The sequence below is a fragment of the Nocardiopsis alba genome (assembly GCF_000710955.1).
Lineage (GTDB): Bacteria > Actinomycetota > Actinomycetes > Streptosporangiales > Streptosporangiaceae > Nocardiopsis > Nocardiopsis alba.
Genome location: NZ_BAZE01000007.1, coordinates 228,085 through 285,755, shown reverse-complemented (window position 1 = coordinate 285,755; position 57,671 = coordinate 228,085). Strand labels below are relative to the sequence as shown.

Annotated in this window: 49 protein-coding genes (2 of these 49 only partly in view); 9 read left to right on the top strand and 40 right to left on the bottom strand. The window is 70.1% G+C overall.

What is annotated here, in order from left to right; all coding sequences use genetic code 11:
* The 19 genes from TR33_RS15380 to TR33_RS15290 form a co-directional block, all read right to left on the bottom strand.
* A protein-coding gene (locus tag TR33_RS15380; protein ID WP_017535155.1) for a bifunctional ornithine acetyltransferase/N-acetylglutamate synthase crosses the window boundary here: on the bottom strand, positions 1 to 96 show its beginning. 681 nt of this gene lie to the left of the window's left edge; 96 of the gene's 777 nt are visible here — the first part of the coding sequence; its start codon is at positions 94 to 96; its stop codon lies beyond the left edge, outside the window.
* Between the two features lie 18 nt (positions 97 to 114).
* The gene (gene argC, locus TR33_RS15375; protein WP_014908937.1) at positions 115 to 1,143 is read right to left on the bottom strand and encodes an N-acetyl-gamma-glutamyl-phosphate reductase; all 1,029 of its coding nucleotides are present in this window, start codon (positions 1,141 to 1,143) and stop codon (positions 115 to 117) included.
* 156 nt (positions 1,144 to 1,299) lie between these two features.
* The gene (locus TR33_RS15370; RefSeq protein WP_026125110.1) at positions 1,300 to 2,721 is read right to left on the bottom strand and encodes an NAD(P)/FAD-dependent oxidoreductase; all 1,422 of its coding nucleotides are present in this window, start codon (positions 2,719 to 2,721) and stop codon (positions 1,300 to 1,302) included.
* A 188-nt stretch (positions 2,722 to 2,909) separates the two neighbouring features.
* Positions 2,910 to 3,401: a MarR family winged helix-turn-helix transcriptional regulator gene (locus TR33_RS15365; protein WP_026125109.1), complete on the bottom strand. Its 492-nt coding sequence runs from the start codon at positions 3,399 to 3,401 to the stop codon at positions 2,910 to 2,912.
* 194 nt (positions 3,402 to 3,595) lie between these two features.
* Positions 3,596 to 4,822 carry an aminotransferase family protein gene (locus tag TR33_RS15360; RefSeq protein ID WP_026125108.1) on the bottom strand — a complete coding sequence of 409 codons (1,227 nt, stop codon included), beginning with the start codon at positions 4,820 to 4,822 and terminating at the stop codon, positions 3,596 to 3,598.
* A 475-nt stretch (positions 4,823 to 5,297) separates the two neighbouring features.
* Positions 5,298 to 7,787: a phenylalanine--tRNA ligase subunit beta gene (gene pheT, locus TR33_RS15355; RefSeq protein WP_042283771.1), complete on the bottom strand. Its 2,490-nt coding sequence runs from the start codon at positions 7,785 to 7,787 to the stop codon at positions 5,298 to 5,300.
* Positions 7,787 to 8,905 (bottom strand): phenylalanine--tRNA ligase subunit alpha, encoded by a 1,119-nt coding sequence (pheS, locus tag TR33_RS15350; protein WP_014909440.1) that lies wholly within the window; start codon positions 8,903 to 8,905, stop codon positions 7,787 to 7,789. The genes pheT and pheS overlap by 1 nt, the downstream gene beginning before the upstream one ends.
* Before the next feature lie 210 nt (positions 8,906 to 9,115).
* Positions 9,116 to 10,252, bottom strand: coding sequence for a sensor histidine kinase (locus TR33_RS15345; protein ID WP_014909953.1), 1,137 nt, complete (start codon positions 10,250 to 10,252; stop codon positions 9,116 to 9,118).
* 513 nt (positions 10,253 to 10,765) lie between these two features.
* Positions 10,766 to 11,614: a TrmH family RNA methyltransferase gene (locus TR33_RS15340; protein ID WP_026125107.1), complete on the bottom strand. Its 849-nt coding sequence runs from the start codon at positions 11,612 to 11,614 to the stop codon at positions 10,766 to 10,768.
* A 28-nt stretch (positions 11,615 to 11,642) separates the two neighbouring features.
* Entirely contained in the window at positions 11,643 to 12,014 is a 372-nt protein-coding gene (gene rplT, locus TR33_RS15335) for a 50S ribosomal protein L20 (RefSeq protein ID WP_026125106.1), read from the bottom strand.
* Between the two features lie 165 nt (positions 12,015 to 12,179).
* Positions 12,180 to 12,374 carry a 50S ribosomal protein L35 gene (rpmI, locus tag TR33_RS15330; protein WP_014908288.1) on the bottom strand — a complete coding sequence of 65 codons (195 nt, stop codon included), beginning with the start codon at positions 12,372 to 12,374 and terminating at the stop codon, positions 12,180 to 12,182.
* A gap of 181 nt (positions 12,375 to 12,555) precedes the next feature.
* Positions 12,556 to 13,122: a translation initiation factor IF-3 gene (infC, locus tag TR33_RS15325; RefSeq protein WP_267880658.1), complete on the bottom strand. Its 567-nt coding sequence runs from the start codon at positions 13,120 to 13,122 to the stop codon at positions 12,556 to 12,558.
* A gap of 438 nt (positions 13,123 to 13,560) precedes the next feature.
* Positions 13,561 to 14,388 (bottom strand): shikimate dehydrogenase, encoded by an 828-nt coding sequence (locus TR33_RS15320; protein ID WP_042283768.1) that lies wholly within the window; start codon positions 14,386 to 14,388, stop codon positions 13,561 to 13,563.
* Positions 14,388 to 16,727 carry an endolytic transglycosylase MltG gene (mltG, locus tag TR33_RS15315; RefSeq protein WP_017535149.1) on the bottom strand — a complete coding sequence of 780 codons (2,340 nt, stop codon included), beginning with the start codon at positions 16,725 to 16,727 and terminating at the stop codon, positions 14,388 to 14,390. The genes TR33_RS15320 and mltG overlap by 1 nt, the downstream gene beginning before the upstream one ends.
* Positions 16,724 to 17,212: a Holliday junction resolvase RuvX gene (gene ruvX / locus TR33_RS15310; protein ID WP_014911016.1), complete on the bottom strand. Its 489-nt coding sequence runs from the start codon at positions 17,210 to 17,212 to the stop codon at positions 16,724 to 16,726. The genes mltG and ruvX overlap by 4 nt, the downstream gene beginning before the upstream one ends.
* 547 nt (positions 17,213 to 17,759) lie before the next feature.
* Positions 17,760 to 20,426, bottom strand: a complete 2,667-nt coding sequence (gene alaS, locus TR33_RS15305; RefSeq protein WP_017535148.1) for an alanine--tRNA ligase — start codon at positions 20,424 to 20,426, stop codon at positions 17,760 to 17,762.
* 301 nt (positions 20,427 to 20,727) lie between these two features.
* Positions 20,728 to 21,279: a hypothetical protein gene (locus TR33_RS15300; protein WP_036568233.1), complete on the bottom strand. Its 552-nt coding sequence runs from the start codon at positions 21,277 to 21,279 to the stop codon at positions 20,728 to 20,730.
* A 112-nt stretch (positions 21,280 to 21,391) separates the two neighbouring features.
* Entirely contained in the window at positions 21,392 to 21,682 is a 291-nt protein-coding gene (locus TR33_RS15295) for a hypothetical protein (protein WP_014909648.1), read from the bottom strand.
* Complete coding sequence (locus TR33_RS15290; RefSeq protein WP_014908791.1) at positions 21,679 to 22,071, bottom strand: DUF948 domain-containing protein; 393 nt, start codon at positions 22,069 to 22,071, stop codon at positions 21,679 to 21,681. The genes TR33_RS15295 and TR33_RS15290 overlap by 4 nt, the downstream gene beginning before the upstream one ends.
* Before the next feature lie 391 nt (positions 22,072 to 22,462).
* Here TR33_RS15290 and TR33_RS15285 point away from each other — a divergent pair, with 391 nt between their 5' ends.
* Entirely contained in the window at positions 22,463 to 24,034 is a 1,572-nt protein-coding gene (locus tag TR33_RS15285; protein ID WP_042283765.1) for a serine/threonine-protein kinase, read from the top strand.
* 27 nt (positions 24,035 to 24,061) lie between these two features.
* Here TR33_RS15285 and TR33_RS15280 read toward each other — a convergent pair whose 3' ends face one another.
* Together TR33_RS15280 and TR33_RS15275 are read right to left on the bottom strand one after the other, a co-directional pair.
* Positions 24,062 to 25,426 (bottom strand): replication-associated recombination protein A, encoded by a 1,365-nt coding sequence (locus TR33_RS15280; protein WP_042283763.1) that lies wholly within the window; start codon positions 25,424 to 25,426, stop codon positions 24,062 to 24,064.
* A gap of 46 nt (positions 25,427 to 25,472) precedes the next feature.
* Positions 25,473 to 27,503 (bottom strand): SpoIIE family protein phosphatase, encoded by a 2,031-nt coding sequence (locus TR33_RS15275; protein WP_017535144.1) that lies wholly within the window; start codon positions 27,501 to 27,503, stop codon positions 25,473 to 25,475.
* A gap of 574 nt (positions 27,504 to 28,077) precedes the next feature.
* Here TR33_RS15275 and TR33_RS26925 point away from each other — a divergent pair.
* Positions 28,078 to 28,218 (top strand): hypothetical protein, encoded by a 141-nt coding sequence (locus TR33_RS26925; RefSeq protein WP_014911413.1) that lies wholly within the window; start codon positions 28,078 to 28,080, stop codon positions 28,216 to 28,218.
* Positions 28,219 to 28,291: 73 nt separating this feature from the next.
* Here TR33_RS26925 and aspS read toward each other — a convergent pair whose 3' ends face one another.
* Together aspS and TR33_RS15260 are read right to left on the bottom strand one after the other, a co-directional pair.
* Positions 28,292 to 30,061 (bottom strand): aspartate--tRNA ligase, encoded by a 1,770-nt coding sequence (aspS, locus tag TR33_RS15265; RefSeq protein ID WP_081536436.1) that lies wholly within the window; start codon positions 30,059 to 30,061, stop codon positions 28,292 to 28,294.
* Between the two features lie 188 nt (positions 30,062 to 30,249).
* Positions 30,250 to 30,933, bottom strand: a complete 684-nt coding sequence (locus TR33_RS15260; protein WP_042283761.1) for an MBL fold metallo-hydrolase — start codon at positions 30,931 to 30,933, stop codon at positions 30,250 to 30,252.
* Between the two features lie 454 nt (positions 30,934 to 31,387).
* Between TR33_RS15260 and TR33_RS15255 the strand changes: the two genes are divergently transcribed.
* Complete coding sequence (locus tag TR33_RS15255; RefSeq protein WP_017535140.1) at positions 31,388 to 32,620, top strand: DUF349 domain-containing protein; 1,233 nt, start codon at positions 31,388 to 31,390, stop codon at positions 32,618 to 32,620.
* 85 nt (positions 32,621 to 32,705) lie between these two features.
* Here TR33_RS15255 and TR33_RS15250 read toward each other — a convergent pair whose 3' ends face one another.
* The 14 genes from TR33_RS15250 to pyrR form a co-directional block, all read right to left on the bottom strand.
* Positions 32,706 to 33,371: a DUF11 domain-containing protein gene (locus TR33_RS15250; RefSeq protein ID WP_017535139.1), complete on the bottom strand. Its 666-nt coding sequence runs from the start codon at positions 33,369 to 33,371 to the stop codon at positions 32,706 to 32,708.
* A 157-nt stretch (positions 33,372 to 33,528) separates the two neighbouring features.
* Positions 33,529 to 34,722: a methionine adenosyltransferase gene (gene metK / locus TR33_RS15245; protein ID WP_014912028.1), complete on the bottom strand. Its 1,194-nt coding sequence runs from the start codon at positions 34,720 to 34,722 to the stop codon at positions 33,529 to 33,531.
* A 278-nt stretch (positions 34,723 to 35,000) separates the two neighbouring features.
* Entirely contained in the window at positions 35,001 to 36,203 is a 1,203-nt protein-coding gene (gene coaBC, locus TR33_RS15240) for a bifunctional phosphopantothenoylcysteine decarboxylase/phosphopantothenate--cysteine ligase CoaBC (RefSeq protein WP_026125105.1), read from the bottom strand.
* Between the two features lie 118 nt (positions 36,204 to 36,321).
* Positions 36,322 to 36,588, bottom strand: a complete 267-nt coding sequence (gene rpoZ, locus TR33_RS15235) for a DNA-directed RNA polymerase subunit omega (RefSeq protein ID WP_017535137.1) — start codon at positions 36,586 to 36,588, stop codon at positions 36,322 to 36,324.
* A gap of 116 nt (positions 36,589 to 36,704) precedes the next feature.
* Positions 36,705 to 37,295: a guanylate kinase gene (gene gmk / locus TR33_RS15230; RefSeq protein ID WP_017535136.1), complete on the bottom strand. Its 591-nt coding sequence runs from the start codon at positions 37,293 to 37,295 to the stop codon at positions 36,705 to 36,707.
* A 326-nt stretch (positions 37,296 to 37,621) separates the two neighbouring features.
* A complete protein-coding gene (mihF, locus tag TR33_RS15225; protein ID WP_014909177.1) occupies positions 37,622 to 37,945 on the bottom strand; it encodes an integration host factor, actinobacterial type in 324 nt (107 codons plus the stop codon).
* Between the two features lie 372 nt (positions 37,946 to 38,317).
* Positions 38,318 to 39,025 (bottom strand): orotidine-5'-phosphate decarboxylase, encoded by a 708-nt coding sequence (gene pyrF / locus TR33_RS15220; RefSeq protein WP_026125104.1) that lies wholly within the window; start codon positions 39,023 to 39,025, stop codon positions 38,318 to 38,320.
* Between the two features lie 297 nt (positions 39,026 to 39,322).
* On the bottom strand, positions 39,323 to 40,258 hold the full coding sequence (locus TR33_RS15215) for a dihydroorotate dehydrogenase (protein ID WP_014908621.1): 936 nt from the start codon (positions 40,256 to 40,258) through the stop codon (positions 39,323 to 39,325).
* A gap of 75 nt (positions 40,259 to 40,333) precedes the next feature.
* Positions 40,334 to 41,233 carry a dihydroorotate dehydrogenase electron transfer subunit gene (locus tag TR33_RS15210; RefSeq protein ID WP_017535134.1) on the bottom strand — a complete coding sequence of 300 codons (900 nt, stop codon included), beginning with the start codon at positions 41,231 to 41,233 and terminating at the stop codon, positions 40,334 to 40,336.
* A gap of 83 nt (positions 41,234 to 41,316) precedes the next feature.
* Positions 41,317 to 44,625: a carbamoyl-phosphate synthase large subunit gene (gene carB, locus TR33_RS15205; RefSeq protein WP_017535133.1), complete on the bottom strand. Its 3,309-nt coding sequence runs from the start codon at positions 44,623 to 44,625 to the stop codon at positions 41,317 to 41,319.
* Between the two features lie 15 nt (positions 44,626 to 44,640).
* Entirely contained in the window at positions 44,641 to 45,783 is a 1,143-nt protein-coding gene (gene carA, locus TR33_RS15200; protein ID WP_014912569.1) for a glutamine-hydrolyzing carbamoyl-phosphate synthase small subunit, read from the bottom strand.
* A gap of 44 nt (positions 45,784 to 45,827) precedes the next feature.
* Positions 45,828 to 47,129, bottom strand: a complete 1,302-nt coding sequence (locus TR33_RS15195) for a dihydroorotase (RefSeq protein ID WP_014911684.1) — start codon at positions 47,127 to 47,129, stop codon at positions 45,828 to 45,830.
* Positions 47,130 to 47,302: 173 nt separating this feature from the next.
* Positions 47,303 to 48,211, bottom strand: a complete 909-nt coding sequence (locus TR33_RS15190; RefSeq protein WP_017535131.1) for an aspartate carbamoyltransferase catalytic subunit — start codon at positions 48,209 to 48,211, stop codon at positions 47,303 to 47,305.
* The gene (gene pyrR, locus TR33_RS15185; RefSeq protein WP_017535130.1) at positions 48,211 to 48,882 is read right to left on the bottom strand and encodes a bifunctional pyr operon transcriptional regulator/uracil phosphoribosyltransferase PyrR; all 672 of its coding nucleotides are present in this window, start codon (positions 48,880 to 48,882) and stop codon (positions 48,211 to 48,213) included. The genes TR33_RS15190 and pyrR overlap by 1 nt, the downstream gene beginning before the upstream one ends.
* A 501-nt stretch (positions 48,883 to 49,383) precedes the next feature.
* On the opposite strand from pyrR, the gene bldD reads away from it, so the two are divergent.
* Entirely contained in the window at positions 49,384 to 49,878 is a 495-nt protein-coding gene (gene bldD, locus TR33_RS15180; RefSeq protein ID WP_013154123.1) for a transcriptional regulator BldD, read from the top strand.
* A 283-nt stretch (positions 49,879 to 50,161) separates the two neighbouring features.
* Positions 50,162 to 50,770 carry a GNAT family N-acetyltransferase gene (locus TR33_RS26055; protein WP_108914145.1) on the top strand — a complete coding sequence of 203 codons (609 nt, stop codon included), beginning with the start codon at positions 50,162 to 50,164 and terminating at the stop codon, positions 50,768 to 50,770.
* On the opposite strand, the gene metF is transcribed toward TR33_RS26055, so the two are convergent.
* On the bottom strand, positions 50,688 to 51,617 hold the full coding sequence (gene metF, locus TR33_RS15175) for a methylenetetrahydrofolate reductase [NAD(P)H] (RefSeq protein WP_014912167.1): 930 nt from the start codon (positions 51,615 to 51,617) through the stop codon (positions 50,688 to 50,690). The two genes, TR33_RS26055 and metF, sit on opposite strands and share 83 nt — an antisense overlap.
* A gap of 411 nt (positions 51,618 to 52,028) precedes the next feature.
* Between metF and TR33_RS15170 the strand changes: the two genes are divergently transcribed.
* From TR33_RS15170 to TR33_RS15155, 4 genes are all read left to right on the top strand, one after another.
* Positions 52,029 to 53,105, top strand: a complete 1,077-nt coding sequence (locus TR33_RS15170; protein ID WP_017535128.1) for a polyprenyl synthetase family protein — start codon at positions 52,029 to 52,031, stop codon at positions 53,103 to 53,105.
* A gap of 148 nt (positions 53,106 to 53,253) precedes the next feature.
* The gene (locus tag TR33_RS15165; protein WP_042283759.1) at positions 53,254 to 54,537 is read left to right on the top strand and encodes a DUF418 domain-containing protein; all 1,284 of its coding nucleotides are present in this window, start codon (positions 53,254 to 53,256) and stop codon (positions 54,535 to 54,537) included.
* A gap of 67 nt (positions 54,538 to 54,604) precedes the next feature.
* Positions 54,605 to 55,498, top strand: a complete 894-nt coding sequence (locus TR33_RS15160) for an SDR family oxidoreductase (protein WP_014909242.1) — start codon at positions 54,605 to 54,607, stop codon at positions 55,496 to 55,498.
* 149 nt (positions 55,499 to 55,647) lie between these two features.
* Complete coding sequence (locus tag TR33_RS15155) at positions 55,648 to 56,619, top strand: zinc-binding dehydrogenase (RefSeq protein WP_017535126.1); 972 nt, start codon at positions 55,648 to 55,650, stop codon at positions 56,617 to 56,619.
* A 9-nt stretch (positions 56,620 to 56,628) separates the two neighbouring features.
* On the opposite strand, the gene thiE is transcribed toward TR33_RS15155, so the two are convergent.
* Both thiE and TR33_RS15145 read right to left on the bottom strand, forming a co-directional pair.
* Complete coding sequence (gene thiE / locus TR33_RS15150; protein WP_014909467.1) at positions 56,629 to 57,300, bottom strand: thiamine phosphate synthase; 672 nt, start codon at positions 57,298 to 57,300, stop codon at positions 56,629 to 56,631.
* Positions 57,301 to 57,376: 76 nt separating this feature from the next.
* On the bottom strand, positions 57,377 to 57,671 hold the 3' portion of the coding sequence (locus TR33_RS15145; RefSeq protein ID WP_014909486.1) for an Rv2175c family DNA-binding protein. It continues 65 nt past the right edge of the window; only the last 295 of its 360 coding nucleotides appear in the window; its start codon lies off the right edge, out of view; it ends in the stop codon at positions 57,377 to 57,379.

Sequence of the window (57,671 nt, the reverse complement as noted above, 5' to 3'; positions counted from 1 at the left end):
GGGACCGTCGTTGACGACGATCGCGACGTCACGGTCCGGGTGCTCGCCCCTGCCGACTCCGGCGGCGCGGAACCCCCGGGGAGCGGTGACGCTCATGTGGTGTCCTTCCCTGCCTCAGGGGGCGACCGCGGCGAGCGGGAGTCCGGTGGCCTCGGGCAGGCCCAGTGCGAGGTTGGTGCTCTGCACGGCTCCGCCGGCGGTGCCCTTGGTGAGGTTGTCCAGGGCGGCGACGGCGACCATGCGACCGGCGTCGGCGTCCACGGTGACCTGCACCATGGTGGTGTTGGCGGCCAGGGTCATGGACGTGTCGGGCCAGGTCCCCTCGGGGAGCAGGTGCACGAAGGGCTCGTCGGCGTAGGCCTTCTCATAGGCGGCGCGGATCGTCTCGGCGGTGGCGCCGGGCTTGAGGGGGGCGGTGCAGGTGGCGAGGATGCCGCGGGGCAGGGGCGCCAGGACCGGGGTGAAGGAGAGACGGACCGCCTCGTCGGTGACCGAGGAGAGGTTCTGGACGATCTCGGGGTTGTGACGGTGGGCTCCGCCGACGCCGTAGGGGCTGAGGGAGCCCATGACCTCGCTGCCGACCAGGTGGGGTTTGGGCGCCTTGCCCGCGCCGGAGGTCCCGGTGACGGCGACCACGGTCAGGTCGGGTTCGACGAGCCCCGCGGCCAGTCCGGGGAAGAGCCCGAGGGTGGCGACGGTGACGTGGCAGCCGGGAACGGCGACCCTGCGGGCTCCGGCCAGGAGACCGCGCTGTCCGGGCAGTTCGGGCAGACCGTAGGGCCAGGTGCCGGCGTGGGGGGTTCCGTAGAAGCGTTCCCAGGCGGTGGGGTCGGTGAGCCGGAAGTCGGCCCCGCAGTCGACCACCAGGGTGTCGTCGCCGAGCTCTCGGGCGATGTCGGCGGACTGCCCGTGCGGGAGGGCGAGGTAGACCACGTCGTGGCCCCGCAGCTCCTCCACGGTGGTGGGGGCCAGGACGCGGTCGGCCAGCGGCAGGAGGTGCGGTTGGTGCCGGATGAGCGGGCTGCCCGCGTTGCCGCCCGCGGTGACGGCTCCGATCTCGATCTCGGGATGTCCCAGGAGCAGGCGCAGCAGCTCACCTCCGGCGTAGCCGCTGGCTCCGGCGATCGCCGCTGTGTATCCCATGGTGAGATCCCCTCCTCGGTATTGGACTGGACTATCATGCATGCCCTTGCAAGTTTATGCAAGCAGAGGATGATGGTCGGCCCTGGGGAGGGTGACGGTGGTCTCCGTCGCGGCGCGGCGCTCGGGCCGCGGCGACGGGACGAGGGTCTCCGCCGGTCAGCGCCCCGGCATACGGGTGGCGATATCGGCCAGACGGGAGGTGTGCCCCTTGCCCGCGGTCCTGGACTCACGACGGTCGGCGGTCCGGTAGAGGCCGCGCACGACCTTGGTGCCGACCCAGCGCAGCGGTTCGGGCTCCCAGCCCCGCGTCTCGTGTCCGACCCAGGGCAGACGGGTCAGTTCGGTGGAACGGCCCAGGATCAGGTCGCGCAGGGTGCGTCCGGCCAGGTTGCTGGTGGAGACACCGCTGTGGGAGTACCCGCCGGCCCAGGCCAGTCCGGTCTCGGAGTCCAGTCGCACGGTCGGCGACCAGTCCTTGGGGACGCCCAGCACCCCGGCCCAGGCGTGCTCGATCGGAACGTCCGCGACGTCGGGGAACATCCGGGTCAGGGCGCGCCAGAGCTCGGCGATCGCGTGCGGCTGGGTGAGCCCCTCCTCGGCCGGGGCCGACCCCAGCCGCTGGGGCGCGCCCCGTCCGCCGATGGCGATGCGCCCGTCCGCCGTGCGCTGGGAGTAGATCGAGGAGTGGGCGGTGTCGCCCAGGACCTCGCCGCCCTCCCAGCCGATCCGCTCCCACGACTCGTCGGAGATCGGCTCGGTCACGATCATCGAGGAGTGCGTGTGACGCCACTGTCGCCGCGGTCCGCGCAGCGTGGAGGTGAAGCCCTCGGTGGCCCGGACGACGTGGTCGGCGCGCACTGTGCCGTGCTCGGTGACCACCGCGGGGCGTTCGCCCTTCTCCCCCGGCCTGATCTCCACGACCGGGGTGTCCTCGAAGACGTCCACCCCCAGCTCCACGACCTTGGCGGCCAGACCCACGACCAGCTTGGCCGGGTGCAGTCGGGCGGCGTGCGGCGAGTACCCGGCGGCGACGGCCCCGTGGACCGCGATCCGCGGCTCCTCGGAGGGGTCGACCATGTGGAAGTCGTCGGGCCAGTAGCCCCATTCCTGGAGGTACTCGATGTGCCCTTGGAGACGTTCGCGCTGGGCCTCGTTGTCGGCGACCAGGTACATGCCGCCTTTGATCAGGTCGGCGTCGATCTCCTCGCGTTCGGTGACCGAGACCACCTCGTCGACGGTGTTCATCAGCGCGCGCTGGAGGGCGACCATGGAGCCCTTGCCGTGTGACCGGGCGTAGTCCTCCCGGGAACCGGAGAACTCGGCCGACAGCCACCCTCCGTTACGACCGGAGGCCCCGAAGCCGGCGAACTCCCGCTCCAGCACGCAGACACGCAGCTCGGGGCGTTCGCGCTTGAGGTAGTAGGCGGTCCACAGACCCGTGTATCCGGCTCCGACCACGCAGACGTCGTAGTCCGCGTCCCCGGCCAGGGGCGCTCTCCGTTCGGGCACCCCGATGTCCCGGAACCAATAGGAGATCCCACCATTGGCGAAACGAGAGGATCGGGGGATCGACCTCATCCGGGCAGCAGTGGTGAACAGCCTCATCATTCCCCCCGAAACCTCAATGCTCCCGACCCGCCCCGCGTCGGATCCCCGAACTCTGGCCAACCTACATGGGAACGGAGGTGCGTGGGATATCTTCCGCGCTTCCGAGGGACGCATGGGTCATTCGAGCAGGAATTCGACTACGGAGAGTCCCGAGGTCGTCAAAGAGCACTGTCACGGAGGGTACGCGCGATGGCGGCGAGTTGTCGAACCCCGTCCTCGCCCAAGGGGGCGAGCATGTGTTCGCGCAGCCGCTCGACGTGCTTGACCTTCGTGGCCTCGGTGAACTCCCGCCCCTTCTCGGTGAGGGTCGCGTAGACGACCCTGCGGTCGGTGGAGCAGTTGTGCCGCTCCAGGTAGCCCTCCTTCTCCAGGCGGTCGGCCAGCTTGGTGAACCCTCCGGTACTGAGGCTGACCTCACGCGCCAGTCGGCTCATCGGCAGTCGGTGCCCCGGGGTGCGCTGGAGACGGATGAGGACCTCGAACCAGGGGCCCGCCATGTCCTTGCCGTCGGGGGTGATGCCGCTCAACAGTCGAGGCCCGATGGCGTTGGTCGCCTCGGCCACCAGCCCCCAGGCGGTGATGAGGTCGTCGCCGTCCATACAGCCCTCGTCACGTGCCTCGTGTGTCGTCTCCGTCGTCCGTGTCGTCATGTCCCGTCCCTGTCGGATCGCGGGTGGACCCCGACGATCGCACCCTGAAGAAATATCTTCCTAGAAAATATTACTCCATGTCGGCGACTTCGTGGGGTGATCCGCGCCCGGAAAAAGGAACCCACCGGCGCGGATCGCGTCGGTGGGTGCGTCGATGTCGACGAGAAGGGGGCCCGGAACCCTCCGGGCCCCTCTCAGTGTCGTTCCATGACCGCGTCCAGGGCTCCTGCGAGAGTCGAGGTCAGGTGGTCGATCTGCTCCCAGGTGACCACCAGGGGCGGCGAGACCAACAGCGCCTTGGGCACCGGCCGGACGATGACGCCCCGGGCCCGGGTCTCGGCGAAGACCTCGGCCGTGGTGATGCCCCGTTCGGTGAGCGCCTCCTCGGTGAGCTCCACCGCGCCCATCACCCCGACCCCGGAACGGACCTCGGCGACCAGCGGGTGGCTCTCCAACCCGCGCAGGGCCGAGTCCAGGTGCCGTTCCACCTCGCGGGAGACGGTGAACAGGTCCTCGCGCTCCAGGATGTCCATGTTGGCCATGGCCGCGGCGCAGGCCGTCGGATGCCCGGCGTAGGTGGTCCCGTGCAGGAACGGGTTGCCCTCCTGGTTCCAGAAGGGGTCGGCCACCCGGCCGTCGACCACGACACCGCCCAGCGGCAGGTACCCGCTGGAGACGCCCTTGGCGAAGACGATCATGTCCGGGCTCACGCCGAAGCGCTCGATCCCGAACCAGTTGCCCATCCGGGCGAAACCACAGATGACGCTGTCCACGATGAACAGCACGCCGTACTTACGACAGATACGCGAGATCTCCGCGAAGTAGCCCTCCGGCGGCAGGAAGACCCCGCCCGCCCCGATCACCGGTTCGGCGAAGAAGGCCGCCACACGGTGGGCCCCCACCCGAAGGATCTCCGCCTCCAGAGCCTCCGCGGAGTCGTAGGGGACCACCGAGGTCTCCTCGACGAGCCGGCCGTAGCCCTCACGGAAGCGGTCCATCCCGATGATGCTGGTACCGAACCCGTTGAGGCCGTGATAGCCGCCGGTCCGACTGATCAGGTGCTGACGTTCGGGCTGCCCCAGCGCCGCCCAGTAACCGCGCGCCAGCTTGGCCGCGGTGTCGATCGACTCCCCTCCACCACAGGTCAGGATCACCCGAGGGTCGTCGACCGGCGCGTGCGCCGCCAGCCGCTCGCTCAGTTCGATGGCGGGCGCGTTGGCGAAGTCCCCGTAGACGGTGTAGGCGTCCAGGGTGCTGATCTGCCGATGCACCGCGTCCGCGATCTCGGTACGACCATGACCGACGTTGCAGTACCAGAGGCTGGCGGTGCCGTCGAGGTAACGATCACCGTACTGGTCCCAGAGCCACACGCCCTCGGCGCGGGAGACGACGAACTCCGGGCCCTTGGCCACGGTGTTCATATCGCAGAAGGTGTGCCAGAGGCGGCTGGACTCCCTGTGTTCCTTGGGAGTGAGCGCGGACGAGACAACCGTTTCGGTCATATGGCGACCTCCGAGCCGTGACATGCGCGAGAGTGCGCAGCGGAAAACGGATCTGCCCCCATCACCCGGACGCCCAGGTTGCGGTAGGTGATTGCAGGCTAAGTTCTCCACCCGCTCTTCAGCAAGAGACAAAACGAGGATTCATGCCCCGAAACATAAACTTCATTCCGACTACCCCTGCCCCATGGCCTCAAAACCCCTACTGTGCAGGAAAAACAGGCCCTGAAATTTCTTGGATTCCGGAGTGTCCGACAAACCGTTTCGCGACACGATCCCTGTGCGTATCGGTCCGAGACCGCCATCGAACACCGAACCCCGCCCGAACACAAGAGGGGCGGGACGGCCCCCTTTCTCAGGAGGGCCCGTCCCGCCCCTTCGGCGTGTCGCGGCGAGGTCAGCCGCGCAGGACCGCCCCGGTGCGCTCGGTGGCGAGGGCCACGGCCGCGTCACGCGCGGCCCCGGCCTCCTCGGCCGTCAGCGTCCGGTCCCCGGCCCGGAAACGCAGGGCGAAGGCCACGGACTTGCGTCCCTCGCCCACCTGCTCACCGGTGTAGACGTCGAACAGACGCACGCTCTCCAGGAGCTCGCCGGCGCCCTCGATCAGAGCGGAACGGATCCGCCCCACCGGGACCGACTCGTCCACGACCAGCGCCACGTCCTGGGTGGCCACCGGGTAGGCCGACACCTCGGGGGCCACGACCTTGGTCCGGGCCCGCTCGATCCGGTCCAGGTCGACCTCCATCGCGGCGGTGCGCTCGGGCAGACCGAAGGCCTTGACGGTGCGCGGGTGCAGCTCACCGGCGTGTCCGACCGCGAGGCGCTCCCCCGCCACGCGCACGTACAGCGCCGCGCAGCGTCCCGGGTGCCAGGGGGCCTGCTGGGAGGCCTCGATCTCCAGCTCCACACCGGCCACACGGGCCACGTCACGGGCGGCCTGGATCGCGTCGGCCCAGACGGCCTCGCGCCCCGGACCCCACCAACCCGCGCGTTCGGCGGCACCGGACAGCACCACGCCCACATGGCGCGGCTGCTCGGGCAGGGCCGCGTCGATCAGCGCCAGTTCCTCGGCCGAGGGCGCGCGATCCACCGGAAGCAGCGGAGCGCGAGAGGCACCGGCCCGGGGCAGGTAGATCGACCCCATCTCGAAGAGGGCGACATCGGTGAGACCACGACCGACGTTGCGCACCAGGGTCTTGAACATCCCCGGCAACAACGTGGTGCGCAGCAGGGGCTCCTCGTCGTTGAGCGGGTTGGCCAGCCGCATGCTCACACGACGCGGGTCGTCGGCCTTCAGCTGGAGCCCGTCGAGGTCGCGCTCGCCCACGAACGGGTACGTGAGCACCTCGTGGTGACCGGTCTCCGCCAGGGCACGGCCCACGGCGCGACGCAGACGCTGCCCCTCGGTCAGACCACGGCCCATCCCCTTGAAACCGATGGAGGGGATGTTCTCGTAGCCCTCGAACCGGATGACCTCCTCGGCGAGGTCGTTGGGGTCGGTCAGGTCCGGACGCCAGGACGGCGGGGTCACCGTGAGCACGTCGCCCTCGGAGGCCACCGCGCAGCCGATGGCCCGCAGCCACTTCTCGGTGGTGCCCTCGGGGTAGTCGACACCGGCCACGGCGCCGGCGTGACCCGCGCGCACCGTGATCGTGGTCGGGGCCAACGAGTGGTCGAGGTGGGTGTAGGCCGCCTCGACGCTCGCGCCGCCCAACTCGGCGAGCAGCTCCACCGCGCGGGTGGCGGCCACCACCTGCATCCTGGAGTCGATGCCGCGCTCGAACCGGCGCGAGGCCTCCGAGGAGAGCTGGTGGCGGCGCGAGGCCCGGGCGATGTGCCGGGGCTCGAAGTGCGCCGCCTCGACCAGGACAGCGGAGGAGGAGAGACCGATCTCGGTGTCGAGGCCGCCCATGACACCGGCGATGGCCTGGGCACCGGACGCGTCGGCGATGACGATGTCGTCGGGGTCCAGGGACCGGCGGACGTGGTCGAGGGTCTCCAGCTTCTCCCCCGGCTTCGCGGCGCGCACGGTGACGGTCCCGTCGAGCCGGTCGCGATCCCAGGCGTGCAGCGGCTGGCCGAGTTCCAGCATCACGTAGTTGGTGACGTCGACGGCCAGAGAGACCGGACGCACCCCGCTCTGGTGCAGACGACGCATCATCCACAGCGGGGTGGGCGCCTCGGGGTCGAAGCCGGTGGCGCCGCGCAGCACGAGACGGTCGGCGAGCCCGGTGTCGGCGATCTCCGCGGGGTGGCCGGGCCCGGTGGGCTCGACGACCTCGATCTCGGCGGGGTCGTGGAGGTCGACCCCGTACAGGGCGGCGACGTCACGGGCCACTCCGCGCATCGACAGCGCGTAGCCGCGGTCGGGGGTGACCGCGATGTCGAGGACGTCCTCGCGCAGTTCGAGAGCCTCGATGGCGTCGGCGCCGATCTCGCCGAAGCCCTCCGGCAGGACGACGATGCCGCTGTGGTCCTCCCACAGGCCCAGCTCGGTCGCCGAGCAGATCATGCCCGCCGACATCCGGCCGTAGGTCTTGCGGGCGCCGATCTTGAAACCGCCGGGAAGCTCGGCCCCGGGCAGGGAGACGACGACCAGGTCGCCCTCGGCGAAGTTGCGTGCGCCGCAGACGATCTCCTGTGGCTCACCGGTGCCGTTGGCGTCGCCGACGTCGACCCGGCAGAAGCGGATCGGCTTCTTGAAACCGGTCAGCTCCTCGATCTCCAGGACACGACCGAAAACGATGGGGCCGGTCAGGTCGGCTCCGAGCTCGTCGACGGTCTCGACCTCCAGACCCGCCAGGGTCAGTCGGGAGGCGAGCTCGCGGGCGGTGACGTCGGTGGGCAGCGCGACGTATTCGCGCAGCCAGGTCATGGGGACGCGCATCAGATCTCACTCCCGAACGCCGAGGTGAAACGTACGTCGCCCTCGACCATGTCGCGCATGTCGCGCACGTCGTGCGCGAACATCAGTGTTCGTTCGATTCCCAGGCCGAAGGCCCATCCGCTGTAGACCTCGGGGTCCACACCCGCGGCCACCAGCACACGCGGGTTGACCACTCCGCAGCCGCCGATCTCGATCCAGCCCTCGCTGGAGCAGGTGCGGCACGGCGCGTCCGGGTCCCCCACCGAGGCGCCTCGGCACACGAAGCACTCCATGTCCACCTCGGCCGACGGCTCGGTGAACGGGAAGTAGGAGGCGCGGAAACGGGTCTTGAGGCCCTCTCCGAAGAAGGACTCGACGAAGGTGTCGATGGCTCCGCGCAGGTGGGCCATGGTGATGCCCCGGTCCACGACCAGCCCTTCGAGCTGGTGGAAGACCGGCGTGTGCGTCGCGTCGAGCTCGTCGGTGCGGAAGGTCTTGCCGGGGGCGACCACGTACACGGGCAGGTCGCGCGTCAACAGGGAACGCACCTGGACCGGGGAGGTGTGGGTCCGCATGACCAGCCCGGACTCACCGCCCTCGGGCCCCTCCACGAAGAAGGTGTCCTGCATGGTGCGGGCGGGGTGGTCCGGCTGGAAGTTGAGGGCGTCGAAGTTGAACCACTCGGCCTCGATCTCGGGGCCCTCGGCGATCTCGAAGCCCATGCCGACGAAGACGTCGGCCATGCGCTCGGCGATCGTGGTCAGCGGGTGACGCGCCCCACGGGGGACACGGTCCCAGGGCAGGGTGACGTCGACGCGCTCCTCGACCAGGACCCGCTCGTCGCGCTCGGCCTCCAGGACGGCCTGGCGGGCCTTGAGGGCCTGGCCGATGTCGCGGCGGGCCCCGCCCACGCGCTTGCCGGCGTCGGCCTTGGCGGCCGGGGGCAGGGCGCCGATCTCACGGTTGGCCAGGGCCAACGGGGAACGGTCGGAGGCGTGGGCGAGCCTGACCTCCTTGAGTTCGGCGAGATCGGCGGCGGCCTCGATGGCGGCCAACGCCTCCTCGCGCATGCGGGCGACCTCGTCGGGGTGCAGGGGGGTCACCTCGACCGGGTCGAAGGAATTGTTCGGTGCAGACATGTTTGGTTGCCTCGCCGACACCGCACCGGCGGACGCGGGCGCGGGCGGCAGTCACGGTCCGCTCGGGGCGGACGAAGCCGACAGGAAGAGCACAGGGTCACGTCGGGCCGGCGGTGAGACCGGCCCTGGATTGACGGGCCGCCCCGTGGAAGGTCCACGACGGAACACGGGGAGCCTCGTGCGCCCACCGGGGCCGAAGGGTCTGACTGCTCAGACGAACTCGGGCGTCCCGGCGGGCATGGTAAATCGGAACTCTGCGCCACCGTTGGGGGCGCGGCCGACGGTGATCGTGCCGCCGTGGGCCTCGACGAGGCCCTTGACGATGAACAGTCCGAGGCCGGTCCCGCCACGGCGCTTGCTGCGCCAGAACTGGCGGAAGACGCGCGGAATGGTCTCGGGCGCTATGCCCTGGCCTTCGTCGCGCACCGACACCGCTGCTCCTCCCTCACACGGCTCGATCACGATACTGACAGTACCAGCGCCGTGCCGCACCCCGTTTTCCACGAGGTTGGAGAGGATCTGTTCGAGCTTGTCGGGGTCCAGCCACATTTGAGGAAGATCGCCGTGCGCCTCCACACGGAAGCGCTCCTCGGACTCCCCCGCCGCGACCCGCCCCGCGACCACCTTGCGGACCGCCTCCGGCAGGTCGACGACCTGGCGACGCACCTCCAGCCGCCCGGATTCGATCCGCGAGACGTCCAGAAGGTCGTGGATCAGCCGGGTGACACGGTCGGCGTCGGCGTTGACCGTCTCCAGCATGAACAGCTTCTGCTTGTCGGTCAGCCGTTCCCATTTGGTGAGCAGCGTGGAGGTGAAGCCCTTCACACTGGTCAGGGGGGAGCGCAGTTCGTGAGCGACCTCGGAGACCAGGTCGGCCCGGGAGCGGTCGGCCCGCGCCGAGGCGTCCCTGAGGGTGACCACGAGACGGACGAGATCGCCCCCGGGCCTGACCCGGACGTAGCGGGCGGCGACGAGGATCTCGCGTTCGTCGGGCAGGCAGAGGACCCGTTCGACCTGACGGGTGCGATCGCGATCGCCTCCGTAGGGGTCGCTGGCCTCCCACCAGTCGTGCCCGTCGAGCCCTCGCAGAGGTAGGGCGGAACGGTAGTCGTGGCCCAGCGCCGACTCCGCGGGAACCCCGACGAGCTGGGCGGCCTGGGTGTTGAAGAGGACGACCCGGCCCCGGGCGTCGGCGATGACGACCCCGTCCGGCAGATCGTCGGCGTGCAGGGGCGCTCCCCCGGGGGACGCGGTGTCGACGTCGGCCGGCGCGGGGCCGTCCATCGGATACGTCACCGCGCTGTCGGAGTCCTCCGCCGGTTGGTCCACCTGCCGGCCGCTGCCCACGCCTCTCCCCGCTCCCCTCCGAAGGTCCACGGCACGGGGGTCCCAGGCCGCGGATCACTGCTCGGTGGTGTCCGTTTCCAACTCTCCCCTGGACACCACCGCAGGTCTACCCTGCACTCCCGCCCGGTACGCCTCGTGTTCCGTGACGCGGCGTCGGGCGGAAGACCGAACTTGCGGACACCGTTCCCACACCCGTCCCCGGGGGCGGGCCGGTCGACCGCGATCACGGTCCGGATACTCACACCGTGTGGCCGAGCCTGCCCGATCCAGGAGGCGGGCGCACGTCTCCACCCGTGACACGGGTCGTGTGAGCGCGGTCAAGCGGGATGCGCATGAACCGCCGTGGTGCCGCTCCGACCCTATCGACACTCGGGCCTGGTGCACGTGCATTCCGAGGTGTTGGCACAACCTGTTACCGGTCGTGCACACCCACGGTCGCGTGATCGGGCCGTTCGGTGACGATGCACGGAGCGTCACCGCACGTGGAGACGGGCTCGGGCGCGGGTACCCGGATCAGGCGCGTCTCTGCTGGCGTGCGGTGGTGTACAGACAGACCGCGGCGGCCGTGGCCAGATTCAGGCTTTCGGCCCCGCCGTAGATCGGAACGCTGACCGCGCCGTCGGTGAGACGGACGGTCTCCTCGGGCAGCCCCCAGGCCTCGTTGCCGAAGACCCAGCCGACCGGACCGTCCAGAGCGCCGTCGTCGGCCACCTGGTGCAGGTCCCGGTCGCCACCGCCGTCGGCGGCCCACACCTTGGCGTCCGCGTCGTGCAGGAAGTCGATGGCCCGGGCCACGGGCACCCCCACCACGACGGGCAGGTGGAACAGGCTTCCGGCGGAGGCGCGCACGCACTTGCCGTTGTAGGGGTCCACGGAGGCGTCGGTGAAGATCACGACGTCGGCTCCGGCCGCGTCGGCGGTGCGCAGGACCGTCCCGGCGTTACCGGGATCGCGTACGTGGGAGAGGACGACGGCCAGACGCACGTCGGTGACCTTCTCCAAGGGGACGTCGACGAACTCGCAGACCGCGATGACCCCCTGAGGGGTGATGGTCTGCGCCAGTTCGGACATCACGTCGAGGCTGACCCGATGGGTGGGCACGCCCGCGGTGTGGGCCGCGTCCATCAGGTCGATGTGGCGTTGCATGGCCTCCGCCGTGGCGTAGACCTCGACCACACCGTGGGCGGCCCCTCCATAGGGGGACCGCCCGTCACCGCCGTTGACGGCGGCCAAGGCCTCCCGCACAGCCTGGGGGCCTTCCGCGAGGAAGCGCCGCTCACGCTGGCGGAAGGTGCGCTTGGCGAGCCGCCGAACCCCCTTGATCCTGGGTGATCGGACACTCGTGAACTCGTGGCTCGCCATCGCTACCCGTATCTGTCTTACGAAACCGTCAGGCCGCGGCGGGGGCGGGCAGGGCCTGCTTGGCCTTCTCCACCAGCGCGGCGAAGGCGGCCTCGTCGTTGACGGCCAGCTCGGCCAGCATGCGACGGTCGACCTCGATCTCGGCCAGCTTCAGACCCTGGATGAGACGGTTGTAGGTCAGACCGTGAGCGCGGGAGGCGGCGTTGATGCGCTGGATCCACAGACGACGGAACTGCCCCTTGCGGTCCTTGCGGTCCCGGTAGGAGTAGGTCATCGAGTGGAGCATCTGCTCCTTGGCCTTGCGGTACAGGCGCGAGCGCTGCCCGCGGTAACCACTGGCCCGGTCGAGAACGACCTTGCGCTTCTTCTTGGCGTTGAGAGCCCGCTTCACGCGTGCCACAGTGACTCCCTCATTGTTCTTCCGGCGCACGGCGCGCCGTCCGGTCCGACCAGGACGGGCCCGGCGGCCGTGTTCGCTTCAGGTGGTCGTCCCCCGAGCGCCTGACACGCACCGACCGGGTCGGACGCGCGGGCACTGCCGAGGAGGACGAGAGGTTCTCCGGTACTACTTGCCCAAGAGCTTCTTGATGTTCTTGGTGTCGGCCGGGGAGAGCACGGCCTCGTTGCTCAGCTTGCGCTTACGCTTGGAGGTCTTGTGCTCAAGGATGTGGTTCTTGTTGGCACGGCGGCGCATGATCTTGCCGGAACCGGTGACCTTGAAACGGTCCTTGGCTCCGCTGTGGGACTTGTTCTTCGGCATGTCGCCGTCGTCTCCTACTCCGTCGGCGCGTCGTCGATCATGGACCGACGACGCGGTTGTTCCGCGCTAGGCGGGGTCTTGGGGCGCCACGCCTGTGCATCACGGGCCGTCGCGCACGGTGCCCCCGCCACCCGGGTCCCGCCTCGACGGCGGGCCGGGCGGCGGGAGACCTCCCTGGCGTCTACGCCTGGTCGCTCCGCTCGCGGCGGGCCTTCTCCCCGGCCGCCGCACGGGCCTCGGCCTTGTGCTCGGAACGCCGCTTGTGCGGACCGATCACCATGACCATGTTGCGGCCGTCCTGCTTGGGCTGGGACTCGACCGTGCCGAGGTCCTTGACGTCCTCGGCCAGTCGCGCCAGCAGCCTGCGCCCGAGTTCGGGGCGGGACTGCTCACGACCGCGGAACATGATCGTCACCTTGACCTTGTCCCCGCCCTTGAGGAACCGGACGACGTGACCCTTCTTGGTCTCATAGTCGTGCGGGTCGATCTTCGGGCGGAGCTTGATCTCCTTGATGATCGTGTTCGACTGGTTCTTGCGCGACTCACGGGCCTTGACCGCGGACTCGTACTTGAACTTGCCGTAGTCCATCAGCTTGGCGACCGGCGGGCGCGCGGTCGGCGCGACCTCGACGAGGTCGAGGTCGGACTCCTGGGCCAGACGCAGGGCGTCCTGCACGGAGACGATTCCGACCTGCTCACCGTTGGGTCCGACGAGTCGGACCTCGGGCACCCGGATACGGTCATTGATGCGGGGCTCGGCGCTGATGAGACCCCTCCCTAGCTTTCTCGGATTACCTGGGACCGGCCGTCCACCGTCCGGTGGTCGGCCTGTTCGACCGGGTCGCCCGCGCTTTGTTCAGGCCACCCGCCCGCTCCGGGGTCCCACCACAAAAGGAAAAACCCCGCCAGCGTGTGCAAGCGGGGCGATCCGACCGGAACGTCACGGCGAAGGCGGCGACCGCGTCCCGGACCTCGGAGGACCGAGATCCCGTGGGACGGCGCGACGCGCCCTTCGTGCGACCGGACCCGCGCGAGCAGTGCCCGGCGGGTGGGAGGATCATCTCCGCTTGCGGTTCCGGTATGTCGGGACACACCGGACCAAGTCGATTACCACGATTCTATCAGGAGTTCCGACCACTCCACCCGGACCGCCTTCGACGACCCTCTCGCGAAGGGGAAGGGCCGGTCAGGACGTCGCACGGCGGGCCAGTTCGGCCTCCCCGGCCGCCCTCATGGCCGTCACCGGAACGTCCTCCCGACCCGTCATCGCGCGGACCTGGGCCACCGCCTGATGCAACAGCATCGGGAAACCGCCCACCACGCGACCACCGCGGGCCTCGACCGTCTCGGCCGCCCTGGTCGGCCAGGGCGCGTAGACCACGTCGAAGAGATCGGCCCGCGAGGCGGCCAGCACGTCGGCGTGGGCGTCGGCGGCTCCGGAGGGCAGGGTGGAGACGACCAGGTCGACGTCCAGGTACCGGTCGATCTCCGCCAACGGGGCCACCGACACGGGAACACCCAGACGTTCGGCGGCCCGGGTCACCTCGCCGGCGCGCGCCGTGCTGCGTGCCAGTACGGTCACCGGGCCCGCGAGCCCCAGCTCGCGCAGGGCGGCCAGGGCCGAGGCCGCGGTGGCGCCCGCTCCCAGGACGACCGCGTCCCGGGGCGAGCCCGCGCCCGCCTCGGTCAGCGCGGTCGTGATCCCCTCGACGTCGGTGTTACGGGCGCTCCAGCCCCCGTTCCGACGGACCAGGGTGTTGGCCCCGCCGACCTCCACGGCCAGGGCGTCCACCTCGGAGGCCAGTTCCATGGCCCGACGCTTGAGCGGCATGGTCAGGGAGAGCCCCGCCCATTCGCCCGGTTCGAGTCCGTCGAGGAAGGGGGCCAACCCCGCCTCGTCGCACTCGAAGCACTCGTAGGACCAGTCGGTCAGACCCATCTCCCGATAGGCCGCCGAGTGCAGGACCGGTGAGAGGGAGTGGGCCACCGGCGAGCCCAGGACGGCCGCGCGCATCAGTTCTGCCCGCCTCCCCAGGTCTCCTGGAAACGGTCCTTCAGCACCAGGAACTCGTCGTAGTCGTCGGTGAACTCGGTGACGCCGTTCTCGGGGTCGGTGGCCACGAAGTACAGCCAGTCCCCCTCCTCCGGCTCGAGGGCCGCCTCGATGGCGTCCTCGCCCGGGGCGACGAACGGTCCGGGGATGAGCCCGGTCTTGTGGTAGGTGTCGAAACCGCTGGTGTCGGCCTCACAGGCCGCCCGCTGATCGTTGTCGAGGGCGATGCCGTACTCGCCGATGGCGTAGAAGCAGGTGCTGTCCATCTGCAACGCCATGTCGATGTCCAGGCGGTTGTGCACCACACGGGAGATCTTGGCCATGTCGTCGACCCCGCCGCTCTCGGCCTGGACGATGGAGGCGATCGCCATGATCTCGTTGGCGTCGTAACCGAGGTCGGCCGCGCGATCCTCCAGGTTCATCGCCTCAGTGACCTGACGGTGCTGGGTGACCATCGTGCGCAGTATCGACATGGCCTCGGTACCCGGTTCGAAACGGTACGTGGCCGGGAAGAGGTAGCCCGCGGGGCCCTCCGTCGCGTAGTCGGGCAGGCCGAGTTCGTCGGTCTGCTCGTAGGCCGCCTCCAACTCCTCCAGGGAGACGTCGGTGTTGTCGGCCAGCTTCTCCAGTATCTGGTCGCTCCGCAGTCCCTCGCGGATGAGGACCTCGCCGCCCAGGCGGTTGTCCTGGTCGAGCAGGGCGGCGACGGCGCTCGCCCCGCTCATCCCCTCCGCCAGGGAGTAGGTGCCGGGGGTCAGACCCTGCTCCTGCTGATCGAGGGCGTTGGTGAAGGCCCGCACGCTGGCGACGACGCCCGCGTCCGAGAGGGTCCGGCCGACGGCCGTTCCGCTCTGCCCCTCCTCGACCGTGATGACGATCTCTCCGGAGCCCTCACCCGCGTAGTCGGCGGGGAACACGTAGGTGCGCATCACCACGAAGCCACCACCGGCGATCACCAGCATCAGCACCAGGGCGAGCAGGATCATGAAGCCCTTGCCGCGACGGCGTCGGGGGGCCCCGCCACCACCGCCGCCCTTGGCCGCGGCCAGTCGCTTGGCCCGCTGCTTGGCCGCCTTGGCGCGTCTGCGCGTGGCGCGGCTGTCCCCGTAGGAGGCCGCGATGTCCTCGAGGCTCTCCTCCTCGTAGTCGTCCTCCTCAGGTTCCTCCTCGGGAGCGTCCTCGACCACGGGTTCCGGCTCGGGCCTCTTCCTCACCCGACGGGAACGACGGCGGCCACGACCGCGACGGCCGGTCGGCTCCTCCTCCGAGACGGGATCGGACTCGACCTCGGCCTCGTCCTCCTCAGGGATCGGCAGGGCACCGCTCCGGCGCGGTTCCTCCTCGGGAAGCGGGAAGGCTCCGCTATCGGGTTCGGGCGCGCGGCGGCGCCGTCCACGACGGCCCTTCGGTTCCGGTTCGAATTCGGGCTCCGGCGTGAACCCGGGCTCGGGTTCGGGTTCGGGCTCGGGAGCGACGTCGTCGAAGGGGGCCGCGGCGAACGCTCCGCCGTCGACGCTCTCCTCCGGCTCGGGACGGGCACGACGGCGGGCGCGGCGGCCCACCGGACGCTCCTCCTGGGGGGCGGAGGGGAACTCACCCGTCTCACGGGCACGCGCCTCTTCTCGCGCGGCGCGTTTACGGCGGGCGCGACGGCCCCTCGGCTCCTCGGGCTCGTCCGCGAAGAAGGCCGGCGTGGGCTCGTCCTCGGCGTCGTCCCAGAGCGAGGAACGGGGTTCGGGGGCCTCCTCCACACGGGCTCGGCGCCGCCTGCGGGGCGGCTCCTCCAGAGGAGCGTCGGTACCGCGTGCGGGACGTTCCCGACCGGTGGTCTCCTGCGGGGCGGCGGGGGCGCCGCCCAGGTTCGCGAGCGCGGCGAGCGCCTCCTGCGTCGGATCGGCGCCGGCCCTCCCGGGCGCGCCGGGAGCCTCGGGACCGGGGGCGGCCGGCTCTCGGGAGGGTCGCCCGCCCCGGGCCGCGCGACCGCCTCTGAGGGCGTCGGCGGCGCCGGAACGGCGCGGGGGGACCGCGGGGCCCGCTTCGCCCTCGGTGGGCGGTCCGGGCCTGCGTCGGCGGCCGGGGGCCGGGGGGCCACCGGGGATGTCGCCGGTGGGCGGCCCCGCGCGACGGGCGGCGGCCGGGGGCTCCGCCCAGGGGTTCGGAGCCGGCTCGGGCCGAGCCCTACGGCCACGCGACGGGGGTTGCGTGGGAAGAGGATCGGTGAGCGGGTCGTAGTCGTAGCCGTCCTGACGGTCGGCACGGCCACGGTAGGGACTATCGGGGTAGTCATCCCTGTCGGTCATGAATCTCCCTGGCTGGCACGGACGATCTCGCCCGGAGGGTGGCCTGTCGACCGTTCCTGGTCCAAGGCGCTCTGCAAAAGCACGGTGGCCGCCGCCTGGTCGATGACGGAACGGCGGGCACGACCGCCTTTGGCCCCCTTCCGACCGAAGGACGCGCCGGAGAGCAGGTGCCCTTGCGCGGTCACCGTGGTGAGCCGTTCGTCCACGAGCCTGACGGGGACGGGGGCGAGGAGTCGGGCCAAGGAGTGCGCGAACTCGCGGGAGGACCGGGCCGCGGGCCCCTCCTTGCCGGACAGTGATGCAGGGTAGCCCACGATGACCTCGCGGGCCTCCCGTTCCAGAACGAGGACGGCGATGCGCTCGACGTCCCCACGACCGCGCGGGACCGTCTCCACAGGGCTGGCGAGCATACCGCTCGGATCGCTGACCGCGACCCCGATGCGCGCGTTACCAGGGTCGATCGCCAGGCGTACACCGTGTCTCACGAGGACGTCTCCCCCCGGGCGGGGGCATTGCTCAGAGGAGCTGTGCGGTCGACGGCACAGCACCGCTGTCGGGAAAACCTCAACACGGTGGTCCTGTTCATCATCTGGATCGCGGGAATCGCCGCGCAGAAAGCCATGTGATCGGCTGTGACGCGCCACAGTATGCCCGATTCGATGACAGCGCGCAGCCCGGGACGTGGACCTTCCCCTCGCGGAGCCGGCGGATCGGGCGTCGGTTCCCCGACGGGCCGATCACGTCGGGGCCCGAGGCGGACACGTACCGTCCGAGTGTAGGTCACCCCGGCCCCGGGGGAGGTGGAGGAGCGTTCACGAGGGGTGTCCGTTCTCGGGCGGCGCGTCCGGAGAAAGGGGTGACGGCGGAGCGCAGGCCGGCGTCATCGTCCCCCGCGAAGAGGGGCGACGACGTCGACGAGGTGACCGACACCACCCGTTCGTTCGGGGCCGTCCGTGCCACGGACGGCCCCGGTACGTTCGTCCGGCTACTCCGCGCGGCCGGTCGAAGGCCGCGCGGAGAACACCCACGGGGTCAGAAGGAGGCCACCCGGGCCTCGACCGCGCGCAGGGCCTCGTCGGCCTTGGCCGGGTCGCTGCCACCGCCCTGGGCGATGTCCGGCTTACCGCCGCCACCGCCGCCGAGGGCGCGGGCGGCCACGCCGACCAGCTCGCCCGCCTTGATCCCGGCCTTCTGCGCGGCCTTGTTCGCGGCGACCACCACGACGGGACGGTCCTTGGGGACCGCGGTCATCGCGACGACGACGGGCTCCTCCTCGCCGAGCCGGCCGCGAACGTCCAGCACCAGCTTGCGCAGGTCGTCGCCGGAGGCGCCTTCGGGCGCCTCGGTCGCCACGACCAGGGCCGAACCGTGCCGGCGGGCACCGGAGGCGATCTCGCCCGCGGCCTGGAGCACCTGGGCCGCGCGCAGCCTCTCGATCTCCTTCTCCGCCGAACGCAGACGGGAGACCATGGCGTCGATCCGCTCGGGGAGCTCCTCGCGCGGCGTCTTGAGCTGCTCGGAGAGCTGACCGACCAGCGCCGACTCCTTGGACAGGCGCTTGAAGGCGTCCGCGCCCACGGCCGCCTCGACACGGCGAACGCCCGAACCGATGGAGGACTCCCCCAACAGCTTGACGATGCCGAGCCTGGAGGTGGACCCCACGTGCGTACCACCGCACAGCTCGATCGAGTAGTCGCTCATCTCGACCACGCGCACACGGTCGCCGTACTTCTCACCGAACATGGCCAGAGCGCCCATGTCGAGCGCCTCGTCGAGGCTCTTCTCCTCGGTCCGCACCGCGATGTCGTCGGACAGGACGGTGTTGACCTCCTCCTCGACCTCGTTGATGCGCTCGGCGCCCAGGGCGTTGTCGGCCGTGAAGTCGAAGCGCAGTCGACCGGGGCGGTTCTCCGAACCCGCCTGTCCGGCGGAGGGGCCCAGCGCGTTGCGCAGCGCCGAGTGGATGAGGTGGGTCGCGGAGTGAGAGCGTTCGATCGCCCGACGACGGTCGACGTCGATCCGCGCGCGCACCGCGTCGTCCAGGACGATCTCTCCCGAACGCACGGTGCCGCGGTGCATGAACAGGCCGGGCAGCGGCTTCTGGACGTCCTCGACGTCCACCACCCCGCGCCCGTCCACGGTCAGGGTGCCGGTGTCGGCGATCTGACCACCGCTCTCGGCGTAGAACGGGGTGCGGTCCAGCACGATCTCGACCTTGTCGCCCTCCTTGGCCGAGGGCACGCCCTCGCCGTCGACGACGATCCCGCGCACGCTCGACTCGCTCTCGGTGTCGCTGTAGCCGAGGAAGTCGGTGTCACCGGCGTTCTCGTGCAGGCCGGCGTACAGGGAGATGTCGGCGTTGCCGAGCTTCTTGGCCTTGGCGTCGGCCTTGGCCGTGTCGCGCTGACGCTGCATGAGCTCGCGGAAGGCGGTCTCGTCCACGCTCAGCCCCTGCTCGGCCGCCATCTCCAGGGTGAGATCGATGGGGAAACCGTAGGTGTCGTGGAGCTGGAAGGCGTCGGCGCCGGAGAAGACCGTGCCCCCCTGGGCACGCGTGCGCTCGGCCGCGCGGCCGAACAGGGTGGTGCCCGCGCGCAGGGTGTCGGCGAAGTTCCTCTCCTCGGTGTCGATCACACCGTGGACGACGTCGGCCTTGTCCAGCAGGTCGGGGTAGATGTCCTTCATCGCGTCGATGCTGACGGCGGTCAGATCGTGCAGGAAGAAGGCGTCGGTGCCCGAGAGCAGGCGCAGGTTGCGGATGGAGCGGCGCAGGATGCGGCGCAGCACGTATCCGGCCTTCTCGTTGCCCGGCTTGACGCCGTCGCCGACGAGCATGACGGCGCTGCGGACGTGGTCGGCGACCACACGGAGCATCACGTCACGCTCGTGGTCATCGCCGTAGACGGAGCCGGTCAGCTCCGCGGCGCGGTGGAGCACCCGACCGATGATGTCGGTCTCGTAGATGTTGTCGACGCCCTGGAGGACCGCCGCCAGGCGCTCCAGACCCATGCCGGTGTCGATGTTCTTCTTGGGCAGCTCGCCGAGGATCGGGTAGTCCTTGCCGTTGCCCTCACCCCGCTCGTACTGCATGAAGACGAGGTTCCAGATCTCGATGTAGCGGTTCTCGTCCGCCGCGGGTCCACCCTCGACCCCGTACTCGGGGCCGCGGTCGTAGAAGATCTCGGAGCAGGGACCACAGGGGCCGGGCACGCCCATGTCCCAGTAGTTCTCCTCCTTGCCCATGCGCTGGATGCGTTCGGGGTCGACCCCGACGTCCTCGCGCCAGATCCGCTCGGCCTCGTCGTCGTCGAGGTAGACCGTGACCCACAGGCGCTCCGGGTCGATGCCGAAGCCGCCCTCCTCGACGGAGGAGGTGACCAGTTCCCACGCCAGCGGGATGGCCCTCTCCTTGAAGTAGTCGCCGAAGGAGAAGTTGCCGAGCATCTGGAAGAAGGTGGCGTGCCGGGAGGTCTTGCCGACCTCCTCGATGTCCTTGGTCCGGATGCACTTCTGCACGCTGGTGGCCGTGTCGTAGGAGGGCGTGCGCTGGCCCAGGAAGTAGGGCTTGAAGGGGACCATGCCCGCCGGTACCAGCAGCAGGGTCGGGTCCTCGGCGATCAGGCTTGCCGAGGGCACCACGGTGTGTCCCTTCTTCTCGAAGAAACCGAGGAAGCGGCGCACGATCTCTGCCGTCTCCATTGATGCCCTCCTGTGCTTGGCTCCGCCGCTGCTGTGGCGACGTCGTGTCCCTTCACGGGACCGTGATCACGCGTGGTCGATAGGGGCCCATCGTAGAGGGAACCGCCACGCGCGCGTGCATGGTTTCGTCTCGACCACCGGGAGTCCGTCATCGTTGACAACGGCGGCGGTCCACTTGTTCCCCCAGGCTATCGCCGTCGGGTGGTGCGCCCTTACCGTCGAGGGCTCCGCCGCCCGTGAACGTGGAAGGGCCGCACCCCGGGGTGCGGCCCTTCGTGGTCGTCGCCTCGCGTGTCCTCGATCAGTGGACCCCGGGTCCCGGCGGCCCGGCTCCGGCCGTACCGAGTCCGTAGTAGGCGCGTGTGATCGGCAGGAGCATCAGGACGATCATCCCGATCGCGAAGAGCAGCGGGACGATCGCGCCGAATCCGCCGGTCACGATGGAGAACAGCAGGATCAGGGCGGCCAGGATGTGGAAGACCACGATCGTCCACAGGATCGCCGCGCTGCGACGCCCCATCAGCGAAGCGAGCACGATGGACAGGACGCCGTAGACGAACGGGATCAGTCCCAGGAGCCCGAAGAGGGCCCCGGCCTCGGAGGCCGTCAGGGGCAGTCCGTTCTCCTGCATCCCACGCAGGAACTCCCTGCCCACGTCTCCGCCGCCGGCGGCCAGTCCCGCGACCCCCCACATGAGGAGGCCGAGGAGCAGACCGCAGGCGCCGCCGATGAACATCAGGACGCGCACGGTGATCGCGGTGCCGGGCATGGCGGGGGCCGGCGGCGGCCCTCCCGGCGGGTACGGGCCCGGCTCCCCCTGGTAAGGGCCACCCGGCGGTTGCGGCGGATACATGATGTACGCCTCCGTCCGATCCAACGGTTGCACCGAAACCTTCTAGAAGGTTCTGTACCCATAGAGGTCGGGGAGGAGACGATCCCGGTCGTCCGCCGCTCCCGGAGGGCGGTCAGAGGCGCGGACGCTCCCGCCCCTCGGACTCGGAGGGGGCACCGCCACGCGGGAGCCGACGTTCCGGACCCGAGGCGTACCGCCTGAGCAGCTCGTCCTCCTCCTGACGGACCGCCTCGGCAAGGTCCTCGTTGAGTTCGCGCAGGGCGCCCTTGTACTCGCCGACGCGGCCCTCCACCCGTTCGGCGATCCCTCCGGGGGTCAGGGCGTTGCGCGCGCGGTTGACGCGGTGCACCACGTAGCCGCCGACAACGGCGCCGGCGGCGAGATAGAACAGTCGGCCGATCATCCGTCGGCCTTCCGACGGCTGCCCCGCATGACGGCCAGGGCCTTCCTGCGCCCCAGGACACGACGCAGGGCGTAGGAGAACGAGGCGACCTTCACCAAGGGGCCGGTGAACACCGAACGGGTCAGCGCGGTCATCGTGGAGACGTCCTCGGAGGAGGCCTGCACGTTGGCGGTGATCTCCTCGACCCGTTCCAGGGAGTTCTGGGTCCGTTCCACGGTGGAGGCCACGTCGTCCAGCAGCGGCGGGGTCCGTTCGCCCAGTTCGGAGACGACCTTGGTGGTCTCGTTGATGAGCTTGATCAGTTTGACGAGCGCCACGCACAGGAACGTGGCCAGCACCGCCCAGACCACCGCGGCGACGAGCGCGGCGACCTCTCCTCCGGTCAGCATTGAGGCTCCGTAGGCAGATAGCAGGGTTGCTTCGAGGGTGTGCGAGCGTGCCAGGAGCGTGCGAGGCGCCCACAGGGCACACGAGGGGTGGGGGACCGGGCCGTACCCGACGCGGGTTCCCCGGCCGTGTCCGATGCCGAGCCCGGAACGGGCCGGGGAACGGGCCGGTTTCGGCCGACCCTATCGTGTCACTCGGTGGGACGCGCGGGTACGCCACGGCGTGCCCCGGCCCGATGCGGAGATCGGTGTCGATGTTCTCGATCGCCGTCGAGAGGCGGGATACTCGTCTCTCCTCCCGAACTTCCGAATGGGAATCATTACAGAGCGGGATCTTCACTACGATGTCCGGACACCAGCCTTCCACAGGCCCGGCAGCACCGACAGGACACCCATGAGCCCTCGTTCTCGCCGAGAGATCTCCGTACTGGTACCCCCGGATCTCGCCCCCCTCTATCCGGACGACCCGTCTCGGATCGGCCCCTACCTGGTCCTGGGGCGTCTCGGTCAGGGGTCCACCGGTACGGTCTACGCCGCGGTGGACGCCTCCTCCCAGAACGCCGGCGACCGACTGATCGCCGTGAAGACGCTGAAGAACCTCGCCCCCGACCGGAAGAACCCCTCCCCGGGCCTGACCGAGCGTCTACGACGGCTCTCCTCGGTCGATCCCGAGCGCGTGGTCACCCCTCTGACCTTCGACGCCCACGCCGACCCGCCCTGGCTGGCCATGTCCTACCTGGCCGGAGAGCGGCTCTCCCACTACGTGACCAAGCGGGGCGGCCTGGGATTCGGGAAACTGATCGCGCTGTCCATCGGCGTCGCCGAGGGGTTGGCCTCCCTGCACGGGCGCGGGGTGCACCACGGTTCGCTCCGCCCGAGCGAGATCCTCCTGGAATCGCGTGGACCGCACATCATGGAGTGCGCCGTCGCCGCCGACGCCGAGCGTCTGCGCGGGTCGGGCGCCACGTGGCTGAGCCCCGAACGCTACCGGGGCGGGCCCGCGACGGCCGCCGCGGACGTGTTCGCCTGGGGCGCGGTCGTGGCCTTCGCCGGGACCGGACGGCTGCCCTTCGGCACGGGTGAACCCGAGGAGATCGCCGAGCGCGCGGCGGCGGGGTCGTTCGAACTGGAGAGCCTCCACAAAGGGCTCCGGCCGGTGGTGGAACGGGCCCTGGATCCCGACCCCTCGCGCAGGCCGGGCCTGCGCGAGGTGATCGGCGCGGTCATCGCCGTCTGGCGGGCGGAGAACATCGATGAGGACGTCTCCCCCTCCCCCGGCGACCGCGAGAAGATCAACCGCGCCCTGGCCCGTGAGTGGCACGCGGTGGAGCCGCCCGCCCGGGTACCTGAGGTGATCCGATTGGAGGGGCGCGCCCCTCGAGAGCGATCCGGCCGGACCCTCTTCCTCTTGAGCGCGGCCGGTCTGGCCCTGGTCCTGATCGGTGGCGCCGTCTGGGGGGTCTCCCGACTGTTCGTCGGCGGCGCCGAGGCGGATCCGGTCTCCGAGGAGGAGGACACCGAGGTCGCCGAGGACACCGGGGAGACGGTCGAGGAGGCCCCCTCGACCCTCGTGGTCCGCTTCGATCCGGCCGAGCAGGAGGAGCCCGAGCCCGGGGTCGAGGAGCGTGCCTGGGTGTACACGCCGGTCTCCCGGGAGGGAGAGATCCCGCGCGGTCAGGGTGTGCCCTCCCACGAGGCCTGGGCCGAGCAGTGGGAGGAGGCGGGCGATCCGGGCGAGGCCGTCATCCGTCCCGACGCCGAGGTCCTGTGCGCCAGGTTCTGCGCCGCTCCCGACCACGTCTTCCTCGACGAGGAGGCGCGGGGCACCTGGAAGCAGACCGGCGCCGACCTCATCGACCATCTGACCTGGGGTCCGGTGATGATCGTGGAGATCACCTTCGCCGAGGACGAGGACGAGGACGGCCCCCGTGAGGTCGTCCAGGTGACCGAGTTGTTCGCGGACTGATCCCGCCCGGAGGGAGCGTGTTCCGGATCAGCGGTCGCCGCCCCGGAGCACCTCCTTGATCCTCTGTAGGACCTCGCCCAACCGGCGTTCCGTGCCGTGCCGCGTGGGCCGGTAGTACTCGCGTTCGGTGAGCCCGTCCGGAGCGTGCCGTTGCGGCGCCACCCCGCCGGGGAAGTCGTGCGCGTAGCGATAGCCCTGTCCGTGTCCGAGGTCCGCCGCGCCCTTGTAGTGGGCGTCGCGCAGGTGGGCGGGGACGGGGCCGGCCCGGCCGGCGCGCACGTCCGCGATGGCCTCGTCGATGGCGGTGATGATCGCGTTGGACTTGGGGGCCAGGCTGATGTGGACGACCGCCTGGGCCAGGTTGATCCGGGCCTCGGGCATGCCGATGAGCTCGACCGCCTGGGCCGCCGCGACCGCGGTCTGTAGAGCGGTGGGATCGGCCATGCCCACGTCCTCGCTGGCGTGCACGACCAGACGCCGGGCGATGAACCTGGGGTCCTCCCCCGCCTCCACCATGCGGGCCAGGTAGTGCAGGGCCGCGTCGGGGTCGGAGCCGCGCATGCTCTTGATGAACGCGCTGATCACGTCGTAGTGCTGGTCGCCGGAGCGGTCGTAGCGGACCGCGTGGCGGTCGACGGCGCGTTCCACGTGGGCGGCGGTGATCTTCACCGGAGCCCGTTCCTCGGACGTCTCGTCGCCGGAGGAGGTGGGCGGGCCCGCCACCAGGGCGGCCGCCTCCAGGTAGGTCAGTGATCGGCGTCCGTCGCCCCCCGCCAGTCGCACGAGGTGCTCGAAACCCTCCTCGGTGAGGGTGTGGCGCCCCTCCAGCCCACGTTCGTCGATGAGCGCCCGCTCGACCAGGGCCCGGACGTCATCGTCGTCGAGCGACTCCAGGGAGAGCAGGAGCGAGCGGGACAGCAGGGGGCTGACCACCGAGAAGAAGGGGTTCTCCGTGGTGGCGCCGATGAAGCTGACCCAACGGTTCTCCACCGCGGGCAGCAGGGCGTCCTGCTGCGTCTTGTTGAAGCGATGGACCTCGTCCACGAACAGCAGGGTGCGCGTGCCGTTCATACCCATGCGGCGTTTGGCCTCGTCGACGACGGCGCGCACGTCCTTGACCCCGGCGTTGACCGCCGACAGCTCCACGAAGCGACGTCGGGTCACCCGGCTGACGACGGTGGCCAGCGTGGTCTTTCCGGTGCCGGGAGGGCCCCAGAGGAAGACGGACATGGGCGCGTCGTCCTCGACCAGGCGGCGCAGCGGGCTGCCCTCGCCCAGCAGGTGACGTTGGCCCACGACCTCGTCGAGGGTACGGGGCCGCATGCGCACGGCCAGCGGCTCCTGTCCCCTGGCCGCCTCGGCACCGGCATCGTCGAACAGTGTTTCGGACACCCACCCAGAGTAGGCGAGACCGTGGGCGGCTCCGGCCGTCCCGGGATCAGCCGGGGGAGACCGACAGGTTCTCGGGGCTCTCGGCCTGTTCGGGCGGGGGCGTGGCGCGCGGGGTCATCCGGGTGATCAACAGGGCGATGTCGTCACCGCGTCCGGCCGGTGCCATCTCCGCCAGGACCTGGGCCGCGGCCGTGGGGTCCTCACCGTGCTCGGCGAGGGCCTCTCCCACCTGGGCCAGACCGTCCTGCATGGTCACCTCCGAGCTCTCCACGAGCCCGTCGGAGCACAGCAGCAGAGTCGTCCCCGGGGCCAGCACCCGCGTGGTGACGGTGTACTCGGTGTCGGGCAGGACCCCCAGGGGCGGTCCGGTCTCGGGCGACCACAGTTCGTAGGAGCCCTGGGTGGCCAGGACCGCCGGGGGCTGCCCTGCCCAGGCCGCCTGCATGACACCGCTCCCACGGTCGACCACCAGGTAGCCGCAGGTGGCGAAGACGATCTCACCGGTCTCGGTGAGCAGCCGGTTGGTCTCGCCGAGGACGACACCGGGGTCGGACTGGTTGGTGGCGTAGGCGCGGAAGGCCACACGGATCTGCCCCATGGCGGCCGCCGCCTCGACACCGTGACCCTGGACGTCGCCGACGAGCAGCCCCACCTTGTTGTCGGGCAGTTCTATGACGTCGTAGAAGTCGCCGCAGATCCGCCACTCGGCCCGTGAGGGCAGGTACTTGGTGGCGATGTCCATGTCGGGGAAGCTGGCGACCTGGCGGGGCAGCATGCGTCGCTGGACCGCGTCGGCCAGCTCCAGTTCGGCCTGCTGGGCCTTGATCCGCTGGAGGGCCTGTCCGGCCAGCCCGGCGAAGGTGAGCATGAGGGCGCGCTCGTCGCGGCTGGCGTGGTGGGGGCGGTCCCACACCATCTGCCACACGCCGAGGGCGACCTTGCCGTCCCCGAAGATCGGCACGGTGGCCCAGGCCTGACCGCGTATGGCGCGCATCATCTCGACGGCGGCGGGAAAACGGCTGACGATCTCGGCGCGGCTCTCGAAGAACCGGGGCTGGCGGTCCTGGATGACGGCGCCCATCGGGTAGTCGGTGTCGTCGGCGCGACGACCGTCTATCCGGGTGACGTTGCCGCGTTCCAACGCGCTGGGCGAGGCGCGCAGCACCCCGTCGTCGACGTAGAGGGCGGCCGCGCTGAAGCCGCCGAAGATGGGCAGGAACTCCTCGCTGAGCAGGTCCATGACCTTGTCCACGGTGGTGGCCGAGACGAGTTTGGAGGACAGCTCGGTGACCAGACGACCGTGTTCGGCCTCGGTGCGGCGACGGTCGGCGAGCCTGCGCACCAGCTGGACGTGTTCGGTGACGTCGTCGACGATCCCGACCAATCGGGCGGGGTCGCCCGGGACGTAACGGGCGCGCACGTGCAGGGAGCGCTCGTCGCCCAGACGGTCGAAGACCCGGAAGCGCTGTTCGTAGTCGCGTCCGGCGAAGGAGGCGGACATGGCGTCGCGCACCCGGGCGGTGTCGTCGGGGTGGATGCGTTCCAGGATGCTCTCCAGGTCCCCGTCGTTCCCGGCCAGGAGGGAGCCGAGCGGGGTGGGGCCGAACAGTTCGCGGATCCGGCCGGATCCCAGGTCCAGGCTCCACAGGACGGAATCGGAGTTGTCCGTGCGCAGGTCGCCGACGACCCGCAGATCCGCCTCCTCGGTCGAGAGGGTGTGGAACAGGACGACCACCGACTCCGGTCCGGGCTCCTCCCGCAGGGGCCGGATCTGGACCTCGACCATCTGGGAGAACTTGTCGGTGACGGACAGCCGGAGACGGACACGACGGGGTTCCCCGGCGAGGGCCTTGTGCTGGGCGCGGGCCCCGCGTTCGGCCTCCTCGGCGTCCAAGAGCGCGAACCAGGCCGTTCCGATCAATTCGTCGGCGTCACGCCCGAACAGTTCGGTGAACGCGTGGTTGGCGTGCCGGATCACGCCGTCCGCCGCGGTCAGGGCCATGGGCTCCGGAGCGTGGCGGAAGGCCCCCGCGAGAACAGCCTCGGAGCCATCGCCTGAAGCGCTTTTTCCGTTCACGTATGACTCATCCTCATGTCGTCTCGGACGTCACATCCGCGCTCAGGCGCGGTCACCCCTGGAACGTTCCGATTCGGCTCATTGTAATGTCCGAAAGCAGACCCGGCCCGGGTAGGGGCCGGGGCGGACACGCCGGTGTCCCTCTCCCCTCGGTCGCGCCACCTCGCCCTACCGGTGTCGACCGTCCGACGACGCGGTGGATTTACGGTCGATTCCTTCCTCGGGCTCGCTCCCGGCCGACCTCGAGGCATGAATCGTTACGCTCGCGTGACTCGGTGGCGCACAAATGCACTCCATTCCCACCTCACCCTCGAATGGGGTGGATACCACTGATGCACCGTCTTCACTCCAGGACGCGTGCGATTCACGGTGTGGGAGGGTGGTTCGCCCTCAACCGTAGGGGATGGCGGCCCCGGCCGCATCCGAGCTCGCCGCACTTCCCCATTCCGGTCGGGTTCTTTGACCCTTTAATCACCGCTTTCACCTCGGTGACCGAATGTGGAAAGTTCAAAGGAAGGTCATTACGGGCACCGAACCTGAAGCGGAGAACTCGCCGAACCCAACGAGGACGCGCATGCACCCTGTATCCCGCCATCCCGTCCCGAGGATCCCCCTCGACGGCATCACCCGGAACTGGACCTGCCGGCTCTGTAGCCACAGCAACCCCGACGACGAGGACATCTGCTGCCAACAGTGCGGAGGGGTCAAGCGCTGAGCCCTCTCCACGACGACGGGGCGGTACACGGGTCGACCCGCGCACCGCCCCGGTGGGACCGGAGTGAGCGGTCCTACTTCTTCTTCGTCTCCGGAGGCAGGACGGTCCGGATGTGGACGTCGCGCAGCTGCTGCTCCGAGACCTGGGCGGGCGCGCCCATCATCAGGTCCTGGGCGTTCTGGTTCAGCGGGAAGGCGATCGTCTCGCGGATGTTGGGCTCGTCGGCCAGGAGCATGACGATGCGGTCGATCCCGGGCGCGATGCCGCCGTGCGGCGGGGCACCGAACTTCAGGGCCTTGAGCATGCCGCCGAACTCCTCCTCGACGGTCTCCTTGTCGTAGCCGGCGATCTCGAAGGCCTTGTACATGATCTCGGGCGAGTGGTTCCGGATCGCGCCGGAGGAGAGCTCGACGCCGTTGCAGACGATGTCGTACTGCCAGGCGAGGATGTCCAGCGGGTCCTGGTTCTCCAGCGCGTCCATCCCGCCCTGGGGCATGGAGAAGGGGTTGTGGCTGAACTCGATGTGGCCCTCGTCGGAGCGCTCGAACATCGGGAAGTCCACGATCCAGCAGAAGCGGTAGCACTTCTCCGCGAAGTGACCCGCGCGCCGACCGGCCTCGACCCGGACCGGGGCCATGATGCGGTTGATCTCCGCGTCGTCCTCGCTGGCGCAGAAGAACAGCCCGTACCCGGGGCCCGCGCCCAGGGTGGTCAACAGTTCCTCTTCGATCTCGGTGACGAACTTGGCGATCGGACCGGTGAGCTCGTTGTTCTCGCCGACCTTGAGCCAGGCCAGACCCTTGGCGCCCTGCTCGACGGCGTAGTCGCCGATGCCGTCGAAGAACTTGCGCGGCTTGTCGCCGACCTCGGGCACCGCCAGCGCGCGGACCTTCTTGCCCGCGAAGGCGCGGAAGTCGGTCTTGTCGAAGAGGGCGGTGACGTCGAGCATCTTCATCGGCACGCGCAGGTCGGGCTTGTCGGTGCCGTACCACTCCAGGGCGTCCCGGAAGGCGATCCGCGGGTACGGGGAGGTGATCTCCCAACCCTCGGAGAACTCACGGAAGACGTCGGTCATGACCTTCTCGATGACCTCGAAGACGTCCTCCTGCTCGACGAAGCTCATCTCGACGTCGAGCTGGTAGAACTCGCCCGGCGAACGGTCGGCGCGGCTGTCCTCGTCGCGGAAGCAGGGCGCGATCTGGAAGTAGCGGTCGAAGCCGGAGACCATGAGCAGCTGCTTGAACTGCTGCGGCGCCTGGGGCAGCGCGAAGAACTCGCCCGGGTGCAGACGCGAGGGCACCAGGAAGTCGCGGGCGCCCTCGGGGCTGGAGCTGGTGAGGATGGGGGTCTGGAACTCGTTGAAGCCCAGGTCCGTCATCTTCTTGCGGATGGAGGCCACCACCTGCGAGCGCAGCATGATGTTGCGGTGCATCCGCTCCCGGCGCAGGTCCAGGAAGCGGTAGGTCAGCCGGCGCTCCTCGGAGGTGTTGTCCTCGGGGAAGACCGTCAGGGGGAGTTCCTCGGTGCTTCCGAGGACCTCGACCTCTTCGGCCTCGATCTCGATCTCGCCGGTGGGCAGGTTGGGGTTGACGTTCTCCTGGCTGCGCGCGGCGACCTGGCCCGTCACCCGGACCACCGTCTCCTTGGGGAGACGGCTGAGCTGCTCGAAGACCGGGGACTCGGGGCGCGCCATGAGCTGGGTGACGCCGTAGTGGTCACGCAGATCGACGAAGAGCAGACCACCCAGATCCCGGCGGTTGTGCACCCAGCCGGAAAGGCGCACCTGCTGCCCGACGTGCTCCTTACGGAGCCGACCACACGTATGAGTCCTGTAACGATGCATGAGTTACCAAGTCCACTAACTACACAGCTGGGTGAGGATGCCTGAGAGCCCGGTTCCGGACCCGGCTGAAGGCATGGCATGCCCCCTGAACATCTGGAATCCTACCGCCAACCGCGCCGCCCGGCCCCAGGATCGGTTCCGGGCGACGAAGGGCCGACATGGCGAAGCGGTCGGGCCGCTCCGTCCCCTCAGGAACGGTCGGCGATGTCGCGCAGATAGGGGTTGGTGGCGCGCTCGCGCTCCACGGTGGTGCCGGGGCCGTGCCCGGGCAGGATCCGGGTGTCGTCAGACCGTGCCAGGACCGAGCGGGTCAGGCTGCCGTTCATCGCCTCGGCGTCCCCACCGGGGAAGTCGGTGCGGCCGATCGAACCGGCGAAGACCAGGTCCCCGGCGAACATGACGGGGATGCCGTCCTCGGGGGTCACCGTGTAGACGACCGATCCGGGGGTGTGGCCCGGCGTGTGTTCGACGACGAACTCCATCCCGGCCGAGGTCAGGGTGTCCCCGTCCTCGACCCGGCGCAGGTCGGAGGGCGACGGGTAGGGGCCGGGGCCGAGCAGCATCCGGAGCTGGGCGGCGAAGCCGGCGTCGACCCCCGCGGCGGGCTCCTCCAGCAGACCGTGGTCGGCCTCGTGCAGGTACACCGGGACCTCGTGGGCGTCGCCGATCTCCGCGGCCGACCAGACGTGGTCGAAGTGACCGTGGGTGAGCAGGATCGCGGCGGGGGTCAGCTCGTGTTCGGCCAGGACCTTGTCCACCTGTCCGGTGGCCTCCTGGCCGGGGTCGACGATGACGCAGTCGCCGCCCGGGGCCGGTGCGATCACGTAACAGTTCGCTGAGAGCGGCCCGCTGGGGAGCGCGGCGATGAGCACGGCGTGGTCGTCCTGTCCTGGGTCGTTCGTGATGGTGGGCCGCCCGTACCGGACGGGCCCGGGTCTCCTGTGGGGAGAGAGCCTACCGAGACGGTGCGATGGCGGCCACTCGAAAGCACATATGAGAACGCGTTTGATCACCATTCGATCACCGCGCGCGCCCGGGCTCTTTGCCAAACCGCGTGGTAATGCCATATTGGTCACCGTCGCCGTGCTCGTCGGGCCCACGACCTGCGCCTCCTTTTTCGAAGGCGCCCGGGCCCGACCGATCGCACGGGACGAGAGGCAGACCCGAGGATCTGCGTTGACGCGGAACACGGCGCGTCGTTGTCCACCGGAACGTGGGGATATCGTGCTGGGGCACGGTGGTGTCCATCACGAACAGGCTCGGACATCGCCGCGACGACCCGAACCCGACCCCCCGCGGACGGGTTCACGACAGCAGGAGGACACGGTGACCACGGACCCTTGGGGCCGCGTAGACGACGATGGCACGGTCTATGTGCGCACAGGTGATGGCGAACGGGTCGTCGGATCGTGGCAGGCCGGTGCGCCGGAGGAGGCCCTGACCTTCTACCGGAACAAGTACGACGCCCTGGTGACCCAGGTGGAGCTGCTGGAGAAGCGACTGCGCAGCACCGATCTGTCGGCCTCCACGGCGATGAGCGCGATCGAGAAGCTGCGCGAGTCGGTCACGGACGCCAACGCCGTCGGCGACCTGGAGTCGCTGCTCGGTCGTCTGGACCGGCTGACCGAGCGCGCCCAGGAGCGCAAGGTCGAGCAGAAGCAGGCCCAGGAGCAGGCCCGCGGCCAGGCCCGCGAGGTCAAGGAGCGCATCGTCGCCGAGGCCGAGCGCGTCGCCGCCGAGACCACCCACTGGAAGTCCGGTGGCGAGCGGATGCTCCAGCTGATCGAGGAGTGGAAGAAGGCTCCTCGGGCGGACCGCCCCACCGAGCAGGCCCTGTGGAAGCGCATGTCCGCGGCCCGCAACTCCTTCTCCAAGCGGCGCAAGGCCTACTTCGCCAACCTGGACCAGCAGCGCGAGGGCGTGCGCGTCGAGAAGGAGCGCATCGTCGCCGAGGCCGAGGCGCTCTCGGGCTCCACCGACTGGGGGCCCACCGCCCGCGCCTACCGCGACCTGATGCAGCGGTGGAAGGCGAGCGGCCGCGCCGATCGGGCCAGCGAGGACAAGCTGTGGGCCCGTTTCAAGGCGGCCCAGGACACGTTCTTCGACGCGCGCAACGCGACGTTCGCCGAGCGTGACGCCGAGCTGCGGGTCAACGCCGAGGCCAAGGAGAAGATCCTGGAGCAGGCCCGGGAGGAGATCCCGGCCATCTCGGATCCGCGGCGCGCCCGCGCCCGTCTGCGCGACTTCCAGGAGGCCTGGGAGGAGGCCGGCGAGCTGCCGCGCGACACCCGGGACCGTCTGGAGGGCGCCTTCCGGCAGATCGAGGACGGGGTCCGCAAGGCCGAGGAGGCCGAGTGGGAGCGTACCAACCCCGAGGCCCGCGCCCGGGCCAAGGACACCGTCGACCAGCTCTCGACGGCGATCCAGGGGCTGGAGGCCAAGTTGGAGAAGGCCCGCGCCGCCGGTGACGACCGTCGGATCAAGGAGCACGAGGCCGCTCTGGAGGCGCGTCGTTCCTGGCTGGCCGAGGCCGAGCGGGCTCTGAACGAGATGAGCTGAGTCCGGCCCCCGCCGATCGACCTCGGACGGGCCGCGCCACGATCCCTCGTGGCGCGGCCCGTTCGCGTATCCGGCCCCGGTCCGGTCAGCGGTGGGCGTCCAGATGATGCACGGACGCCCGGCCCGGGAAGGCGTGGATGTCGGGCACCTCTCCAGGGCCGTGCTCGGCGGACGGTTCGGGCTCGGGTTCGGGTCGGGGACGGCGGACGCTCCGGAGACGGAGGAGACCACCGGCCGCGACCGCGAGGATCAGTGCCGCGCCCAGAGCCGCGGCGATCCACATCAGGGGGATCTGGCGCGGTACGTGGTGGACGGAGGAGGCGCAGGAGACCAGCGCGGCCTCGGCGGAGGGGGAGAGGCAGACGGTCGAGACCGGCCGCGCTCCTCGCTCCGGTACCGCGACGACCTCGGCCGTCATGGTGAGCGTGGCCCTCTCCCCCGCCTCCAGCGGCCGTTCCCATGTCGCGCGTCCGGTCTCGACCCCTTCGGGGGCCCCTTCGACGTAGCGCATGGAGTCGGGCAGGAAGGACGTGATCCGGGCCTCGGGGAGCGCTTCGCCGCCCGAGTTGCGCACCTTGACGGTGTACTCGACCCGGTCCCCGGGGGACAGACGGTCCTCGGCCTCGTCCGTGACGGTGATGTGGAGGTCTCCGGCCCCCGGCACCGGCCCCTCTTCCTCCGGGATCGGTTGCCCGGGCAGGGCGATCAACGCGGCCAGAGCGACCGCCGACATCGTCGCCGGCACGGCCATGATGTTCCCCTTCCTCATAGCGACATATCAAATAACTAAAAGTACATAAGTGATAACACTTTGTAGCCGGTGCTGGATAGTCGCCATGCGGGGAATGTCCGGAACACACCGAAGGGGCGAACGCCCTCACAGACGTCCGCCCCTCGACGTGTTCTTCCTAGTGGCCCACGAACGACCGCAGCGCCTCGGCGCGGTCGGCGCGCTCCCAGGTGAACTGCTCCAGCTCGCGGCCGAAGTGACCGTAGGCGGCGGTCTTGGAGTAGATGGGACGCAGCAGGTCCAGGTCCCGAACGATGGCGGCCGGGCGCAGGTCGAAGACCTCCTTGACGGCCTTCTCGATCAGCTCCGGGGCGACCCGCTCGGTGCCGAAGGTCTCGATGAACACACCCACCGGGTGGGCCTTGCCGATCGCGTAGGCCACCTGGACCTCGGCGCGCTCGGCCAGCTCGGCGGCGACGATGTTCTTCGCGACCCAACGGGTGGCGTAGGCGGCGGAACGGTCGACCTTCGACGGGTCCTTGCCGGAGAAAGCGCCACCGCCGTGACGGGCGTAGCCGCCGTAGGTGTCCACGATGATCTTGCGACCGGTCAGACCGGCGTCGCCCATCGGACCGCCGATCTCGAACCGACCGGTCGGGTTGACCAGGAGACGGTAGTCGTCGGAGTCCAGACCGTAGGCGGCCACGACCGGCTCGATCACGTGCTCGCGGATGTCCGGGGTCAGCATCTCCTCGAGGTTGATGTCGGCGGAGTGCTGGCTGGAGACCACGACGGTGTCCAGGCGGACCGGGGTCTGGCCCTCGTACTCGACCGTGACCTGGGTCTTGCCGTCCGGACGCAGGTAGGGCACCGTGCCGTCCCGGCGGACCTGGGAGAGCCGCTCGGAGAGCGCGTGGGCCAGCTTGATCGGCAACGGCATGAGCTCGGGGGTCTCACGGTTGGCGTAGCCGAACATCAGGCCCTGGTCGCCGGCGCCCTGGCGGTTGAGGACGTCGTCCTCGTGCTCGACACGCGCCTCGTAGGCGGTGTCGACGCCCTGGGCGATGTCCGGGGACTGCGCGTCGATGGAGACGTTGACCCCACAGGAGTCACCGTCGAACCCCTTGGCGGAGGAGTCGTAGCCGATCTCGAGGATCTTCTCGCGCACGATGGCGGGGATGTCGACGTAGGTCTGGGTGGTGACCTCACCCGCGATGTGGACCTGACCGGTGGTGATCAGCGTCTCGACCGCGACCCGACTGCCGGGATCGGTGGTGAGCATCGCGTCGAGGATCGCGTCACTGATCTGGTCGGCCATCTTGTCGGGATGGCCTTCGGTGACCGACTCGGAGGTGAAAAGGCGGCGGGACACGTTGCGTGACTCCTTGCAGCGGCTGCTGGCTGACATGTGTCGGCGGTTCCGGCACGTCCTCGGCTGCCTGCCGGGGGCGGTCAATACCGACCGACGCGGTTGGTTATCGTCCACTCTAATGGGACCGGTGGGGACGGGCGCCCTGTGATCGGCGTCGCCGACCACGAACGGACACCCGTTGGCAGTGTGTCGTACTCGGTGGTAGGAATCCAGCGTGGCACCGGGGGATTTTTCCCGGATTCCGGCGAAGACCCACTGCTCCGAGGGTTCTCGCGACCTCAGCGGGCCCCGCGTGGGAGGCGTTCGACCACCAGATCCCAGACCCGATCGGCCAACGCCTCCTTGGGACCTGTGGGAATGTCCACGACGGCTCCGTCCGAGGCCAGGACCGTGGCCTGGTTGTCCTCGGTGCCGAAGGCCCGGCCCCCGCCGACCTGGTTGACCACGAGCAGGTCACAGCCCTTGCGGGCCAGTTTGGCCCGACCGTTGGCGATCACGTCGTCGGTCTCGGCGGCGAACCCCACGATGGTCTGCTCCAGCCTCTCCCGTTCCCGGTCGACGACCAGCCCGGCGAGGATGTCGGGGTTCTCGACCAGTTCGATGGGGGCCGGGGCCGCACCGGACTTCTTGATCTTGGACGCGGCGCTGGTGACCGGGCGGAAGTCCGCGACGGCGGCGGTCATGACCACGGCGTCGGCGCCCGCGCGTTCGGCCGCCATCGCCTCGGACAGTTCGACCGCCGAGGAGACACGGACCACCCTCGCGCCCGCCGGATCGGGCAGGTCGACGTTGGCCGCCACCAGGGTGACGTCGGCGCCCCGGGCCGCGGCGGTACGCGCCAGGGCGTAGCCCTGCCGTCCGGAGGAGTGGTTGCCGATGAACCGTACGGGATCGATGGCCTCGCGGGTGCCTCCGGCGGAGATCACGACGCGACGGCCGGCCAGGTCGGGGGCGACCGCGCCGCGGCGCAGCACCAGACGGGCGGCCTCGAACAGTTCGGAGGGGTCGGGCAGTCGACCGCGACCGGTGTCGGCCCCGGTGAGACGGCCCACGGCCGGTTCCAGGACGACGGCCCCACGCGAGCGCAGCGTCTCCACGTTGGCCCGGGTGGCGGGGTGCTCCCACATCTCGGTGTGCATCGCCGGAGCGAACACGACCGGACAGCGGGCGGTGAGAAGGGTGTTGGTCAACAGGTCGTCGGCGATCCCGGCCGCGGCCTTGGCCATGATGTCGGCGGTGGCGGGGGCCACGAACACGAGGTCGGCGTTCTGGCCGATCCGCACGTGCGGAACCTCGTGGACCCGGTCCCACACCCCGGTCTCGACGGGGCGGCCGGACAGGGCCGCCCAGGTGGGCTCGCCGACGAAGCGCAGGGCGGCGTCGGTCGGTACGACCTGGACACCGTGACCGGACTCGGTCAGTCGGCGCAGCAGCTCGCACACCTTGTAGGCGGCGATGCCCCCGCCGACGCCGAGGACCACCTGGGGAAGGGATTCTGTGTCACTCACACCCAGTGTTCTACCAGGCCGCGCCCGCCGCACTCCCTCTGCGGGGGTGCGACGGGCGCGGTCGGTCCGCCCCCTCGGGGACGGGGAAGGCTCAGTTGCCCTCGTAGGGCTCGGCCGTGAGAAGGCCGGCCTTGACCTCGCGCAGGGCGATGGACAGGGACTTCTCCTGGACCTGGGTCTCGACCAGCGGGCCGACGTACTCCAGCAGGCCCTCGCCCAGCTGGGCGTAGTAGGCGTTGATCTGTCGGGCCCGCTTGGAGGCCATGGTGACCAGACTGTACTTGCTGTCGACGCACTCCAGCAGGTCGTCGATCGGCGGGTTGGTGATGCCTTCGGCGACGGGCTCGGTACCAGCCACTTCGTTACCCCCAGGGACGGTCTCCGGCTCGTCGTGAAGCCGTGACGTGGATCGGATGGGACGGATGTCGGGCCCGGCGGAGGGCGACCGGAGGGTCGGTTCCGGTCTGGCCGCTATCACACCTTGGGCGCGGTCATCAACGCTAGCAGCTCGTCGCACACTTCCTGTACGGACGTATTGACCAGGGTCGTGTCGAATTCCTTCTCCGCGGCCAGCTCGACCTTGGCCGCCTCCAGTCTGCGCTGGATGACCTCGTCGGACTCGGTGCCCCGGCCGGTGAGCCTGCGGACCAGCTCCTCCCAGGAGGGCGGGGCGAGGAAGACGTGCAGAGCGTCGGACATGGACTCCCGGACCTGGCGGGCGCCCTGGAGTTCGATCTCCAACAGGACGGGGACCCCGGAGTCCAGGCGTTCCTGGACGGGGCCGCGGGGAGTGCCGTAGCGGTTGCCCGCGAAGCAGGCCCACTCCAGGAGTTCACCCTGTTCGATCAGACGGTCGAACTCCTCGTCGGTGACGAAGTGGTATTGAACACCCTCCCGCTCGCCGGGGCGGGGGGCGCGGGTGGTCACCGACACCGAAAGCCACACGTCGGGGTCGACCTCGCGCAGGTGGGCGACGACCGTGCTCTTGCCGACCCCGGAGGGGCCGGACAGGACGGTCAATCGTTTGGCGACGGGACGGGACTGGTCCGCGTTCTGCGCAGGCATGTGAGTCTCAGGTTTCCATTCGGCGTCTGCGCCGCGCGGCGGGCCACCGGCCGATCGCCGGCCACCGGAACCCACCTCGTGATCCGGCGCCTCGCCGCGGGGACGGCTCACGCGCACGCCGCGGGCGTGTCGCGTACGGTCGCGGGAAGATCCCTTTATACCACCGGGCCGCGGTGCGACGGACGGGGTGTGACCTGGGGCCCACCCGTTCCGCCGACCGCGGCCGCGGGGTTACATGCCTCACCGTCGGGTCCCCCGCGGGGAGCGGGGGACCGTCACGCGTCTATGGGGGACACGCCGTCCGGTGTCTCGACCGTACTCGGTCGTTACTTGGTGAGGTCGCCGAACTCGCTCTCCAGGGCGGCACGCTGGTTGGTACCCAGGCCCCGGACACGGCGCGACTCAGCGATGTTGAGCCGCTCCATGATCTGCTTGGCGCGAACCTTGCCGACACCGGGAAGGGATTCCAGCAGAGCCGAAACCTTCATCTTGCCGATGACCTCGTCCTTGAGGCTGTCGGCGAGCACCTCGGACAGCGAGATGCCACCGTTCTTCAGCTTGTTCTTGACCTCAGCGCGCTCTTTTCTGGCCTTGGCGGCCTTTTCGAGAGCCGCGCTGCGCTGCTCGGGTGTGAGGGGAGGAAGGGCCACGCCGGGTCACCTCGGTTTTCTACTCGTTTGTAGAGGGCGGACGCCTGCGCAAGTTAGTAGGTCTGACCCCTGTTAGGCAACGTAAAGTGCCCTTTCAAGGGCTATTTCATCGAAGGAACTACTCACCGTCACCAGGCCATTGCGGTCAGAGACGAAAATCAGGACTTAGGTCCCGATTGCCGAGCTGGGAAACCGTGCCACCAGCGCAGGTCACCCAGGGGTGACCCGGGTCACTCTTCGCGACGATTTCCTGGTTTTGGACACGCCTATTTCCTTACCGTCTGTGACCCACAACCGTGCGTGATGGGACGGCTGCGAACCAATGTGACGACCTGGATTCTCGACCGTTCCCTCCCCGCCACCGCGAACCCCTCAACCCCGGGCGCCGACCCGACGCACCGCCGCGGCGATGGAGGCCGCCGCCGCCCCGGGATCGGCCGCCCGGGTGATCGGCCGGCCGATGACCAGAAGGTCCGCCCCCGCCTCGATCGCCTCCTCCGGGGTCGCCACCCGGGACTGATCGCCCCGGTCAGCCCCGACCGGACGCACGCCCGGGGTGATCAGCCTGATGTCGGGGCCCACCTCCGAACGGACGAGCCCCACCTCCTGAGGCGAGCACACCAGCGCGCGGGCGCCGGCCCCCACCGCGAGCGCGGCCAGGCGGCGCACCGCGTCCCGCGCGGGCCCCAGCAGCCCCACCTGCTCCAGGTCCGTCTCGTTCATCGAGGTCAGCACGGTCACGGCGGCGATCTCGGTGTCCGGGGCCGCCTCGACCGCGGCCCGGACCATGTCCGCTCCCCCGCTCGCGTGGACGGTCAGGATCGAAGGACGCAACCCCGCGACGCTGCGCGCCGCTCCGGCGACGGTCGCCGGGATGTCGTGCAGCTTGAGGTCGAGGAAGACACCGACCCGATTGGCCCCGCGCACGGCGCTGATCACCTCGGGGCCGTAGCGCAGGTACAGCTCCAGCCCCACCTTCACGGTGCTCACGTGCGGCGCGACCGCGGAGGCCCAGGTCGCCGCCGTCTCGATGTCGTCGGCGTCGATCGCGACGGCGATGGGCGCGGAAGGCGCGGTCATGTCGATCTCTCCAATCGTGTGCCCGGAGGATCCGGGGTCCTGCACTCGCCGCCGTTCGGCCGAACGTGCTTACGAATGCACATCCACTGTCATGTGCACACCATCAAGGTGTGCGGTTCCCAGGATCGGGCGCTTCATGCGCCCGATCCACGTCACTTCCACGTAACGGCCGCCCAGACGGCCGTAGCCGGTCTCACTCCGTGGACCCACCCCCGAAAGCCGGGAGCGTCCGTTCGGCCACACAGAGCCACCTCAGCGCCGTTCAGGCCGGTCAGGACGCCCCGAAGCGCCCGAGGTTCACATACCCGTCCTGTGGGCGATGCCCACCAGGTCCGCGACCCGGGTCACGTCCCGCGCCTCCAGCACCTCGGTGAACTCGCGCAGGATCCGCGCGCACGCCGAGGGGTCGGAGAAGTTCATCGTGCCCACCGCGACCGCGCTGGCCCCGGCCGCCATGAACTCCAGGACGTCGGTACCGGTCCGCACGCCGCCCACGCCCACGATCGGCACCTCGGGGAAGGCCTCGTGGACGCGGTAGACGCACCCCACCGCCAGCGGGCGGATCGCCGGGCCGGAGAGCCCGCCCATCCCCCCGGTCACGGCCGGGCGCAGCGTGCGGGTGTCCACGCTCATCCCCCGAAGGGTGTTGATCATGGTCAACCCGTCGGCCCTGGCCCCGATGCAGGCCTCGGCCAACTTCACCACGTCGGGGACGTCGGCGGCGAGCTTGGCCAGGACCGGAAGCCCCGAACGCGCGTGCGAGCGCACCGTCTGGACCACCGCCGCGGCCTGGGCCGGGTCGTCGGCGAAGTGCCGCCCGGAGGGGTCGGCCGGATCCGGGCAGGAGAGGTTGACCTCGATGGCGTCCACCCCGTCGGCCTCCGAGATCCGCCGGGCCAGCTCTCCGAACTCGGCGACCCCCGATCCGGCGATGGACACGATCGCCCTCCCCCCGCGGGAGAGCAGCCATGGCAGGTCCCGTTGGAGGAAGACGTCCACCCCCGGGCCCTGCATCCCGATGGTGCTGAGCATCCCGCTCGGGGTCTCGGCCATCCGCGGCGACGGTCGCCCCGCCCGCGGCTCCAACATGACCGATTTGGTGGTGACGGCACCGATCTCCGCCACATCGAAGAACTGCGCCAGCTCACGTCCCGACCCCGCGCATCCGGCGGCGGTCACCACCGGGTTGGGAAGCGTCAGGGATCCCAGTCTGGTCCTGAGGTCTGCGTTCACGTGCCTTCGCTCGCTCGTGGCCTTCTACGGCCGGTGACCGAGGTCGCCGGCCCTGTCATGGGAGAACCGTCCTCGTCAGGCGATGTCCCGGGTCGACTCCGCCGCCCGGGCCGCGCTCGACCCCTTCCAACCGGGCGCGCCCAAGGCGTCGAAGGGGATCGTGCCCACGTCGTCGAAGCGCACCTGTTCGCCCCGGAAGACCGGGCCGTCGACGCAGGAGCGCACCATCCGCGTGATGCCGTCCTCCCCCACCACCGGGATCACGCAGGTCATGCAGATCCCGATACCGCAGGCCATGGTCTCCTCCACCGCGACCTGGACGGGGACGCCGTGGTCGCCGGCCACCTGGGTGACCGAGCGCAGCATCGGCATGGGTCCGCAGGCGTACACCGCGTCGGAGCGGGCCTCCTCGATCACCCGTCCCAGGACGTCGGTGACCCGCCCCTTGGTCCCGAAGGAACCGTCGTCGGTGGTGAAGGTGGCCGTCTCGGCGATCCGGCGCGCGGTGATCGCGCTGAACACACGGTCGGAGGAGGCCGCTCCCAGGACGAAGTCCACACGGCAGCCCCGTCGACGCAGCGACTGGGCCAGGGGGAACAGCGGGGCGCTCCCCGATCCACCGCCCACCAGGACACAGTTGACCGGGTCCCTGGGCAGGGGGAAGGGACGTCCCAGCGGTCCGACCACGTCCAGCAGGTCCCGCGATCTGCGCTCGGCCAGCCATGCGGTCCCGGTACCGCGCACCGAGAACAGGAACTCGACGGTGCCGCCGTAGTCGGGCTTGACGTCGTGGACGGCGAAGGGGCGGCGCAGCAGCGTGCTGGAGTGGTCGCCGCCCACCCCCACCGATACGAACTGCCCGGACCGGAACCGTTCGGCTATCCCCGGCGCGACGACGGTGATGGCGTAGTAGGCGTCCACCCTGCGCACGTTCAGCACGGGGCACCTGATCTGCACCGGTCCGTTGTCGCTCATGTCTCGTGGCAGCCTCTCTAGACTCATCGCCTCGTGGTCCGGGTGTCGCGGGATTCTCCCACGACACCCGGACCGGCTACAGCCTAGGAGCCCTGACGTTCCGCCGTGAGCGCTTGGGCGTGTTCCTGAAGGGAACGCACCCCGATGTCACCGCGCACGCGGGCCTCGATCGCCTGGACGGCGGCGGCCAGACCCTGCACCGTGGTGACGCTGGGAACGCCGCGCACGATGGCCGCGGTCCTGATCTCGTACCCGTCCAGACGCGGGCCGGCCTGGCCGGCGCTGCCGAACGGGGTGTTGACGATCAGGTCGACGGCTCCGTCGTGGATGAGCTGCACGATGGTGGGCTCGCCGTCGGGGCCGGTGCCCGCGCTGTGCTTGCGCACCACGGTGGCCTGAACGCCGTTGCGGCGCAGGACCACCGCGGTCCCCTCGGTCGCGAGGATCTCGAAGCCCAGGTCGGCCAGGCGCTTGACCGGGAAGATCATCGAGCGCTTGTCCCGGTTGGCGACCGATACGAAGATCCGGCCCTGCGTGGGCACGGTCCCGTTGACCGCGAGCTGGGACTTGGCGTAGGCCGGACCGAACTCGGTGTCCAGACCCATGACCTCGCCGGTAGAGCGCATCTCCGGGCCGAGGATGGTGTCGACGCCCTCACCGTGCTTGTCGATGAACCGGTTGAAGGGCAGCACGGCCTCCTTCACCGACACCGGAGCGTCGGCGGGCAGGTCGCCGCCGTCGCCCTGGGCGGGCAGCATGCCCTCGGCGCGCAGCTCGGCGATGGTGCTCCCGGCCATGACGCGGGCGGCCGCCTTGGCCAGCGGGACCGCCGTGGCCTTGGAGACGAACGGCACCGTGCGGGAGGCGCGCGGGTTGGCCTCGAGGACGTTCAGGACACCCGAGGCGAGCGCGTACTGGACGTTGATGAGGCCGCGCACCCCGGTGCCTCGGGCGATCGCCTCGGTGGAGTAGCGGATCCGCTCGATGTCCTCCCGGCCCAGGGTGATGGAGGGCAGGGTGCACGCCGAGTCGCCGGAGTGGATCCCGGCCTCCTCGATGTGCTCCATGACCCCGCCCAGGTACAGGTCGTGGCCGTCGTAGAGCGCGTCGACGTCGATCTCGATGGCGTCGTCCAGGAAACGGTCGATCAGGACCGGGTGCTCCGGGCTGACCTCGGCGTTGCGCTCGATGTAGTCGGCGAGCATCGCCTCGCTGTAGACGATCTCCATGCCGCGGCCGCCCAGCACGTAGGAGGGGCGGACCATGACGGGGTAGCCGATCTCGTCCGCGGCGGCCTTGGCCTGCTCGAAGGAGTAGGCGGTGCCGTACTTGGGCGCGGGCAGTCCGGCGTCGGCCAGGACCTTGCCGAACTCGCCGCGGTCCTCGGCCAGGTCGATGGCCTCGGGGCTGGTGCCGATGATCGGGACACCGGCCTCCTGGAGGCGGCGGGCCAGGCCCAGCGGGGTCTGACCGCCGAGCTGGACGATGACGCCGGCGACCTGTCCGGTGGCCTGCTCCGCGCGCACGACCTCCAGGACGTCCTCCAGGGTGAGCGGCTCGAAGTAGAGCCGGTCGCTGGTGTCGTAGTCGGTGGAGACCGTCTCGGGGTTGCAGTTGACCATGACGGTCTCGAACCCGGCGTCGGAGAGCGCGAAGGAGGCGTGGACGCAGGAGTAGTCGAACTCCACGCCCTGACCGATGCGGTTGGGGCCCGAGCCCAGGATGATGATCTTGGGCCGGTCCCCGGTGGGTACCTCGGTCTCCTCGTCGTAGCTGGAGTACAGGTACGGGGTGCGGGCCTCGAACTCGGCGGCGCAGGTGTCCACCGTCAGGTAGACGGGGTGGACGCCCAGAGCGTGCCGGAGCTCGCGGACGACGTCCTCGTGCTTGCCGGTGATCTCACCGATCTGGACGTCGGAGAAGCCCAGCCCCTTGGCCTCGCGCAGCAGCTCCTCGTCGAGCTTGCCGGCCGCGGCCAGGACGCGGGCCATCTCCTCCAGACGGAGCATCTGGTCCAGGAACCACGGGTCGATCTTCGTGGACTCGTGGATCTCCTCGACGGTGGCGCCGGCGCGCAGGGCCTGCTGCACCTGGCGCAGACGGTGCTCGGTGGGACGGGCCGCCGAACGCAGCAGCTCCTCCTTGTCGCCGGGCTCGCCCGCCCAGGTCAGACCGACGCCGGCCTTCTCCAGGGAACGCATGGCCTTCTGAAGGGCCTCGGGGAAGGAACGGCCGATGGCCATCGCCTCGCCGACCGACTTCATGGTGGTGGTGAGACCGCCGTCGGCGCCGGGGAACTTCTCGAAGGCGAAGCGGGGCACCTTGACGACCACGTAGTCGAGCGTGGGCTCGAAGCTGGCCGGGGTCTCCCGGGTGATGTCGTTGGGGATCTCGTCCAGCGTGTAGCCGACGGCGAGCTTGGCCGCGATCTTGGCGATCGGGAAGCCGGTGGCCTTGGAGGCCAGGGCCGAGGAGCGGGACACGCGGGGGTTCATCTCGATGACGATGATCCGACCGGTGGCGGGGTGGACGGCGAACTGGATGTTGCAGCCGCCGGTGTCCACGCCGACCTCGCGGATGACCGCGATACCGATGTCGCGGAGCTTCTGGTACTCGCGGTCGGTGAGGGTCATGGCCGGGGCGACGGTGATGGAGTCACCGGTGTGCACGCCCATGGGGTCGAGGTTCTCGATGGAGCAGACGACCACCACGTTGTCGTTGGTGTCGCGCATCAGCTCCAGCTCGTACTCCTTCCAGCCGAGGATGGACTCCTCCAAGAGCACCTCGGTGGTCGGGGAGAGCGCGAGGCCCTGACCGGCGATACGGCGCAGCTCGGCCTCGTCGTGGGCGAAGCCGGATCCGGCGCCGCCCATGGTGAAGGAGGGGCGGACCACGACCGGGTAGCCCAGTTCCTCGGCGGCGTCCAGGCACTCCTGGAGCGTGTGGCAGATGCGCGAGCGGGCGGACTCGCCGCCGATGCGCTCGACGATGCCCTTGAAGCTCTCGCGGTCCTCGCCGGACTGGATGGCGTCGATGTTGGCGCCGATGAGCTCGACGTCGTACTTGGCCAGGATTCCGGCCTCGTGCAGGTCGACGGCGGCGTTGAGCGCGGTCTGCCCGCCCAGGGTCGGCAGGAGGGCGTCGGGACGCTCCTTGGCGATGATCTTCTCGATCATCTCGGGGGTGATCGGCTCGACGTAGGTGGCGTCGGCGATCTCCGGGTCCGTCATGATCGTGGCCGGGTTGGAGTTGACCAGGATGACCCGAAGGCCCTCGGCCTTGAGGACGCGACAGGCCTGGGTTCCCGAGTAGTCGAACTCGGCCGCCTGCCCGATCACGATCGGGCCGGAGCCGATCACGAGGACGGATGAAAGGTCACTACGGCGCGGCATGCTCTGTACCTCTTACTACTTGGCAGCCGGAGCGGGCTGGGCGGACATCAGGTCGACGAACTCGTCGAAGAGCTCGGCGGCGTCGTGGGGACCCGCGGCGGCCTCCGGGTGGAACTGGACGCTGAACACGGGACGGTCCAGCAGCCGCAGGCCCTCGACGACCTGGTCGTTGAGGCCGATGTGGCTGACCTCGGCCCGGCCGTAGGGGGTGTCGAACGGGGTGTCGAGGGGCGCGTCCACCGCGAAGCCGTGGTTCTGGCTGGTGATCGCGACCTTCTTGGTGCGGGTGTCGATGACCGGCTGGTTGACCCCTCGGTGTCCGAAGGGCAGCTTGTAGGTCCCCAGCCCCAGGGAGCGCCCCAGGATCTGGTTGCCGAAGCAGATGCCGAAGAGCGGTCTGCCGGCGTCCAGGACACCGCGCATGGCCTCGACCGGGCCGTCGGCGGTGGCCGGGTCGCCGGGGCCGTTGCTGAAGAAGACGCCGTCCGGGTCCAGCGCGAGGATGTCCTCGGCCGTGGCGGAGGCGGGCAGCACGGTGACGCGGCATCCGCGTTCGGCCAGACGCTGGGGGGTCATGGCCTTGATCCCCAGGTCGACGGCGGCGACGTGGAAACGGGTCTCGACGCCCTCGGGCGGCAGGACCTCGTAGGAGGCGTCGGTGCTGACCTCGGCGGCCAGGTCGGAGCCGGCCATGCGGGGCTGCTCCAGGATCCGCGCGAGCAGCGCCCGGGGGTCGGTCTCGACCGTGCTGATCGCGGCGCGCATGGCCCCGCGGTCACGGAGGTGGCGGGTGAGGGCACGGGTGCCCTTGAGGGCGATCCCGACCACGTTCTGGCGGCGCAGTTCCTCATCGAGGGTGCGCTGCGCGCGCCAGCTGGAGGGGACCCTGGCCGGCTCGCGCACGACGTAGCCCGCGACCCAGATGCGTCCCGACTCGGGGTCGTCGTCGTTGACCCCGGTGTTGCCGATGTGCGGCGCGGTCATCGCCACGATCTGGCGGTGGTAGGAGGGGTCGGTGAGGGTCTCCTGGTAGCCGGTCATCCCGGTGTTGAAGACGGCCTCGCCGAAGGTCTCGCCGGTGGCGCCGAATGAGCGGCCGTGGAACACACGTCCGTCCTCGAGCACCAGAATCGCCGGCCCGCCGATCTCCTCGGACACGTTCTCCCCCTCTACGGTGCCAGGGCTGACCTGGGCTTCGATACTCACTTGATCTTCCCTTCCAGGACGGTCGGCGCGCCGCGCAGGAACGTGGCGATGATCCGGCCGGGCAGGCTCATGCCCCGGAAGGGGGTGTTTCCGCTCTTGCCGACCAGGGCGGCCCCGTCGACCTCGACGGGGGCGGCCGGGTCGTACAGGACGACGTTGGCGGGTTCACCGACGGCGAGCCCGCGGCCGTGGTCGGAGACCCGGCCGATCCGGGCGGGCGCGGCGGACATGCGGTCGGCGACCTGTTCCCAGGTGAGCAGACCGGTCTCGACCATGGTCTTGTGGACGACCCCGAGCGCGGTCTCCAGCCCGACCATGCCCATCGCGGCGGTGGACCACTCGGTCTCCTTGGCCTCCACCGGGTGCGGCGCGTGGTCGGTGGCGACGATGTCGATCGTGCCGTCGGCCAGCCCCTCGCGCAGCGCCTGGACGTCCTCGGCGGTGCGCAGCGGCGGGTTGACCTTGTAGACCGGGTCGTAGCTCTCCACCAGGTCCTCGGTGAGGATCAGGTGGTGGGGCGTGACCTCGGCGGTGACGTCGCAGCCGCGCTCCTTGGCCCAGCGGATGATGTCCACCGACCCCTTGGTGGAGACGTGGCACACGTGCAGTCGGGAGCCGACGTGCTGGGCGAGGAGGCAGTCGCGGGCGATGATCGCCTCCTCGGCGACCGCGGGCCAGCCGGGCAGACCGAGACGGTCGGAGACGCAGCCCTCGTTCATCTGGGCGCCCTCGGTCAGGCGGGGCTCCTGCGCGTGCTGGGCGATGACCCCGTCGAAGGCCTTGACGTACTCCAGGGCCCGGCGCATGAGCAGGGCGTCGGAGACGCAGATGCCGTCGTCGGAGAAGACCCGGACTCCGGCGGCGGAGTCGGCCATGGCCCCGATCTCGGAGAGTCGTTCGCCCTTCAGGCCGACGGTGACGGCGCCGACCGGGCGCACGTCGCAGTAGCCGGCCTCGCGGCCCAGGTGCCAGACCTGTTCGACCACGCCGGCGGTGTCGGCGACGGGGTCGGTGTTGGCCATGGCGTGCACGGCGGTGTAGCCGCCCATGGCGGCGGCGCGGGAGCCGGAGAGGACGGTCTCGGCGTCCTCTCGGCCGGGCTCGCGCAGGTGGGTGTGCAGGTCCACCAGGCCGGGGAGGGCGATCAGACCGGTGGCGTCCACGACCTCGGTGCCCTCGGGGGCCTCCAGGTCGGGACCGATCGCGGCGACGCGCCCCTCGTCCAGGAGCAGGTCGACGGGGTCGCCGCCGAACGGGCGGGCGCCTCGGATCAGGTACGGTCCATGGTTTTCGGGCATGGAGATGTCGGCTTTCTCGTGTTCGTGAAGTTCGTGTGCTGTGCGGCGGTCGGCGCTCCGGGGCGGGATCGCGGGGGCCGTTCCCCTCACCGGGGTCCTCGGCGCGTCCCTCGTGTCCGTCCCGTCACCCGTGTTCGGGCCGGGACGAGGACCTTCCCCGAGGCGGGGCGCCGTCAGGAGCCGCCGAGCAGCAGGTAGAGGACGGCCATGCGCAGGCTGACACCGTTGGCGACCTGCTCGGTGACGGTGCAGCGGGGAGAGTCGGCGACCTCGGCCGAGATCTCCATTCCGCGGACCATCGGGCCGGGGTGCATGACGATGGCGTCGGAGGGCATCCGCTCCAGCCGTTCCCCGTCGAGCCCGTAGTTGCGGCTGTACTCGCGCACGGAGGGGAAGAAGGAGTCGCGCATGCGCTCGGCTTGGACCCGCAGCATCATGACCACGTCGGTCTTGGGCAGCACCTCGTCGAGGTCGTAGGAGACCTCGCAGGGCCAGGTGCCGACCGAGACCGGCAGCAGCGTGGGCGGGGCCACCAGGGTCACGTGCGCTCCCAGAGTGGTGAGCAGCAGCACGTTGGACCGGGCGACCCTGCTGTGCAGGATGTCGCCGACCACGGCCACGCGCAGCCCTTCCAGGCGCCCCAGTCGGGAACGCATGGTGAAGGCGTCCAGCAGGGCCTGGGTCGGGTGTTCGTGGGTTCCGTCGCCGGCGTTGAGGACCGATCCGTCGACCCAGCCGGCCAACCGGTGGGCGGCGCCGGAGGCGCTGTGTCGGATGACGACTCCGTCGGCGCCCATCGCCTGGAGCGTAAGGGCGGTGTCCTTCAGGCTCTCGCCCTTGGAGACGCTGGAACCCTTGGCCGAGAAGTTGATGACGTCGGCCGACAGACGCTTGGCCGCCAGTTCGAAGGACGTGCGGGTCCGGGTGGAGTCCTCGTAGAAGAGGTTGACGACGGTGCGCCCGCGCAGGGTCGGGAGCTTCTTGACCGCGCGATCGCCGACCTGGGCGAGTTCGGCTGCGGTGTCCAGGATGAGCGTGGCCTCGTCGCGGTCGAGGTCGCCGGCGGAGAGCAGGTGGCGCATCAGGCGTCCCCTTCCGTGGTCTCGGGGAGCGAGCGCGACCCCGCCCTGAGGGTTCCGGTGGAGGAGGCGCGGGCCGGGCCGAGCAGGACCGCGTCGTGACCGTCGGTCTCCTCGAGTTGGACGGTGACGCTCTCCCTCAGGGAGGTGGGCAGGTTCTTGCCCACGTAGTCGGCGCGGATCGGCAGCTCGCGGTGGCCTCGGTCGACGAGTACGGCCAGCTGGACGGCCCGGGGGCGACCGAGGTCGCCGAGGGCGTCCAGGGCGGCGCGCACTGTGCGGCCGGAGAAGAGCACGTCGTCGACCAGGACGACGACGCGGTCGTCGAGTCCGCCCGCGGGGATCTCGGTCCTGCCGAGAGCGCGCGCGGGTGCCATCCGCAGGTCGTCGCGGTACATGGTGATGTCGAGGGATCCGGTGGGGACGTCGAGTTCTTCGACGCGTTCGATCCGTCGTGCCAGGCGTCGGGCGAGGGGTGCTCCTCGCGAGGGGATGCCCAGGAGGGTGACGTCCTGTCCGCCCTTGGTCCGTTCGAGGACCTCATGGGCGATGCGGGTCAGTGCCCGGTTGATCTCGTTGCCGTCGAGGACGGCCCGGGTGCCTTCGGGCGCCTCGGGCGAGGACGCGGAAACGGCGGTTCCGTTGTCGTCCTTCGTCTGTTTTCGCGCATGCAAAGCGGTGACCCCTTCCCTGCCTCACTGAACAGGTCGTTAAAGGATGTCGATCGGGCCCACGCTACCAGCGCCGACGGTTCCCTCTTCGGGCACTCCCCACGCCTTGAGAATCACAGTGTGATGCTTGTCACATAAGCCCTTGAGGATTGCCCGACTAAGAGCACCCGTATCGTGACACTCCGGATACGCACCCCATTGGTGGGAAACACGAAATTCCCTGTAGGAGCGGGCTTTCCACCCCTCGAACGCGCCTCACTCGTCCCGACCGGTCATGAAATGAGAGACGTCTCACCTACGCACGGTTTGGCCACTGATTAGTCGCGTTTCACCCCAACGGCTTGACCTGGACACCGGCACCCCTCTACCGTCACTGTCTGTAACCAATACCGGGTGGGGTTGCACCCCGTGACCATCCGCTGGACCGCCCAGGCGGCCCGCCGAGTACGAGCGGACGTCTCCCCCACCACGCCAGCCACCGTCACGGCCGGGAGCGACAAGAAGATGCCATCCGAATACGCGAAGTCCCTCGGCGCGCGACTGCGTGCCATCCGCACCCAGCAGGGCCTGTCCCTGCACGGGGTGGAGGAGAAGTCCCACGGACGCTGGAAGGCCGTCGTGGTGGGCTCGTACGAGCGTGGCGACCGCGCCGTCACCGTGCAGAAGCTGGCCGAGCTGGCCGACTTCTACGGGGTGCCGATGTCGGAGCTGCTGCCCGGCGGCGCCGCTCCGACCCCTCTGGGTCCGACACCCAAGCTGGTCATCGATCTGGAGCGCATGCAGCAGCTCCCGCAGGAGAAGGCCGGACCCCTCTCCCGCTACGTGGCCACCATCCAGAGCCAGCGCGGTGACTACAACGGGCGGGTGCTCTCCATCCGTCAGGAGGACCTGCGCTCACTCGCGGTCATCTACGACAAGTCGCCGGGCGACCTCACCGAGGAGCTCATCAACTGGGGCGTGCTCGACCCCGAGGCGCGCCGCGCCGTCGACGCCTTCTGACCCCGGGCCACCGACGACACGAGACAGAGGAGCCGGACACGACCGCACCCGGTCGTGTCCGGCTCTCGTCGTGTCGGAACCCCCGAGAACACGGCGAGGCCGGGCCGGGGCTTCCCCTCCCCGACCCGGCCTCGCCGGTCTCGACCGCACGTGGCGGCCGGACTATCGAACCTCTGTTCGACGGGCACCAGTTAACACTCCCTCGATCGAACCGTCAAGACGACCGCTCCACGCGTGCGCGAGGGGCCGGGCGTCACGGCACGACACGTCCTAGTGTTGGCCCGTGATAGACGACATCGAGCTGCGCGAGCTCTCGCCCGCGGCGTTCGCACACGCCGTACCGGCGCTCCTGGAGGTCTACACGGCGGCCATGGACCCGCCGCCCGGCCAGCTGCCGGGGCGCGCCGCCGTGATGAGGGGGCACGCCCACTACCCCGACTTCCGCTGTCTGGTCGCGGTGCGGGAGGAACGTGCCATCGGGTTCGCCTACGCCTTCCACGGCGCCGAGGGCCAGTGGTGGCACGACGTGGTCACCGAGGGTATGCGTTCACGGGGGCTCGGCTCCCGGGTGCGGCGTCATCTGGGGGACCCGTGGGAGATCGCCGAGGTCCACGTCCACCCCGAGGCCCAGAACCGGGGGATCGGTCGGCGCCTCCTGTACGCGCTGTGCGCCGACCGACCCGAACGTACGGCGGTGCTGTCCACCCGTACGGGCCCCACCCCCGCGCGTCACCTCTACCGTTCGTGCGGCTTCGTCGAGGTGATGGACCCGTTCTCCTTCCCGGGCAGCCCGGACCGCCCCTTCGCGATCATGGTCGCGCGGCTCCCGCTGACCCGTCCCGATGCCCGGCGACCTCGCGGTAGATCTCCCTGGTGGCCGTGGACTGGTTGAAGGTGATGAAGTGGATGCCCGGCGCGCCTTCGGCCAGGAGTCGCTCGCACATGTTCTGCGCGTGCTCGATCCCGAAGGCCCGTACCGCCTCGGCGTCGTCGCCGAAGCGCTCGAAGCGGGCGGCCAGCTCACGCGGGAACGGGGCGCCCGAGAGCTTCTCGGACCGTGGGATGGAGGACAGCTTCACCACCGGGAACACCTCGGGGATGATCGGCACCTCACAGCCGCGCGCGGCCACCCGGTCGCGCAGACGCAGGTAGTCCTCGGCGTCGAAGAACATCTGGGTGATGGCGTAGTCGGCGCCGGCCTCGCACTTGCGCACGAAGTGGTCGGTGTCGATCTCGACGTCGGCCGAACGCGGATGCTTGTAGGGGAAGGCCGCCACCCCCACACAGAAGTCCCCGCTCTCCTTGAGCAGCCGGACCAGCTCCTCGGCGTAGGTGAGTCCCCTCGGGTGACTGACCCATTCGCCGTCGGGGTCACCGGGAGGGTCACCGCGTACGGCCAGCATGTTGGAGACACCCGCGTCGGCCAGGCGGCCGATGAGGTGGCGCAGTTCGGCGACGGAGTGGTCGACCAGGGTCATGTGGGCCACCGGCATCAGAGTGGTGTCGGTGGCGATGCGCTCGGTGGTCTCCACCGTCAGGTCACGGGTGCCTCCACCGGCACCGTAGGTGACCGAGACGAAGGAGGGGCCGAGCGCCTCGATCTCGCGGATGGCCCGCCACAGGCGCTCCTGGGAACGCTCGTTGCGCGGCGGGAAGAACTCGAAGGAGAACAGCGGCTCGCCCGAGTCGAGCAGGTCTCGGATATGGCGCGGCCTGGGGGCCGGCCCTCGGGGCGCCACGGGGCGGGTCGGTGCAGCGAGCATGTACACCAGCCTAGGCCAGACCTTTCCGGAGACGGACTCGACGTCCCGAATAGCGAGACGACTTATGCGCCGACAGTCTCACGTCCCACCATATGGACTCGACCAGAAAACGGACATACCACCCCGGGGGCGTTGAGAAGGAAACGCTTCCCCTGTTGGACAGAGGGTTCCGCCATCCTTTCTCCATTGAAGACCCAGCCGACCACGCCCCTTCTTGTCCATATTCCGGACGCTCACTTTTCTTCTCACTGATACCGCCCCGATCACGGAGCGTGGTGACAGGGTCGACCATTCGTCCCCACAGCCCCGACAGCACCACCCGTAACACCCGAGCGACGGAACGGACCCGGAGAGCCCTCTTCCCCCACAGCGGCTAACCTGCTGGGTATGGCCCCTTCCTCTGCCCTCTCGACCGTGTCCGTCATCCGATCCGACGTGGACCGCGAACTGTCCGTCTTCTGCGCCGACCACCGCGGCCGCCTGCTGGAGATCGGTGACGAACTGGCCCCCGCCATGGACGCCCTGGAGACCATGGTCTCCGGCGGCAAGCGCCTGCGTCCGACCTTCGCCTACTGGGGTTGGCGCGGTGCCGGGGGCGCGGACCGTGACGAGCGGATGATCCGGGCCGCCTCCTCCCTGGAGTTCCTCCAGGCCTGCGCCCTCGTCCACGACGACGTGATCGACAACAGCGACACCCGACGCGGCCTGCCCGCGACCCACCGCCGCATGGCCAAGATGCACGCCGACCAGGGGTGGAGCGGTGACAGCGAGGGCTTCGGCCAGGGCGCCGCGATCCTCATCGGCGACCTGTGCCTGGCCTGGTCCGACGAGATGTACCAGGCCAGCGGTTTCGCCCCGGACACCCTCCAGCGGGGACGCGTCCCCTTCGACGCGATGCGCACCGAGGTCATGGCGGGCCAGTACCTGGACACGCTGGAGCAGGTGCGCGGCACCGCCACCCGTGAGGCCGCCCTCCGGGTGATGCGCTACAAGTCCGCCAAGTACACGGTGGAGCGTCCGCTGCACCTGGGGGCGGCGCTGGCCGGCCGCTACGAGGAGCTGGCCGGGGTCTACACCGACTACGGCATCCCTCTGGGGATCGCCTTCCAGCTCCGCGACGACCTGCTCGGCGTGTTCGGCGACCCCACCACCACGGGCAAGCCCGCCGGTGACGACCTGCGCGAGGGCAAGCGGACCCTGATCGTGGCCGAGACCCTCGAACGCTCCGGAAGCGCCGACGCCGAGCGGTTCCGTGAGCTGCTGGGCGCCCCCGACCTGTCGGTGGCCTCGGTCGAGTGGATGTGCTCCCTGATCGAGACCAGCGGGGCCCTGGCCGCCTGCGAGGCCCTGGTGGAGGACTACGCCGGACAGGCGCTCGCCGCCACGGAGCACCCGGAGCTGGCCGACGACGCCCGCGGGCCGCTGCGCGACCTGGTGGTGGCCGCCACCCGCCGCTCCCACTGACGACACGACCTGGAACCCGACCTCCGAGACCCCTAGGGGACGCCCCTGGGGGTTTCAGGGGTTTTCTCACATCGGTCCCCGTTGTGCGGCGCCCTCCGTTTCGCGTTGAATCGAATCTCACGATAGATCTCGAAAAGCGGAGCCCCTCATGCCCAGGCCCACGGCCTCGCGCGGTCCGACCGGAACCACCGAACGTGCCCTCGCCCCCGACCTCGCCCGCGGCTTCATGCTGTTGTTCATCGCGCTGGCCAACACGGTCTGGTACCTGTGGGCGCTACCGAGCGGCGGCGCCACCATGCATCCCCCCTCGGAAGACCTCCCGGACCGGATCGCGCAGTTCTTCACGATCGTCGTCGTGGACATGCGCAGCTACCCGATGTTCGCCTTCCTCTTCGGTTACGGGATGGTGCAGCTCGCCCGTCGCCAAGAGGCGGCCGGAAGCGACGCCAAGGCGGTCGCGGCCCTGCTGCGTCGCCGCAACCTGTGGCTGATCGCCTTCGGCGCGGTCCACGCCCTCCTGCTCTGGATGGGCGACGTGCTCGGCGCGTACGGTGTGGCCGGCCTGCTGCTGGGATGGCTCTTCCTCCGCCGCCGGGAGACCACCCTGCTGGTGTGGGGCTGGGTCCTGACCGGTCTGTTGGCCTCGCTCTCCGTACTCGGCCTCCTGTCCATGCCCTTCCTCGGTTCGCTGCCGGACGAGGACGCCGCCGGCATGGAGGCGCTCGCCGGCAGCATCGCCGACCCCTCGTTCCTCACCGCCGCCCTGGACCGGATCACGGTCTGGCCCGGAGTCGCCCTCCTTCAGGGTGTGTTCGGCCTCGCGATCCCCGCGGCGATCCTCTTCGGCTATCGGGCCGCGCGCATGCGCGTTCTGGAGGAGCCCGGTGCACACCTGCCCCTGCTGCGGCGGACCGCCGTCATCGGTATCTCCGTGGGCTGGCTGGGCGGTCTGCCCCTCGCCCTGTACCAGGTCGGTGCGCTGGACCTGAACGCCACGCAGGCCCAGATCCTGACCCTTCCGCACATGACCACCGGCATCCTCTGCGGTGTCGGCTATGTGGCGCTGATCGCCCTGATCGCGCACCGGATCCAGAACCGGGACCGCGAACCCGGCGTGGTGGTCACCGCTCTGAGCGCCACCGGTAAGCGTTCCCTGTCCGCCTACCTCGGTCAGTCGGTCCTGTGCGCGCCGATCCTGTCCGCCTGGGGGCTGGGTCTGGCCGCCTGGATGACGTCGTGGACGATGTTCCTGTACGCGGTCGGGGTCTGGCTGGTCACCGTGGTGATCGCCTACGGCATGGAGCGCGCCGGCCGTCGCGGACCGGCCGAGGTCCTGCTCCGACGTCTGTCCTACCGGCGGGTGAACACCCCTTCGCCCGCATCCGCCCCGGAAGGGGACGAGGGGCCGCACCAAGAGCGGACCACCCCCTGACCCGAAGGCGCAAAAAGGCGCGTGCCGATCAGTGCTCGGCACGCCGCCTTCCTCCAGGATGGCTGTCATGGGCGACGATCACATGACAAACCACACCATAGGGGTGACCGGGGCCACCGGTGCCCTGGGCGGACGCGTGGCCGCCAGGATCGCCAGGCTCGGGGCCAGGCAGCGTCTCATCGTGCGCGATATCAATCGGGCCCCGGAGTATCCGGGCAGTAGCGCGTCGATGGCCGTCTACGAGGACACCGCCGCCTTCGAACGGGCCTGTCGTGGTGTGGACACCCTGTTCCTGGTCTCGGCGACCGAGTCCGAGAATCGGATGGACACCCACATCAGCGCGGTGGACGGCGCCGTCCGGGCCGGGGTGTCCCGGATCGTGTACCTGTCGTTCCTGGGTGCCGGACCGGCCGCCACCTTCACCTTCGCCCGGACGCACTTCTTCACCGAGGCGCACATCCGCTCGACCGGGGTGCCGTACACGTTCTTGAGACCCTCCCTCTACCTGGATCTGATGCCCTCCTGGGTGGACGACCACGGTGTGGTGCGCGGCCCGGCCGGAGAGGGTCGCGTCGCCTGGGTGTCCCGGGACGACGTGGCGGACGTGGCCGCCACCGTGCTCACCGACCCCGTGGTGATCGCCGCCTCCGAGGAGACCACCTACGACGTGACCGGCCCGGAGGCGCTCTCGGTCGGGGCCACCGTGGAGCGACTGGGCCGGCTCACCGGACGTTCGATCCGGTACGTGCCCGAGACCTGGGAGGAGGCCTTGGAGTCGCGTCGCTCGAGCGGGGCCCCGGAGTGGGCGGTCGAGGGGTGGGCCTCGTCGTACGCGGCGATCGCCTCCGGTGAGCTGGACGTGGTCTCCCCCACGGTGCCGGATCTGACCGGGCATCCGGCCCAGTCGATCGAGGGCTTCCTGCGCCGCCATCCCAGCGCGTTGTCGCACGTCCACGTCTGATCGCTCCGCCCCGGCCGTCGTGCTCCCGCACGGCGGCCCCGTCGTCTCCGAGGTTCCCCGAGGGAATCCTCCCCTCCCCCTTGACCTCAACATTGGTTTAGGTAGGAGGGTCGTTCTTGTAAGACGAACGACGGACCACGGAGTGTGCGATGCGAGCGGTGAGAGTGGACGGATTCGGCGGCCCGGAGGTCCTCGCCCTTCACGAGGTCCCCGAGCCCGAGCCCGGTCCCGGCGAGGTGGCCGTACGGGTGGAGGCGGCCAACGTCATCTACCTCGACACCCTGATCCGGAGGGGCCTCGCCCGGGAGTTCTTCCCGATCGAGCCTCCGTACGTGCCGGGTTCGAGCGTGGTGGGCCGGGTCGAGGAGGTCGGCCCGGAGGCCGATCCCTCCCTCGTCGGAGCCCTCGTGCTCTCCGAGACGGAGGAGGGCGGATACGCGGAGCGGGTCGTGGTCCGTGAGGACGGCCTGGTACGGGTGCCCGACGGGCTCTCCCCCCACGATGCCCTGGCCCTGCTGGTCGACGGAGCCACGGCGATGCTCCTGGAGCGCTCCGCCCGTTTCCTCCCCGACACCCGGGTGCTGGTACTGGCCGCCGCGGGCGGCGCCGCGAGCCTGGTCGTGCAGCTCGCCCGGCTGGCGGGGGCCCGGGTGATCGGCGCCGCGTCCAGCCCGGAGAAGCGGGAACTGGCCCGAGCCCTGGGAGCGGTCGAGACCGTGGACTACTCGGCCCCCGACTGGCACGACCGGGTCCGCGAGATCACCGGCGGGGCCGGGGTGGACGTGGTCGTCGACGGGGCCGGAGGGGCGCTGGGGGCGTCGGCCTTCTCCCTCGTGGCCGACGGGGGACGTTTCGTCAGCTACGGCACCACCGACGGGGAGATCGTCGAGATCGACGAGGCCGAGGCGTCCCGACGTCGGATCGAGACCGTGGGCCTGTTCGACATCCAACGGGAGGAGAACCTGGGCCGGAACGACCTGGCCAGACTCGCCTTGGAGGAGGCCAGGGAGGGCCGGATCCGACCGCACGTGGGGATGACCCTGCCCTTGGAGCGGGCCGCCGAGGCGCACCGGGCGCTCCAGGAGCGTCGGGTCGTCGGGAAGGTGCTCCTCGTCCCCTGACCCGAACGGTCAGGAACGGTCGGAGCGCGCGGTCAACCGGGCCCGCAACGCGGCGGCGGCCGCTCGGGGGTCCTCCGCCTCGGTGATCGCGCGCACCACGACCACCCGACGGGCACCGGCGTCCAGTACGCGGTCGACGTTGTCGAGGTCGATGCCGCCGATGGCGAACCAGGGGCGGTCGCCGGCCAGCTCGGCGGCCCGCTCGACCAGGGAGAGCCCGGCCGCGGGACGACCCGGCTTGGTCGGGGTGGCCCAGGTCGGCCCGACACAGAAGTAGTCGCTGCCCGCCTCGGCCGCGGAGGCCGCGGCGGCGTCGGCGTCGTTGTTGGAACGGCCGATGATCGGGTCGGCGCCGATGATGTCCCTGGCCATGGGGACGGGAAGGTCCCGCTGCCCCAGGTGCAGGACGTCGGCGCGCACCGAGCGGGCGATGTCGGCCCGGTCGTTGACCGCGAGCAGGGCCCCGTGCCGCTCGCAGGCCTCGCGCATGATCTCCAGGGCCGCGAGCTCCTCACGGGCCTCCAGACCCTTGTCCCGGAGTTGGACGATGTCCACACCTCCGGCCAGGGCGGCGTCGGTGAACTCCGCGAGATCGCCGCGCCCGGTCCGGGCGTCGGTGCACAGGTACAGAAGCGATGCGTCCAGGCGCTCGCGCAGGCTGGTTCCGTGGCTGGTCCTCACACCGTCCACCTTAGGGCCCGGAGATCGGGGACCCGAGGGCACCCCCGTGCGGAGCGCCCCGGGCCCCGGACCCGCCTCAGAAGGCCAGGCTCTGGGCGCGGCGCCGCACCTCGGTGCCCCGGTTCTCGCGCATGGCCTGGATCGGGGTTCCGGGCAGGGTGTCGTCCGGGGTGAACAGCCAGCGCAGGGCCTCCTCCGTGGAGAACCCGGCGTCGGTGAGCAGCACGATGGTGCCGGGCAGCCCCTTGACCAGGTCCTCCCCGTCCAGGAAGGCGGCGGGGATGGAGAGTTCTCCGCCCCGGACCAGACCCATCAGCCGCTTCTCGCGGATGAGCGTCTTGATCCGGTTCGGGCTCACGCCCAGCGGCCGG

Coding starts and splice junctions, on each gene's coding strand:
- argC (WP_014908937.1), bottom strand. CDS start 1,143: ATGGGATACACAGCGGCGATCGCCGGAGCCAGCGGCTACGCCGGAGGT.
- TR33_RS15370 (WP_026125110.1), bottom strand. CDS start 2,721: ATGAGGTCGATCCCCCGATCCTCTCGTTTCGCCAATGGTGGGATCTCC.
- TR33_RS15365 (WP_026125109.1), bottom strand. CDS start 3,401: ATGACGACACGGACGACGGAGACGACACACGAGGCACGTGACGAGGGC.
- TR33_RS15360 (WP_026125108.1), bottom strand. CDS start 4,822: ATGAACACCGTGGCCAAGGGCCCGGAGTTCGTCGTCTCCCGCGCCGAG.
- pheT (WP_042283771.1), bottom strand. CDS start 7,787: ATGCGCGTCCCCATGACCTGGCTGCGCGAATACGTCGCGCTGCCCACC.
- pheS (WP_014909440.1), bottom strand. CDS start 8,905: ATGTCTGCACCGAACAATTCCTTCGACCCGGTCGAGGTGACCCCCCTG.
- TR33_RS15340 (WP_026125107.1), bottom strand. CDS start 11,614: ATGGCGAGCCACGAGTTCACGAGTGTCCGATCACCCAGGATCAAGGGG.
- rpmI (WP_014908288.1), bottom strand. CDS start 12,374: ATGCCGAAGAACAAGTCCCACAGCGGAGCCAAGGACCGTTTCAAGGTC.
- TR33_RS15320 (WP_042283768.1), bottom strand. CDS start 14,388: ATGCGCGCGGCCGTCCTGGGCTCGCCGGTGGCCCACTCCCTCTCACCG.
- mltG (WP_017535149.1), bottom strand. CDS start 16,727: ATGACCGACAGGGATGACTACCCCGATAGTCCCTACCGTGGCCGTGCC.
- alaS (WP_017535148.1), bottom strand. CDS start 20,426: ATGGAGACGGCAGAGATCGTGCGCCGCTTCCTCGGTTTCTTCGAGAAG.
- TR33_RS15300 (WP_036568233.1), bottom strand. CDS start 21,279: ATGTATCCGCCGCAACCGCCGGGTGGCCCTTACCAGGGGGAGCCGGGC.
- TR33_RS15295 (WP_014909648.1), bottom strand. CDS start 21,682: ATGATCGGCCGACTGTTCTATCTCGCCGCCGGCGCCGTTGTCGGCGGC.
- TR33_RS15290 (WP_014908791.1), bottom strand. CDS start 22,071: ATGCTGACCGGAGGAGAGGTCGCCGCGCTCGTCGCCGCGGTGGTCTGG.
- TR33_RS15285 (WP_042283765.1), top strand. CDS start 22,463: ATGAGCCCTCGTTCTCGCCGAGAGATCTCCGTACTGGTACCCCCGGAT.
- TR33_RS26925 (WP_014911413.1), top strand. CDS start 28,078: ATGCACCCTGTATCCCGCCATCCCGTCCCGAGGATCCCCCTCGACGGC.
- aspS (WP_081536436.1), bottom strand. CDS start 30,061: ATGCATCGTTACAGGACTCATACGTGTGGTCGGCTCCGTAAGGAGCAC.
- TR33_RS15250 (WP_017535139.1), bottom strand. CDS start 33,371: ATGGCCGTGCCGGCGACGATGTCGGCGGTCGCTCTGGCCGCGTTGATC.
- gmk (WP_017535136.1), bottom strand. CDS start 37,295: ATGCCTGCGCAGAACGCGGACCAGTCCCGTCCCGTCGCCAAACGATTG.
- pyrF (WP_026125104.1), bottom strand. CDS start 39,025: ATGACCGCGCCTTCCGCGCCCATCGCCGTCGCGATCGACGCCGACGAC.
- TR33_RS15210 (WP_017535134.1), bottom strand. CDS start 41,233: ATGAGCGACAACGGACCGGTGCAGATCAGGTGCCCCGTGCTGAACGTG.
- carB (WP_017535133.1), bottom strand. CDS start 44,625: ATGCCGCGCCGTAGTGACCTTTCATCCGTCCTCGTGATCGGCTCCGGC.
- TR33_RS15195 (WP_014911684.1), bottom strand. CDS start 47,129: ATGCCCGAAAACCATGGACCGTACCTGATCCGAGGCGCCCGCCCGTTC.
- TR33_RS15190 (WP_017535131.1), bottom strand. CDS start 48,211: ATGCGCCACCTGCTCTCCGCCGGCGACCTCGACCGCGACGAGGCCACG.
- bldD (WP_013154123.1), top strand. CDS start 49,384: ATGCCATCCGAATACGCGAAGTCCCTCGGCGCGCGACTGCGTGCCATC.
- TR33_RS15170 (WP_017535128.1), top strand. CDS start 52,029: ATGGCCCCTTCCTCTGCCCTCTCGACCGTGTCCGTCATCCGATCCGAC.
- TR33_RS15165 (WP_042283759.1), top strand. CDS start 53,254: ATGCCCAGGCCCACGGCCTCGCGCGGTCCGACCGGAACCACCGAACGT.
- TR33_RS15160 (WP_014909242.1), top strand. CDS start 54,605: ATGGGCGACGATCACATGACAAACCACACCATAGGGGTGACCGGGGCC.
- TR33_RS15155 (WP_017535126.1), top strand. CDS start 55,648: ATGCGAGCGGTGAGAGTGGACGGATTCGGCGGCCCGGAGGTCCTCGCC.